Annotated in this window: 40 protein-coding genes, 3 tRNA genes and 1 pseudogene (1 of these 44 only partly in view); 36 read left to right on the top strand and 8 right to left on the bottom strand. The window is 61.2% G+C overall.

Annotated elements, in window-relative coordinates:
- Positions 1-424, top strand: partial view of a mycothione reductase gene (locus tag HMPREF2528_RS06665; RefSeq protein WP_070543357.1) — the end only. The gene continues 1,034 nt to the left of window position 1, outside the view; only the last 424 of its 1,458 coding nucleotides appear in the window; its start codon lies off the left edge, out of view; the stop codon is at positions 422-424.
- A gap of 126 nt (positions 425-550) precedes the next feature.
- Here HMPREF2528_RS06665 and HMPREF2528_RS06660 read toward each other — a convergent pair whose 3' ends face one another.
- Both HMPREF2528_RS06660 and HMPREF2528_RS06655 read right to left on the bottom strand, forming a co-directional pair.
- The gene (locus tag HMPREF2528_RS06660; protein ID WP_049356198.1) at positions 551-2,713 is read right to left on the bottom strand and encodes an AMP-dependent synthetase/ligase; all 2,163 of its coding nucleotides are present in this window, start codon (positions 2,711-2,713) and stop codon (positions 551-553) included.
- 152 nt (positions 2,714-2,865) lie between these two features.
- Positions 2,866-3,732 carry an alpha/beta hydrolase gene (locus tag HMPREF2528_RS06655; RefSeq protein WP_049359865.1) on the bottom strand — a complete coding sequence of 289 codons (867 nt, stop codon included), beginning with the start codon at positions 3,730-3,732 and terminating at the stop codon, positions 2,866-2,868.
- Positions 3,733-3,957: 225 nt separating this feature from the next.
- Between HMPREF2528_RS06655 and HMPREF2528_RS06650 the strand changes: the two genes are divergently transcribed.
- On the top strand, positions 3,958-4,707 hold the full coding sequence (locus tag HMPREF2528_RS06650) for a lysophospholipid acyltransferase family protein (RefSeq protein ID WP_070506767.1): 750 nt from the start codon (positions 3,958-3,960) through the stop codon (positions 4,705-4,707).
- A gap of 336 nt (positions 4,708-5,043) precedes the next feature.
- Positions 5,044-6,408 carry a class II 3-deoxy-7-phosphoheptulonate synthase gene (locus HMPREF2528_RS06645; RefSeq protein ID WP_070543355.1) on the top strand — a complete coding sequence of 455 codons (1,365 nt, stop codon included), beginning with the start codon at positions 5,044-5,046 and terminating at the stop codon, positions 6,406-6,408.
- A 149-nt stretch (positions 6,409-6,557) separates the two neighbouring features.
- On the opposite strand, the gene HMPREF2528_RS06640 is transcribed toward HMPREF2528_RS06645, so the two are convergent.
- Positions 6,558-8,246, bottom strand: coding sequence for a serine/threonine protein kinase (locus HMPREF2528_RS06640; RefSeq protein ID WP_239669200.1), 1,689 nt, complete (start codon positions 8,244-8,246; stop codon positions 6,558-6,560).
- A gap of 248 nt (positions 8,247-8,494) precedes the next feature.
- Between HMPREF2528_RS06640 and HMPREF2528_RS06635 the strand changes: the two genes are divergently transcribed.
- Positions 8,495-8,863, top strand: a complete 369-nt coding sequence (locus HMPREF2528_RS06635; RefSeq protein ID WP_005506572.1) for an Rv2175c family DNA-binding protein — start codon at positions 8,495-8,497, stop codon at positions 8,861-8,863.
- Positions 8,864-8,975: 112 nt separating this feature from the next.
- Here HMPREF2528_RS06635 and HMPREF2528_RS06630 read toward each other — a convergent pair whose 3' ends face one another.
- Positions 8,976-10,208, bottom strand: coding sequence for a polyprenyl synthetase family protein (locus HMPREF2528_RS06630; protein WP_070543353.1), 1,233 nt, complete (start codon positions 10,206-10,208; stop codon positions 8,976-8,978).
- A 185-nt stretch (positions 10,209-10,393) separates the two neighbouring features.
- Between HMPREF2528_RS06630 and dinB the strand changes: the two genes are divergently transcribed.
- The 24 genes and pseudogenes from dinB to nrdR all read left to right on the top strand — a co-directional run bounded on the left by dinB (position 10,394) and on the right by nrdR (position 42,769).
- A complete protein-coding gene (gene dinB / locus HMPREF2528_RS06625; RefSeq protein WP_070543351.1) occupies positions 10,394-11,815 on the top strand; it encodes a DNA polymerase IV in 1,422 nt (473 codons plus the stop codon).
- A gap of 240 nt (positions 11,816-12,055) precedes the next feature.
- Entirely contained in the window at positions 12,056-12,457 is a 402-nt protein-coding gene (locus HMPREF2528_RS06620; RefSeq protein WP_049359885.1) for a DUF3040 domain-containing protein, read from the top strand.
- A 553-nt stretch (positions 12,458-13,010) separates the two neighbouring features.
- Positions 13,011-13,442 carry a division/cell wall cluster transcriptional repressor MraZ gene (gene mraZ / locus HMPREF2528_RS06615; protein ID WP_070543349.1) on the top strand — a complete coding sequence of 144 codons (432 nt, stop codon included), beginning with the start codon at positions 13,011-13,013 and terminating at the stop codon, positions 13,440-13,442.
- Positions 13,443-13,546: 104 nt separating this feature from the next.
- Positions 13,547-14,611 (top strand): 16S rRNA (cytosine(1402)-N(4))-methyltransferase RsmH, encoded by a 1,065-nt coding sequence (rsmH, locus tag HMPREF2528_RS06610; RefSeq protein WP_070543346.1) that lies wholly within the window; start codon positions 13,547-13,549, stop codon positions 14,609-14,611.
- Between the two features lie 20 nt (positions 14,612-14,631).
- The gene (locus HMPREF2528_RS06605; RefSeq protein ID WP_012903819.1) at positions 14,632-15,648 is read left to right on the top strand and encodes a cell division protein FtsL; all 1,017 of its coding nucleotides are present in this window, start codon (positions 14,632-14,634) and stop codon (positions 15,646-15,648) included.
- Between the two features lie 62 nt (positions 15,649-15,710).
- Positions 15,711-17,576, top strand: coding sequence for a peptidoglycan D,D-transpeptidase FtsI family protein (locus tag HMPREF2528_RS06600; RefSeq protein ID WP_070543344.1), 1,866 nt, complete (start codon positions 15,711-15,713; stop codon positions 17,574-17,576).
- 168 nt (positions 17,577-17,744) lie between these two features.
- Positions 17,745-19,490, top strand: a complete 1,746-nt coding sequence (locus HMPREF2528_RS06595; RefSeq protein ID WP_070543342.1) for a Mur ligase family protein — start codon at positions 17,745-17,747, stop codon at positions 19,488-19,490.
- On the top strand, positions 19,483-21,102 hold the full coding sequence (gene murF / locus HMPREF2528_RS06590; RefSeq protein WP_070543340.1) for a UDP-N-acetylmuramoyl-tripeptide--D-alanyl-D-alanine ligase: 1,620 nt from the start codon (positions 19,483-19,485) through the stop codon (positions 21,100-21,102). The genes HMPREF2528_RS06595 and murF overlap by 8 nt, the downstream gene beginning before the upstream one ends.
- A 6-nt stretch (positions 21,103-21,108) precedes the next feature.
- Positions 21,109-22,314: a phospho-N-acetylmuramoyl-pentapeptide-transferase gene (gene mraY, locus HMPREF2528_RS06585; RefSeq protein ID WP_005506552.1), complete on the top strand. Its 1,206-nt coding sequence runs from the start codon at positions 21,109-21,111 to the stop codon at positions 22,312-22,314.
- A complete protein-coding gene (murD, locus tag HMPREF2528_RS06580; protein WP_070543337.1) occupies positions 22,314-23,900 on the top strand; it encodes a UDP-N-acetylmuramoyl-L-alanine--D-glutamate ligase in 1,587 nt (528 codons plus the stop codon). Before mraY ends, murD begins: the two co-directional genes overlap by 1 nt.
- 149 nt (positions 23,901-24,049) lie before the next feature.
- Positions 24,050-26,227, top strand: coding sequence for an FtsW/RodA/SpoVE family cell cycle protein (locus HMPREF2528_RS06575; RefSeq protein WP_070543335.1), 2,178 nt, complete (start codon positions 24,050-24,052; stop codon positions 26,225-26,227).
- A gap of 211 nt (positions 26,228-26,438) precedes the next feature.
- Entirely contained in the window at positions 26,439-27,539 is a 1,101-nt protein-coding gene (murG, locus tag HMPREF2528_RS06570; RefSeq protein WP_049337569.1) for an undecaprenyldiphospho-muramoylpentapeptide beta-N-acetylglucosaminyltransferase, read from the top strand.
- A complete protein-coding gene (gene murC / locus HMPREF2528_RS06565; protein WP_070543333.1) occupies positions 27,539-29,038 on the top strand; it encodes a UDP-N-acetylmuramate--L-alanine ligase in 1,500 nt (499 codons plus the stop codon). The genes murG and murC overlap by 1 nt, the downstream gene beginning before the upstream one ends.
- 9 nt (positions 29,039-29,047) lie before the next feature.
- Positions 29,048-30,688: a cell division protein FtsQ/DivIB gene (locus tag HMPREF2528_RS06560; protein ID WP_246823905.1), complete on the top strand. Its 1,641-nt coding sequence runs from the start codon at positions 29,048-29,050 to the stop codon at positions 30,686-30,688.
- A 196-nt stretch (positions 30,689-30,884) separates the two neighbouring features.
- Positions 30,885-32,066, top strand: coding sequence for a cell division protein FtsZ (gene ftsZ, locus HMPREF2528_RS06555; protein WP_005506541.1), 1,182 nt, complete (start codon positions 30,885-30,887; stop codon positions 32,064-32,066).
- A gap of 149 nt (positions 32,067-32,215) precedes the next feature.
- Positions 32,216-33,064 carry a purine nucleoside phosphorylase YfiH/LACC1 family protein gene (locus HMPREF2528_RS06550; RefSeq protein WP_070543328.1) on the top strand — a complete coding sequence of 283 codons (849 nt, stop codon included), beginning with the start codon at positions 32,216-32,218 and terminating at the stop codon, positions 33,062-33,064.
- 36 nt (positions 33,065-33,100) lie between these two features.
- Positions 33,101-33,934 (top strand): YggS family pyridoxal phosphate-dependent enzyme, encoded by an 834-nt coding sequence (locus HMPREF2528_RS06545; RefSeq protein ID WP_070543326.1) that lies wholly within the window; start codon positions 33,101-33,103, stop codon positions 33,932-33,934.
- Positions 33,935-34,702: 768 nt separating this feature from the next.
- A pseudogene (locus tag HMPREF2528_RS09285) lies at positions 34,703-35,014 on the top strand (cell division protein SepF); the annotation flags it as partial.
- A 10-nt stretch (positions 35,015-35,024) separates the two neighbouring features.
- On the top strand, positions 35,025-35,324 hold the full coding sequence (locus tag HMPREF2528_RS06535) for a YggT family protein (protein ID WP_070506718.1): 300 nt from the start codon (positions 35,025-35,027) through the stop codon (positions 35,322-35,324).
- Positions 35,325-35,803: 479 nt separating this feature from the next.
- Positions 35,804-36,343 (top strand): DivIVA domain-containing protein, encoded by a 540-nt coding sequence (locus tag HMPREF2528_RS06530; RefSeq protein ID WP_049340716.1) that lies wholly within the window; start codon positions 35,804-35,806, stop codon positions 36,341-36,343.
- 310 nt (positions 36,344-36,653) lie between these two features.
- Positions 36,654-37,301, top strand: coding sequence for a signal peptidase II (lspA, locus tag HMPREF2528_RS06525; protein ID WP_141744445.1), 648 nt, complete (start codon positions 36,654-36,656; stop codon positions 37,299-37,301).
- A 167-nt stretch (positions 37,302-37,468) separates the two neighbouring features.
- Positions 37,469-38,455, top strand: a complete 987-nt coding sequence (locus tag HMPREF2528_RS06520) for an RluA family pseudouridine synthase (protein WP_070506715.1) — start codon at positions 37,469-37,471, stop codon at positions 38,453-38,455.
- Between the two features lie 127 nt (positions 38,456-38,582).
- Positions 38,583-42,125 (top strand): DNA polymerase III subunit alpha, encoded by a 3,543-nt coding sequence (gene dnaE / locus HMPREF2528_RS06515; RefSeq protein WP_070543323.1) that lies wholly within the window; start codon positions 38,583-38,585, stop codon positions 42,123-42,125.
- Positions 42,126-42,313: 188 nt separating this feature from the next.
- Positions 42,314-42,769, top strand: a complete 456-nt coding sequence (gene nrdR / locus HMPREF2528_RS06510; RefSeq protein ID WP_005506525.1) for a transcriptional regulator NrdR — start codon at positions 42,314-42,316, stop codon at positions 42,767-42,769.
- Between the two features lie 231 nt (positions 42,770-43,000).
- Here nrdR and ppgK read toward each other — a convergent pair whose 3' ends face one another.
- Both ppgK and map read right to left on the bottom strand, forming a co-directional pair.
- Entirely contained in the window at positions 43,001-43,852 is an 852-nt protein-coding gene (ppgK, locus tag HMPREF2528_RS06505; protein WP_070543321.1) for a polyphosphate--glucose phosphotransferase, read from the bottom strand.
- 144 nt (positions 43,853-43,996) lie between these two features.
- Positions 43,997-44,908: a type I methionyl aminopeptidase gene (gene map / locus HMPREF2528_RS06500; protein WP_049362890.1), complete on the bottom strand. Its 912-nt coding sequence runs from the start codon at positions 44,906-44,908 to the stop codon at positions 43,997-43,999.
- Positions 44,909-45,167: 259 nt separating this feature from the next.
- Between map and HMPREF2528_RS06495 the strand changes: the two genes are divergently transcribed.
- Positions 45,168-45,425: a hypothetical protein gene (locus tag HMPREF2528_RS06495; protein ID WP_012903791.1), complete on the top strand. Its 258-nt coding sequence runs from the start codon at positions 45,168-45,170 to the stop codon at positions 45,423-45,425.
- A gap of 139 nt (positions 45,426-45,564) precedes the next feature.
- Here HMPREF2528_RS06495 and panB read toward each other — a convergent pair whose 3' ends face one another.
- Together panB and HMPREF2528_RS06485 are read right to left on the bottom strand one after the other, a co-directional pair.
- Complete coding sequence (panB, locus tag HMPREF2528_RS06490; protein WP_070543320.1) at positions 45,565-46,479, bottom strand: 3-methyl-2-oxobutanoate hydroxymethyltransferase; 915 nt, start codon at positions 46,477-46,479, stop codon at positions 45,565-45,567.
- A gap of 54 nt (positions 46,480-46,533) precedes the next feature.
- Complete coding sequence (locus HMPREF2528_RS06485; protein WP_070543317.1) at positions 46,534-48,402, bottom strand: geranylgeranyl pyrophosphate synthase; 1,869 nt, start codon at positions 48,400-48,402, stop codon at positions 46,534-46,536.
- A 405-nt stretch (positions 48,403-48,807) separates the two neighbouring features.
- On the opposite strand from HMPREF2528_RS06485, the gene glnA reads away from it, so the two are divergent.
- The 7 genes from glnA to HMPREF2528_RS06450 all read left to right on the top strand — a co-directional run bounded on the left by glnA (position 48,808) and on the right by HMPREF2528_RS06450 (position 57,583).
- Positions 48,808-50,148, top strand: coding sequence for a type I glutamate--ammonia ligase (gene glnA / locus HMPREF2528_RS06480; RefSeq protein ID WP_049362897.1), 1,341 nt, complete (start codon positions 48,808-48,810; stop codon positions 50,146-50,148).
- 213 nt (positions 50,149-50,361) lie between these two features.
- Positions 50,362-53,715 carry a bifunctional [glutamine synthetase] adenylyltransferase/[glutamine synthetase]-adenylyl-L-tyrosine phosphorylase gene (locus HMPREF2528_RS06475; RefSeq protein ID WP_210397101.1) on the top strand — a complete coding sequence of 1,118 codons (3,354 nt, stop codon included), beginning with the start codon at positions 50,362-50,364 and terminating at the stop codon, positions 53,713-53,715.
- A gap of 400 nt (positions 53,716-54,115) precedes the next feature.
- A tRNA-Gly gene (locus HMPREF2528_RS06470) sits at positions 54,116-54,188 on the top strand.
- Between the two features lie 47 nt (positions 54,189-54,235).
- A tRNA-Cys gene (locus HMPREF2528_RS06465) sits at positions 54,236-54,306 on the top strand.
- A 24-nt stretch (positions 54,307-54,330) separates the two neighbouring features.
- Positions 54,331-54,402, top strand: a tRNA-Val gene (locus HMPREF2528_RS06460).
- Positions 54,403-54,945: 543 nt separating this feature from the next.
- Positions 54,946-55,938, top strand: a complete 993-nt coding sequence (locus tag HMPREF2528_RS06455) for an HNH endonuclease (protein ID WP_070506700.1) — start codon at positions 54,946-54,948, stop codon at positions 55,936-55,938.
- A gap of 277 nt (positions 55,939-56,215) precedes the next feature.
- Entirely contained in the window at positions 56,216-57,583 is a 1,368-nt protein-coding gene (locus HMPREF2528_RS06450) for a hypothetical protein (protein WP_070506697.1), read from the top strand.
- Positions 57,584-57,671 lie beyond the last annotated feature (88 nt).

The raw sequence follows: 57,671 nt of genomic DNA, 5'->3' as shown, positions 1-57,671 counted from the left end.
CAACCTCAGCCACCCCGAGGACCTGCGTGCCAGCGACCACCGCTACGTACCGGCTGCCGTCTTCAGCAACCCGCAGATTGCTGTGGTCGGCATGACCGAAGAGCAGGCGCGCCAGGCGGCTGAACGTGAAGGCTTTGAGATTACCGTCAAGGCACAGAACTTTGGCGACACCGCCTACGGCTGGGCAATGGAAGACAAGATTGGCCTGTGCAAGCTCATTGCCCGTAAGGACAACGGTGAGCTGCTCGGTGCACACCTGGTCGGTGAAGAGTCCTCCGTGCTCATCCAGCCGCTCCTGCAGGCAATGAGCTTCGGCATGGATGCGCGCACCCTCGCACGCGGCCAGTACTGGATTCACCCGGCACTGACCGAAATCGTTGAGAACGCGCTGCTCGGTCTGGAATTCGACGAGCCCGCAAACTAAGAACCCGCCATCTAACGACGGCTAGATAACGTCCGAAAATCGAGGTTTCTAGCGAACAAACAGAGAGGAGGGGATCGTACCTAAGCGGTACGACCCCCTCCTCTCGTTATTGGTGGCCAGAGCCGGTTATGCCTTGTCGCTGTCAGACTTCTGCGGGTTCTGCTCTGCAACAGTCTTCTTCTCAGTCTGCGCGGGCTTCTCAGCGGGAGCATTAGCGGAAGACTTCTCAGCCTTTTTTACCTCTTCAGCCTCCTCTTCCTGAGGCTTCTGCATCATCTCGGCGGTCTGTTCACGCAGCTCCTCAAACTTCTCAGCCGCCTGCTCACGCAGCTCGGCAAGACGCTCCGCCTGGTGGTCCGCGTACTCGTGCAGACGCTCTGCCGCCTGCTCACGCAGTTCAGCGAACTTCTCAGACTGCTCCGCCGCGTACTCCTGCAGGCGAGCCAAAGAATCCGACGTGCTATCGGAAACCTTGCCGTACATCTCATCCACGTAGGAGGAGAAGTCCTGCAGAATCTTCGCGCGGCGCAACTTCTGCGAAGGAGTCAGATAGCCGTCCGCCTCGGTCAGATCGCGGTTCATAATGCGGAACTCGCGAATACCCTCAGCGCGGGAAACCAACTGGTTCGCCTCGTCCACGAGCTTCTGAACTGCAGCACGAACCGCCGGGTGAACAGCAGCCTCCGGGATGGAGAGCGAACGCGGCAGACCCAAGTGCTCCAACTGCTCGGGCAGGGTATCCGGATCCAGGGTCACCAGAGCCGCAACGAACGGCTTCTCATCGCCTACCAGCATCGCCTGAGAAACCAGGGGAGAGGTACGAAGATGAGTCTCCGCAATACCCGGAATCACGTTCTTACCGCCGGCGGTGACAATGATTTCCTTCTTGCGGCCCACAATCTTCAGGTAGCCGCGCTCATCGAAATGAGCCAGGTCACCGGTACGGAACCAGCCGTCCTCAGTGAACGCCTGAGCGTCCTCTTCGGGGTTCTTGTAGTAGCTGCTAATCACGCCCACGCCACGAACCAGAAGCTCGCCGTCCTCAGCAATATAGCCTTCGGAACCGGGGATGAGCGGGCCAATCATGCCAATCTGGTACGGGTTGATGCGGCCAGCCGCAATCGGGGCGCAGGTCTCGGTCAGGCCGTAACCCTCAACCACCTGCACACCCACCGCGTGGAAGAAGTGCGCCAGGCGCTCGCCGAGGGGACCGCCGCCGGAGACCGCGTAGCGCAGCTCGCCGCCCAGAGCCGCACGCAGCTTCGAGTAGACCAGCTTGTCGTAGAGAGCGTACTGCGCCGCCAGCTTCAGCGGGACACGGCCCTCAACCTTCGCCTGTGACCAGCGCACCGCAATATCGGTGGAACGCTCAAAGAGCGACTTATTGAACTTGCCGCCCTTAGCCGCCTTCGCCATGGCGCCCTCGTACACCTTCTCAAAGACGCGGGGCACCACCAGCAGCATGGTCGGCTTGAAGCTATCCAAGTCAGCAGCCAGGTTCTTAATATTGGGGGAGTGACCGATGACCAGACCGGCATCCAGTGCCAGCACCTGAATCAGACGCGCCAGAACGTGCGCCAGCGGCAAGAAAAGAATGGAGGAGTTGCGGGAGTTCGCAATCTCGGGTTCGACCATTTTGGTGTTGACACTCAGGTTTAGGAAGTGGCCGTGAGTCAGCGCGCAACCCTTGGGGCGGCCGGTCGTGCCGGAGGTATACACAATGGTCGCGATGTCATCACAGCCGGCAGCGGAACGTACCTGCTCCAGCTGCTCATCGCTCACCTCGGACGCGCGAGCGCTGAGGGCATCAAGGTCGCCGTTCTCAATGACCCAGCGGTGCTTGAGCTGGCACGGTTCAGAAGTGGAAGCGGCGTATTCTTCAGCCTCAGCCACACGATTCAGGAGCTTCTCATCCTCGACGAAGATGGCGACAGCCTCAGAATGGGACAGCGCCCATGCAGCCTGGGCGGCAGCGTTCGTCTCATATACCGGCACGGAGACAGCACCGGCATACCAGATGGCGAAGTCAATGACGGTCCACTCGAAGCGGGTGCGGCTCATAATGCCCACACGGTCACCCGGGCGGATACCCGCAGCAATCATGCCCTTAGCCAGGTCGGTCACCATCTGGTGGAACTGCTGGGCTCGAACCGGCTGCCAGTTACCCGGCGACATCTGACGGCGGTACAGCACCGGGTTGGAGCTATCGGCTCGGTGGCGCTCAACAATGCTTGTCAGGTTCAGCGAGGGGTCGACAAGAACCTCAGCGGGAGTGGAGAAGACTTTCATAATGCGCCTTTCAAATCAGGGCGTAAGCTCGGGCGGTCCGGTGCCGCGGGCTGTCCTCGATTTCTCGAGGTGCCGTGATGGCTTTCTGAGTGTTCTGTCCACCGCGGCGGGTGATGCATTCGCCGGTGTGCAGCGGGCGGAACTGTCAGAATTTAGTGGTTTAGTGATGCGACAAAAGCTTGAACAGTAGAGAGAAGATACTCGGCGTCGTAGTCGAGCGTTGCCACATGGTAGCTGCGGGTCAGCCACCTAAATTCTACAGGAACTGAACAATGTTCGAGAAAATATTTATGGGAGCTATCCGACACAGTATGATCGCCCAGTGAACGCAAATACAGAACCGGCGACTTCAACTGCGGGATCAGAGCACGAGTCTCAGCACCCAAAAGATGTAGCTGATGCACTGCTGCCGTTGGAACGATAGAATACGCGCCCTCGCTCACACCCGGAACCGCAATATCAGACCCGATCGCCTTGAGCACCGGCAGAACCTTCGACACCTTACCGGCGTGACGCATCATCGGGTTCACATCCACCATGTAGGGGTTGATGAGTACCGTACCCGCCACCGGCAGGCGCGCCGACAGATGGGTCGCCACCGTGCCGCCCATCGACATACCAACGACCACCACACGCAGACCCTGATCGGCTAGGCGACGGTACCCCTGCTCGGCAGAAGCTAGCCACTGCTCATAGGTGCTATCGCGCAAATCTTTCCAATGAGTACCGTGACCGGTCAGCAACGGCATCTCCACCGCATACCCGAGCTCCATAAAATGCTGAGCCAACGGGCGCATGCTATGCGGTGAACCCGTAAAACCGTGCACCAGCAAAATACCCACAGAATGCTGCGCCGGGTCAGGACTAAAAGAAACGGGGGAGTGATCGAACGCTTCCTGGTCGCCCTCGAGGCGACGCGCCAGGGAGTCCTTAACATTTTGGGTTGCTAGAAGCCGGCGCTCGCGAGCCTTGCGGTGCATCCGCTTGAGCGGCTCCAACGAGTTATCAAAAATGCTCATGGTCCTCCTTAGCCAACCTGCGCGAATATGAACGCAGGTGCAGGCTCTATAGCGTACCCCGACCGGCTACCGCGGGCACAGCGCCGATGCTGGTATATCGCCTCCAGCGCACCCAATACACCGGTGCGCAGAAAAATCGTTCTCTTTTCTTTAATTATCGCGCGTTCTCTCGCGCCTCTCCAGACACGCTAGAATTGAGCCGGGAACATTCAGAGAGGAGACCCCATGCCTAACGCCGCCCTCTATTCAACGCTCAAGATTCTTGGCTCCCCCCTGCTGCAGGGACTGTACCACCATGACGTGGTGGGCCTTGAGAATCTGCCCGAGGGTCCCTACATTGTCGCAAGCAACCACCTGGCGTTCTGTGACTCCATTTTCATTCCTCTCGCCATGCCTCGCACCGTGAACTTCCTCGCCAAGAGCGACTACTTCACCACCCCCGGCGTGAAGGGCCGTGCCATGGCGGCGTTCTTCCGCGGCGTCGGCCAGCTTCCCATGGACCGCTCCGGCGGCCAGAAGAGCCAGGAATCCCTCAATGCCGGCGCGCAGGTCCTCAAGGACGGCGGCATCATCGGCATCTATCCCGAAGGCACCCGTAGCCCCGACGGACGCGGCTACCGCCCCAAGGTCGGTGTCGCCCGCCTCGCAGTTGAAGCAGGCGTGCCCGTAGTGCCCGTCGGACAGATCGGTACCGACCTGATTCAGCCCTCCGGCTCGAACCGTATCCGTCTGCGCCATGACGGCAAGCCCATCCAGGTGCGTACCATTATCGGCAAGCCCCTCACCTTCGAGGAATACACCGACGGCTCAGACCTGAGCCACCGCGTTCAGCGTGAAATCGCCGACCGTATTGGCTCCGAGATCCGTGCCCTCAGCGGCCAGGAATACGTGGACGTGTACGCCGACCGCGTCAAGAAGCTCATGGCTGATAAAAACATGAGCGCTGATGAGGCGGTCGCACACCTGCAACGCTAAACGTTGAGACAACACCCTGAGACAGCACCCCGGGTGCACACATACGACAGATACACACATGCGCCAGAGGGCGGGATGCGGTACGTGCCGCATCCCGCCCTTTCGTATGCCGTTCTGTCAGGGCGCTTTTCACCCCTCGTATCGCCGACACCGGGTGGCGCCATCTAAACATGTGAGATGTACCTGACTGCAGGGTTAGGTGTTGAAGCAAGCAAGAGTACAATTAGGTCTATTCAGCCTGAAGAATCGCAAGCCAGCACGCCGCACACGGCGCGCCGAGCACCCGAAACGGCGGCTGAATCAGAAAACGCACAAGACCATCCCAATGGAGTGAAGATGAGCAATCAAAACCTCAGCACCTCGCAGGCCCCCGACCACGGCCTGGACACCTGGCGTCAGCTGCACATTGACCAGCAGCCTACCTGGAGCGAGCACGAAGATTTTGAGAGCACCATCGCCGAGCTGAACTCGGTACCGCCGCTCGTTTTCGCCGGTGAGGTCGACGCCATGCGCCAGGCACTCGGTGAGGTTGCTGAAGGCCGCGCATTCCTCCTGCAGGGCGGCGACTGTGCAGAAACCTTCGCGGGTGCAACCGCCGACAAGATCTCCGGCCGCGTCAAGACCATCCTGCAGATGTCTGCAGTGCTCACCTACGGCGCCTCCATGCCCGTGGTGAAGATGGGTCGCATGGCGGGTCAGTTCTCCAAGCCGCGCTCCGCAGACATGGAAACCCGCGGCGACATCACCCTGCCCTCCTTCCGCGGCGAGACCGTCAACGGCTTCGACTTCACCCCCGAAGCACGCGTGCACGACCCCAAGCGCATGTTGCGCGGCTACCACACCAGCGCCTCCACCCTGAACCTGGTGCGCGCCTTCACCAAGGGCGGCTTCGCAGACCTGCGCGCCGTACACCAGTGGAACCGCGGCTTCACCTCCAACCCCGCGCATGAGCGCTACGAGAAGACTGCCAGCGAAATTGGTCGCGCCCTCAAGTTCATGGAAGCCTGCGGCGTTAACTTCGAAGCACTCAAGACCACCGACATGTACGTCGGCCACGAAGCCCTGGTAATGGACTACGAGCGTGCCCTCACCCGCATCGACTCGCGCACCCAGCTGCCCTACGACACCTCCGCACACTTCCTGTGGATTGGCGAGCGCACCCGCGGCGTCAACGATGCACACGTGGACTTCCTCTCCAAGGTCCGCAACCCCATCGGCGTGAAGCTGGGCCCGACCACCACCGCAGAGGATGCACTCGCACTGATCGATAAGCTCGACCCGAACCGCGAACCCGGCCGCCTGACCTTCATCACCCGCATGGGCGCAAAGAACATCCGCGAGAAGCTGCCCGCAATCGTTGAGGGCGTGCAGGCTGAAGGCGCGAAGATCGTCTGGGTCACCGACCCGATGCACGGCAACACCATCTCCGTGCCCTCCGGCTACAAGACCCGCCGCTTCGACGACGTGCTCGACGAGGTTCGCGGCTTCTTCGAGGTGCACGAGGCTCTGGGCACCTTCCCCGGCGGTATCCACGTGGAGATGACCGGCGACGACGTAACCGAATGCCTGGGCGGCTCCGACGCCATCGACGAGGCAGCACTGGCAGACCGCTACGAGTCCCTGTGCGACCCGCGCCTGAACCACTCGCAGTCCCTGGAAATCGCGTTCCTGGTCTCCGAGTACCTCAAGAACCGCGCATAAAACGCTCACGCTTTTCGCCGCGATAGGTGGCGGAGAGTAGCAGACGCGACAATGCCCGGGTCTTCACTCACACTGAGTGAAGACCCGGGCACGTGCGTTTAAGTAGCGCGCGGTACAAACGGGGAAAAGACGCTCAGGAAGGCGCGCTGCTAGAAGGTCAGGAACGCCTCAATATTGCGCCACCACTGAGACTGCACGAGCGAGGTCGCAAGCCACCAGCCGGTAAAGCTCGAACCCATACCCAGCAGAATGAGCGCGAGAGCCCAACCGCCCACCGCCATACCGGAGGGCGGAGTCCTAAACTGCTTAGCGGGCAGGCGAGGATCCTTCTTCGAAGACTGAGCGGAATCATCAGAAATACCCGCAGACTCCTCAGCCTCAGAAGCGCTCGCCGAGCTCTTAGCCTTCGAACGGCGCGAACCCGAGGGGCTCAACGAACGCTCGGCATGAATCGGTGCGTACTCGCCGTGAGCTGAGATAAACTCCTGCTCTGTCTGCGGGCCAATACCAACGGACTGAGTGAGCGGGCCCTTCGCAGCTGCGGCGCGGCGGCCCATGAACGAGCCCAGGCCGCGCTTGCCGGATTTGCCCTTTGCGCCGTCCGGCTCATCCTCAGAGTCGTCAGCATCGGAGGCAGAACTCACCAGCGGCGGAATGCCCTGGCGGTTCAGCACGGAGTCCTCAGCGTCCACGTCGGCAAGGTGCACGCCCTGACCGGTTGCCGAGGCATCGTACACGAGGCTGTCGGGGGAGTACACATCGTACGCCAGCAGATCGCGGGCATCGCTAAACGCACTAATCGGGGTGTTACGCACCATCTGCGCGGCACCGCTACGCTCCGCAATATCGGCAACAGCCTCCCAGAGGGGAAGCTCCGGCTCCGGGCACGAGGGGGCACGCCAGGCGCGCTCAGCCTCACCCAGCGACTCAGAAATCTCCAGCAGAGCCGTAAACAGCTCGGTCGCATCCTCCGGGCGGGCGTGAGGCTGCTTGCGGGTACACCACGAAATCAGCCCCGCAATATCGCGGTCCGCACCCGGCGCCACATCGGTCAGCGCGGGCATCTCAATGTTGGCGTTGTGGTAGAGCACCTGCTGGTCATTCTCCAGACCCACAAAGGGCAGACGACCCGAAAGCATGCGGTACATCATCACACCGAGCGCAAAAATATCAGCCTGCGCGCCGACCTTCACCTTTGGATCCAGGACCTCCGGCGCAACGTAGGCGGGGGTGCCCATGGGTGCGCCCGCATCCACCTGATCGTCACGGCGGGAAAGACCAAAGTCCGTGAGCTTCACCTGACCGTTAGCGTCGAGAAGAATATTGCCCGGCTTAATATCGCCGTGCAGGTAGCGGTTCGCGTGCACCTCCGAGAGCGCCTCCACCACCGGAATGAGAATATCCAGAGCCTCACCCAGGGACAGGGCATTACGCACACGCAACAGCTGGCTCAGGGTGCAACCGTGCACATACTCCAAGACGATGTACATGACCATCTCGCCCGAAAAATATTCGGTACCCGAAGAAATCACACCCACCGTATGCCCGCCGCCGCCCACCTGGCGCATCGAACGCTCTTCACGGTGGAACTTCTGGCGGTTCGCCGCATCCTTCGCCAGGGTGGGGGAGAGGACCTTGAGCGCGACCGGGTTATTCGACCACAGGTCCAGCGCATAATAGACCTCGCTCATGCCGCCGCGGCCAATGAGCGAACCCACCTGGTAATGACCCTCAATAATGGCGCCACTGAGCCACTGCGAAGAACCGATAGCGGTATCCGGGGCAGCGGGGCGAGTGGCGGGAGGAACAGAAGTATTTGCAGAAGAACGAGGGGTCACAGGAGAAATCCGGCGTGGGCTGGGAGTATTCATACGTCTCAACATTTTAGCCCGCCCACCTGGGCAGAAGCGATACTAGAGGGCGCCGGGCAGGTGAACACTCAGCGAATTCTTACAAAGTGCCGGTGGACCCGACTCCAACGCAAGAACAACGGGCAAAGTACAAGAACGAAAGAACCCGGGAGGGGCAGCGAACCTGCGGCGGGTCAAAAGTGGTAAATACGTGCCAGCTCTGGCACTCTTAAAAGGTGACTAACGAAAATATTGCTCAGACCTTCGCCCTCGTCGGCGATTGGGTAACCATCCCCGAAATTGCGCAGGCACTCGACCTGAAGGTGACCCGCGTTCACAACCTGATTTCTGACGGTACGCTCATCGCTCTGCGCGACCCGGAAACCAACGTGCGCAAGGTACCCGCACTGTTCATGAACGGTTCGCGAGTACTCGAATCCCTCAAGGGCACCCTCGCTGTCCTGAAGGATTCCGGCTTCAGCGATGAAGAAGCTATCGTGTGGCTGTACACCAGCGACGAGTCCCTGCCCGGCCGTCCCATCGACGCACTGATTGACGGTCGTAAGACTGAGATCCGTCGCCGTGCGCAGGCACTGGCTTGGTAATAGCGGCTCAGAACTATAGCTAAATACGTTGAGGCGGCATACTTCGGTATGCCGCCTCAACCTATTTAACGTTTATATGTGCTGGACCTCTACGCCTTGCGACGTAGCGCATCTATGCCTTGCGACGCAGCGCACGGCCCACAATATCGGTCAGTGCCGCATGCGTCAGCTCGTCCAGGTTCATCGCCTCCAGCGCCTCAAACACAGCCTGAGACTTCTGCTCAATCAGCTGCTCATGCTTGGCGAAAGCGCCCGAAGAAACCATCAGCTCACGGATGCGCTCCACCTGCTCATCGCTCAGCTCGGGGTCACCCAAGCTATTGTGCAGAAGCGCCGCATCCTGCTCGTCGAGGACGGCGGAGGTGAGCGCCACCAGCACGGTACGCTTACCCTCACGCAGGTCATCGCCAGCGGGCTTGCCGGTCACCTCGGGCTGGCCGAAGACGCCCAGCTCGTCATCACGCAGCTGGAAGCCCTCACCCAGCGGCAGGCCGAACGCGCGGTAACCGGCAAGTACCGGGTGCTGCTCGCTCACGGCACCGGTGCCGTTCTCCAGCGCGGCAGCCTGCAGAGCCAGAGCACCACCAATCGTGAAGGGGTGCTCGCAGGAGTACTTGGCGGACTTGAAACGAATCACGTTCAGGGCACGCTGTAGAGCCGCCTGAGCGTCCTCGGTTTCGAGAACCTCGGAGTAGACGTCCAGATACTGACCCGCCAGAACCTCGGTGCGCATCCGGTCAAAAATAGTGCGCGCAGGGGCGCCATAAATCGCTCCCTCACCCAGGGACGCGAAAACCTCGGCAGACCACGCCAGGGTCAGGTCACCGGCAAGAATACCGCCGGTCAGACCGTAGTTGAAAGCATCACCGCGCCAACTATTCTGCTCGTGCGCCGCCTCGAAACGCTTGTGCACGGAGGGAGCGCCGCGGCGGGTATCGGAGCGGTCGATAATGTCGTCGTGAATCAGTGCGGAGGTCTGGAACAGCTCCACCGCCATGCCGGCCTTCACAATAGACCAGGACGCGCGGTTCTCGGTTACTGGTGCACCGCCGGCACCTCGCCAACCCCAGTAGCTCAACAGGGCACGCAGGCGCTTGCCGCCGGTGGAGAGAGACTCAATAGCCTCCAGCAGGGGTAGAGTCTCAGAAGAAATGCCCTCAAGTAGCTCGCGCAGGCGGGTAAAAAACTCCGCCATGAGAGTGTCAAAAGCGTGAAGGTAGGCTCGCTGCTCTTCAGCAATACGCTCAGCGAGGTGCGCAGAAGTCGCCGGGATATTCGGTGCCGCTACGGTGAGGCTCTCGGTCGCCTGGGGAGTGGGTGCTCCGGAAGGAGAAGGGGGAGTCATACTATCCTCGCTGATGGTCGCTGTGTACGGTCCTGATGCGGTGCGGTGTGCACTTCTTCTAGCTTAGTGGAGAAAAGTCCAAGAGAACGCATTTGCGAACATGTTTGCGATAGGTTGCCTCTATTTTTCGTAGAAATGTGCTATATTTTCGGTAGGTAGGCGTAGAAGCTATGAGAGGAGGCGACATGGGGCAGGCGCGAACCAGCAAGAACAGCGGCTCAAGGAACGGCCGCGTCATTATGCACCTGGACATGGACGCCTTCTTCGTCAACGTCGAACTCCTCGAAAACCCCGCTCTGCGCGGCGAACCCATTATCGTGGCGCCCCTGGGCCCCCGTTCGGTTGTATGCTCCGCCTCCTACGAGGCGCGCGCCCACGGAGTGCACTCCGGCATGCCGCTCAGTCGCGCCCGAAACCTCAGCCCCAACGCGACTGTCCTGCCGCTGCGCGGCGACTACCGGCACTACTCCCGCGCCGTCATGGCGATCCTGAACGACCTGAGCCCTTACGTTGAACAGGTCAGCGTGGATGAAGCCTTCGTGGACCTAACCGGCGCTTATCTGCACGGCCAAGACCCCGTCGCCCTGGCGCAGAGCGCTCGCGACCGCATCGCGCAGGAACTCTCCCTGCCCTCTTCCGCGGGGGTTGCGCCCAATAAACTACTCGCCAAAATGGCGTCCACCGGTAGCAAGCCGAACGGGCTGTGGGTTATTCCGCCCGAGCGCGTTCAAGAATTTCTTGACCCGAGAAAAGTCTCCGACTTGTGGGGAGTGGGTGCGAAAAGCACCGAGCAGCTCTCCCGATACGGTATTCACACCATTGCCCAGATGAGGTCCATGAGCCTGGACTGGCTCAAAGAACGCTTCGGCACTGCCCAGGGTGAGCATCTCTGGGCCATGGCGCGCGGCATTGACGAACGCCCCGTGGTGACCGAACGCGAAGAGAAAAGCATGGGTGGCGAGCACACCTTCGAGACGGATACGACCGATGCCCAGGAGGTGAGCGCCGCTATTCGGGAGCTGAGCCTCAAATTGGGAAAGCGCCTGCGCGCCGCCGGGAAACTTGCCGGAGGGCTCAGCCTCAAAATCCGCTACAGCACCTTCGAAACGCACACCCGCGCTATTGCCCTGAACGTGCCCGTAGACTCCGGCATGCAGATTGCCTCCCTGGCATTGGAAGCCCTGCGCGCAGATGAAATCTTGGTGGGGCAGGCGGCGCCCCGCGCCCTGCGACTCATCGGAGTGCGCGCCGAAAAGCTCGCCCGCGCAGAAGACGGAGTGCAACAAACCCTCTTCGACTCCATCGAGAGCGGGGCAAACTCACGCTCCGCACAAACTGGCTCTGCAAAAACTGCCTCCGCACAAACCGTCTCCGTACAATGGGGCGGCGGGGGAGCTGGTAATAGTCCGCAGAACGGTACTCGCACAGGGTCTGGTATTCACTTGGGATCTGGCGCGCGCCTCGTGAAAAGCGGCAGATGGTCCGAGGTGGAGCATGTCATGGACGCCATTCACCGCAAGTACAGCCGCGAAAGCCTCAAACCCGCCTCCGGGGTGGCTGGGCCGGAACAGAAAGCCGAGGAAAAGGCTGGACAAAAAGCCAAGTAAAAGACTGGGCAAAAGGCTGAGGAAGGGAACTATGCTGAGGGAAAGCTCCGCCGAAAGGATGGCACCCTCCACAGAAGACCTTAAGGCGCTTCTGCCTGAAAAGAATGCGCCAACCCCACCCGGCGCGGTACCATGGGAAGCATACGACGGGAAGAAGCGCTCACCGCGCCAGCTGATGCACTAGCTAACCCGGCTGATACCGACGTCATCTTGAGCAGAGACACCTCAAAGGAGAAAACGATGGCACTGTCCGAGCGCGAACAGAAGGTTCTGGACCAGCTTGAAGAACTCATGAGCAATGAGGATCCGCACTTTGCCTCCTCCATGTCTTCAACCGGCAATACTGCGCCGGTTTTTAGTGCTCGCCATTTGGCTCTCGGTATTCTCTTCGTTCTCATCGGCCTGGGCATCATTATTGGCGCGGTCGCATCTAACATGATTTGGCTGGGCGTATTCGGCTTCCTCTTCGCGGCCGGTGGCGTGTACTTCGCAACCACCAGCAAGAAGACCCCGGTGGATTCCTTCCTCGGCGGTAAGGCAGAAGGCGCAGCCCGTGTGCGTCAGCGCGAGCAGAAGGATCAGTCTTCCTTCATGAACCGCCTGGAGAACCGCTGGGACGAACGCAATAACGGCCAGTTCTAGTACTGCTTTGGTGCAATAGTTTTTCTCACGGCTAGTATTTCTCGTGGCTGAGCATCCGTACTCTCTAGGGTCTTAAGACTTCATCAAGACTTCACAGGCGGAAGGTAAGAATTCTTACCTTCCGCTTTTTCTATGCCCGAACCAGTGAGAGAAGGATGTTTTAGAGGCGGACGGATGGGGCACACTGACTGCTGCAACTGGCCCCGTCATTGACTCTGTACTTGAGTCAGGGCATAGCAAACATGATGAAGGCGGCCCGCTGAGCGGAAACGCCCGAAGCTGTGTAGAAGCTGTGCGGCAGCGTTAAAAATGCAGAAGAGAGCATAAAAACACTAAAAGATACTCTGCCGGGTGGGGTAGGTGGTGGAAAGTGGGGTAAAGTGGAGGGGAAAGCTGAAAGTCAGTCCTATCGCCGTGCCCTCAAACAGACGGCGGAGGCGTCGGCCCGGCACACCCCGCCACCGGCACCTACAGGATGTGTGGAGCAACCACGCTCCCGCAGGCTTCAGCACAACGGCACACATCAGGGGCACACATCGGGGAGGTGAAGTGAATGTTCTTAGGTACCTACTCACCACGAATGGACGCCAAAGGACGCATCATCCTTCCCGCCAAATTCCGTGAGGAACTCTCAGCAGGCCTCGTTCTGCCCCGCGGTCAAGAACGATGCCTGTACGTTTTCCCCGCCGCAGAATTTGAACGCATCCACGAACGGATGCGCACCGCGCCCCTGCCCGGACGAGCCGCCCGAGACTTCCTGCGAGTCTTCCTCTCAGGAGCCTCAGACGAACTGCCCGACAAGCAGGGACGCATCACCATCCCGCCGATACTGCGCCAATACGCAGGACTGACCGACAACCTCGTCGTCATCGGATCCGGTACCCGCGCAGAAATCTGGGATGCAGCCGCCTGGGAGGAATACCTCGCCCGCACCGAAGCTGAATTCGCTGCCCTCGACGAGGACCCGTTCAGCCCGCTACTCTAGTCGGCACCCCGCCGGTGCGATGGCTACCGCCAGGCATCTCTCTACCACTACCGCACCACTCTTCCGTAAGCTTTCCCGCAGGACAAACTCTCACAGGAGCACCCATGAGCGTAGACCACGCCCCCGAAACCGGTACGACCGCATCCGGCGCTGCCGCCAAGGTCACCGGCGCATCCATTGAGAACCTCTCCCAGCGTGAAGCCAGCGAACGCCACGTGCCCGTCATGCTGGACCGCTGCATTAACCTGCTGGCACCCGGCATTGAACGCGCCGTTGAGGAGCGCGGCACCGCCTACGTTATTGATGGCACCCTCGGTATGGGTGGCCACTCCGAGGCGCTGCTCGAACGCTTCGAAAACCTTGTACTCATCGGTATTGACCGCGACCTGCAGGCGCACGCCATTGCCGGCGAACGCCTGGCACGCTTCGGTGACCGCTTCGTACCCGTCCACGCCGTCTACGATGAGATTGACCGCGCCATGGAAGCTGCCGGCGTGCAGGGCATCGACGGCATCCTGATGGACCTGGGCGTCTCCTCCATGCAGCTGGACGAACGCACCCGAGGCTTCGCCTACTCCTACGACGCGCCCCTGGACATGCGCATGAACTCCGAAGACGAGCTCACCGCCCGCATCGTCGTCAACGAATACAGCGAAGACCAGCTGCGCCGCATTATCCGCAACTGGGGCGAAGAGAAGTTCGCATCGCGTATCGCCCGCGCCATCTGCACCGCCCGCGCCAACGCACCCCTGGAAACCACCGGTGAGCTCGTGCGCATTATCCAGAAGGCTGTGCCCGTCGCCGCGCAGCGTACCGGCGGCCACCCCGCCAAGCGCACCTTCCAGGCGTTGCGCATCGAAGTGAACCACGAACTGGAAGCCCTCGAACGCGCCGTACCGGCGGCCCTGGAGGCGCTCAACCTTGGCGGCCGATTCGTTGCCATGAGCTACCACAGCCTCGAAGACAAAATCGTCAAGAGGGCACTGACCGCAGAGGCAACCTCCAAGGCGCCCAAGGGCTTCCCGGTAGAGCTTGAAGAACACAAGCCCACCGTCAAATTCATTACCCGCGGCGCCGAACCGCCTACCGACGAGGAAATCGAACAGAACTCCCGCGCCGCCAGCGCCAAGCTGCGCGCCGCCGAGAAGATCCGCATCCCCGCCAAGTAGAAGACAGAAAGCGAAGAAGAGTGAGCACCCAGCACGCATCCCAGCGCCCCACCCGCACCCAGGGCGCCCCGCGGAGTCGACGCGCCGGTTCCTCGCGCCCTGCCGCCGGCACCCCCGGCGCCGTTGGCTCTACCCGCGCATCCTCTACTGGCTCTACCGGCGGCTCTACCGGGGCGAGCCGCGCCTCCACTCGCGCCCACTCCGGTCGCACTCGCACCGCGCGTCTGGAGCCGGTCACCGCCTCCCAGCCGGTGGTCCGCCCCGTCAGCACCGCCGCATCTCACGGTGGTAAGCGCACCTCAACGAACGCGAGCCGTGTTCCCTCGAGCGTCCGTGCGGCAGCACGCACCGAAGAAGCACGCGAAACGAAGCCCAAGCAGCGTAACCCGCTGTCCACTGTGCGCCGCCGAGCCCGTAAGCTCAGCCCGCCCACCATGCTCGCTGTTTTTGCGGCAATTCCGCTGACCCTGATTTTTATTCTGCTGCTTAACGTGCTGATTGTGACCCGACAGTACGACATGGTGGATTTGCGCGCGCAGGAACAGCGCCTCGTGCAGGAGAACCAGGCGCTGCAGCAGGAGATTGGTTTCAAGGAAGCCCCGCAGGATTTGGCGATACGCGCCAGTACCCTGGGCATGTTTGTGAGCTCTTCGCAGGCGACCCTGAACCTGCAGACTTCCACGATTGAGGGCACCCCCGCCCCGGCTGCAAGCCCCACCGGTATTGAAGGATCCAAGCAGGAGAACCTGATTTCGCCGCCGGCAGCGGGTTCGGAAGAAAGCTACGCCAAGGGCATTGTGGATGCTGACAAGTCTGTTCAGCAGCGACACAGCCAGGCGAGCGCTACGGCAAAGGCATCTGCAAGCGCCTCGGCAAGCCCCGCGCAGCAGGCTAACCCCGCTCAGCAGGCCAACCCCGCTCAGCAGGCCAACCCCGCACCGGCGAATAGCGCCCCTGCTAGCCCGGCTGCTTCCGCCGCACCGAGCGCCGCTCAGCAGCCCGCAGCTAGCCCCGCGGCAAGCCAGGTTGCACGATAAACAATATTGACCACAGGATGCGTAGCATCACCGATAGACTAGACCAGCGAAAGGACCACCGCATGAGCTCCGACGCGCGTAAGAACGCGAACGAATCGGCATCCGGTCAGCCGGACCTGACCCGCCGTGGCTTTGTCGCCGGCGCCGCTGCCACCTGTGCTCTGGGCGTCATTGGTGCGAATCTGTTTATCCGCCAGGGCTTTGATCCCGGTGCGGTGGCGAATGCGTCCCGTCAGAAGCGTTTGCGCTCCCAGGTGCTGCCTGCTGTGCGCGGCCAGATTCTGGATATCAACGGCAATGTCATGGCGCGTACTGTGCAGCGCTATAACCTGACCGCTGATCAGAGTGCCGTGGCGACCTTCAAGCGTTACAACGAGGACCGCACCCAGAAGATTGAGGTCACCCCCAACCAGCTGGTGTACGAGATGGTCGATATTCTCAAGACCGTTGACCCGGGCATTACCGACGAGTTCATCAAGTCCAAGCTGGACGGCACCTCCAAGTACTCGGTGATTAAGGCAAATATCACCCCGGAAATTTTCAATAAGATTGATGCCCTGGGTGCGCCCTTCATCTACGGTGAGGCGTTCTCTCAGCGCCTGTACCCCAACGGTAGTGTGGGCGGTTCCGTGGTCGGTAAGTACAACATTGTTGAAGAGGCAGACGGCAACGGTACGGGCGGTACGGTGTCCCGTAACTACTCCGTGGGCATTGAGCGTGTCTTTGAGAAGGAGCTTGCCGGTACCCCCGGTGAGCGCACCTACGAGATTAGCGCTGATGGCGTGCGTATCCCCGTAGCGAAGGAAGAGCAGCGCCTGGCGGTGGACGGTAAGAATATTCGCCTAACCATTAACCGTGATGTGCAGTATTTTGCGCAGCAGGTGGTGCGTGCCCGCGCCGAGGAGCTGAAAGCTGAATGGTGTACCGCCATTGTTATGGATGTGCGTGACGGCTCCATTTTGGCTCTTGCTGATTCCTCCACGATGGACCCGGGCGCGGCAACCATTGAGGACGCGGCGGACATGACCCCGCGCGCTATTTCGCAGAGCGTGGAGCCCGGTTCGACCGAGAAGATGCTAACTGCTTCGGCGCTGATTGAGCAGGGCCTGACCACCCCGACTAGCGTGTATGATGTGCCCGCGACCCTCACGATTGACGGCCAGACTTTCAAGGATGCGTTTGAGCACGGGGCGCAGCGGCGTACTTTCTCGGGCATTATTCATGACTCGATGAACACCGGTACGGTGCTGGTCGGTCAGAAGCTCAGCAAGGAAGAGCGCTACAACTGGTTGAAGAAGTACGGCGTCGGCGAGTTTACCGGCATTGAGCTGACCGGTGAGGAGCAGGGTATAATCGCTGATTGGCGTGATTGGGATGGCCGTCAGCAGTACACTGTGCTGTTCGGTCAGGGTGTTGCGCAGACTCCGCTGCAGACCGCCATGATTTTCCAGGCGCTGGGCAATAAGGGCGTTCGTCTGAAGCCGCGCATTGTGGACGCGATCATTGACGCCGACGGTACCGAACATAAGCGTGCCGTAGAGCCTGGCGAACGCATGGTCAGCGAGGAGACTGCCGCTTCCTGCCTGACTCTCATGGAGAATGTGGTGGAGCAAGGCCACGCCCGTCCGGCGAAGGTGACCGGCTACCGCGTGGGCGGTAAGACCGGTACTGCGGAAACTCCGAGTGAGAAGGGCGGCTACGACGGCAACACGACGTCCTTTATTGGTGTGGCGCCGATTGAGAACCCGCAGTTCTTGGTGGCGGTGACCATGCAGCGTCCTGAGGGTAGCGTGGGTGCGAACGGTACGACGGCTGAGTTCTCCAAGATTATGGAGAAGACCCTGCACACCTATAATGTGCCGCGTTCTACCGGTGAACCGGAGTTGATTCCGCTTTTTGCTGAGGATAGCCCCAATAAGACGAGCTAAAGGCGAGCGGGGGAGAGGTTCCCGGTAGCTGATTCGTGATGAAGAAGCCCCGGGACTGAACACCTGTCGAAGCCTAAAGCCCGTAGAATATTGAATGACCCTGTGTGCCTTGAGCGCATTGACCATACAGAGCTCACCGCTTCGGACAGCGGAGAGGAAAGAAGGACGATGGATACCGCATCTCACGCACCCGGCCAGAACCTGCTGGGCGGCGACGCTCAGACTCTGCGCCCGAATTCTGTGCGCCCGGTGAGTTTGGCGCACCTTCGCGAACATCTGCAGGGATTGGGTGCTCAGGTGAGTTCCCAGCTGGCTAGTGGCGTTCAGGGTTCTGAATCCGGTGATTCTGTTGAGGTTACCGGTATTAGCATGGACTCCCGAGGCGTGCGCCCGCAGGACCTGTACGTGGCTCTGCCCGGTGCGAAGGTGCACGGTGCGCAGTTTGCTGAGGCCGCGTTGAATCTGGGTGCTTCCGCTATTTTGACGGATGCTGCCGGTGCGCAGCTGCTGGGTGAGGCGCCGGTGCCTGTCCTGGTGACTGAGAACCTGCGCGAGTATGTCGGTCCGTTGGCTGCGCTGATTTATGGTTCGGCGTCGTTCCCCGCTACCCATCGTTACGCGGTGACCGGTACGAACGGTAAGACCACCTCCACCTACATGCTGGAGTCGGTGTTCCGCACCGGCCTGGGTGTGAAGACCGGTCTGATTGGCACTATTCAGATTCTGATTGATGGTGTGTCGGTTCCTTCGAAGATGACCACCCCGGAGTCTCCTCACGTGCATTCTCTGCTGACGATTATGGGTCAGCAACAGGTGCGTTGCGCGGCGATGGAGGTGTCTTCGCACGCGATTGATTACCACCGTGTGGACGGTGTGAAGTACGCGGTTGCAGGCTTTACGAATCTGACCCAGGACCACCTGGATCTGCACGGCACCATGGAGCATTATTTCGAATCGAAGGCTCAGCTGTTCACCCCCGAACGTGCCGAGCTGGCTGTGATTACTGCTGATGACGAGTGGGGCGAGAAGATGTTCTCCGCCGCTTGCGAGCAGATGGGTGCGCAGCAGGTGCACCGTCTGGTGACTGCTCGCGGTGCCGGTCTGGCTGAGGTACCCGCAGAGTTTGGTGCCCGCGACTGGGCTGTGGTGAAGGTTCAGCGTGAGGGCCTGGGCCACCGCTTCCACGTGGCTAATGGCGCAGGTGAGAGCGTTGAATGCTACACCGGTCTGCCCGCTGACTTTAACGTTTCGAATGCTGCGCTGGCGGCCCTCATGGCGTACCTGGATACTGACTCTGCTGAGCGTGAGCGTCTGCTGCCTGAGCTGGTCTCCGGTGCGGCTCTGACTCCGGTGGTGCCGGGTCGTATGCAGCTGATTTCTTTGGCTCCGCACGCGATTGTGGACTTCGCCCACAACCCGGACGGTCTGACCCGTGCCCTGGAGGCAATGGACCGCCCCGGCGACGGTAAGGTCATGATTGTTTTCGGCGCGACCGGCGAGCGTGACCAGCTCAAACGCCCGATTATGGGTGCGATTGCTGCGCAGAACGCAGATATTGTTGTCGTGACTGATGACGACCCGCACGGTGAGGACCCGGCTCCGATTCGTGCCGCCGTTGAGGAGGGCGCGCAGAAGGCTGAGAACCGCCGAGCCACCCAGATCCTGAACATTTCTCCGCGTGCCGCCGCTATTGATGCGGCAATTGCCCTGGCGGGCGAGCACGACGCCATCCTGATTGCTGGCCGCGGCCACGAAACCGAACAGGATGTTGACGGCGTGGATATCGCCCTGGACGACCGTGTTGAAACCGCCCGTGCCCTGCGTGCGCACGGTTTCGAGATTCTGCCTGATTACCAGCGCATGCTCGATGAAAGTGACTCTAAGACCGCTGAAGGTATGGTGAAGAATGATTAAGCTCAGCGCCGCCCAGATTATTGAGGCAACCGGCGGCACCGCTATCGGCCTGGAGGGCCGTGAGGAGCAGGTGCACGCAGACTTCGCCACTACCGACTCCCGTGAGGTGCAGACCGGCACCCTGTTCGTGGCGAAGCCCGGTGCGGTCACTGACGGTCACAGGTTCATCCCCATGGCGTTTGAGCGGGGCGCGACCCTGGCTCTGGTCGAGCGTGAAGTACTCGATGAGCAGGGCGTGCCCTACCCGAGCATCCAGGTGCCCGATGTGGTGCTGGCGATGGGCGATTTGGCGCGCTACTCCATCGAGCAGATGCGCGCTCAGGGCGAGCTGACCGTTATCGGTATTACCGGTTCTGCCGGTAAGACCACCACCAAGGACCTTCTTGCCGCCATTTTCACCCCGGAGGGCCCGACCGTTGCACCGGTCGGCTCCTACAACAGTGAGGTGGGCGTGCCCCTGACCGTTTTCCGTGCGGATGAGTCCACCCGCTACCTGGTCATTGAGATGGGTGCGGACCGTGTGGGTAACATCGAGTACCTGGCGAATATTGCGCGCCCCGATCACGGTGCAATCCTGAAGGTTGGTACCGCGCACGCTGGCGAGTTCGGTGGCGTGGACAATATTGAGCGCACTAAGGGTGAGCTGGCTGAGGGTGTTCAGCCGACCGGTTCCCTGGCGCTGAACGCTGACGATGAGCGCGTGCTACGCATGGCGTCGCGTTCGGTTGCACCCATTACCTACTTTGGTGTGGGCGAGAAGACCGACGCGAACGGCCAGCCCTACGAGCGCTACGTGGCGGCGTTGAACCTGCGCACCACCGACGCTGGCTGCCCCGAGTTCACTCTGCGCCTGCCCGACGGTAGCGAGTACGAGATTTCCTCGCAGCTGATTGGTGAGCACCACGTGCACAACCTGCTGGCTGCGGCGACTGTCGCCTACAACAGCGGTATTTCCGGTGAGAAGATTGCTCGCGCGCTCAATAAGGCAGCGGCAACTTCGAAGTGGCGTATGGCGCGCACCGACCGCGCTGATGGCGTGACCGTCATTAACGACGCCTACAACGCGAACCCTGAGTCGATGGCGGCTGCACTGCGCACTCTGGCGCAGCTGGGCCGTACCGTTGACCCGGCGACCGGTCAGCCCCACCGCACCTGGGCAGTTCTGGGCGCCATGCTGGAGCTCGGTGACGCCTCCGTGGAGGAGCACGACCGTATCGGCCGTCTCGTGGTGCGCATGAACATTTCCAAGCTGATCGCTGTGGGCGACGAGACGAAGCCCACCTACAATGCGGCTCACCTGGAAGGCTCCTGGGGTAATGAGGCGACCTGGGTGAAGACCCCGGAGGAGGCAGAGCAGATTCTGCGCGCCGAGGTTCGCCCCGGCGACATTGTGCTTTTCAAGTCCTCGAACGGGGCGAAGCTGGGCATTCTGGGTGACCAGGTTGCTTTCGCCGAGTACACTTTCGGCGCTGAGGAAGAGCAGGCACCGACCTGGCTTTCTGCCGGTGACTTTGTTGAAACCACCGATTTGAGCGACCACCTTGCCGCTCACCTGGACGGTGCCGCTAATGGCGACCGTACTTCGACCGAACAGACCACGAACGAAGGGTAGCGCTTTATGATTACCGTGCTGATTGCTGGAATCTTCGGATTCCTCATCTCCCTCACCGCGCTGCCGGTGTTCATCAAGAAGATGAAGTCCCTCAAGCTTGGCCAGCTCATCCGTGAGGAAGGCCCGGCAGCCCACCAGTACAAGGCGGGTACCCCCACCATGGCGGGTCTGATTTTCATCCCCGCGGCGATTCTCGCCTACTTCTTGACCCTGGCGGTGAGCGCACTGCTCTTTGGTACCGCGCCGGTACCGACCGCTACCGCGTGGCTGACCATCGCCTTCACCCTGGGCATGCTCGGTGTGGGCGCGGCGGACGACATCATGAAGTTCCGCAATAAGGGCAACGAGGGTCTGACCGAGAAGCAGAAGACCATCGGCCTGCTGGGTGTGACCCTGCCCTTTGCCTACCTGGCGTTCCAGTTCCCGAACGAGTCGGGTGCTCGTCCGGCGTCGACCGCTATCTCGTTCGTGCGTGACCTGCCCATCGACCTGTTCGCGGCGGGCGCGGTCTTCGGCTCCATCCTGCTGGTTGGTTGGATTACCCTCATCTCCCTGTCCGGCACGAACGCCGTGAACTTCACCGATGGTCTGGACGGCCTGGCTGGCGGCATCATGATGACCATCTTCTCCGGCTACCTGACCATCAGCATCTGGCAGTACGTGCACGCCTGCTCCGCTGGTGCCGGCACCGCCTGCTACGATGTGCGCGACCCCGGTTCGCTGGCGCTGATTGCCGCCTCCCTGGTGGGTTCGCTGGCTGGCTTCCTCTGGTGGAACGTGTCGAAGGCACAGATTTTCATGGGCGACTCCGGCTCCCTGGCACTGGGCGGCGCAATGGTTGCCTTCGCGCTGTTCACCCGCACCGAGCTGCTCCTGCTGGTCATCGCCCTGATCCCGGTGCTGGAAGTGTTCTCCGTGATTGTGCAGAAGTTCGTGTTCAAGACCAGCCGTAAGCGTTCGGTCGCGGCGGGGGAGAAGCCCCTGCACGCGCACCGTTACTTCCGTATGACCCCCTTCCACCACCACATGGAGAAGGTCGGCGTCAACGGCAAATACTCAATTGATAAGCGAGGCATTGCCCCCGGTACCGTCAGCAGCGGCGAAGTGAACTCCGTGTTCCGCCTCTGGGTTGTTAACGCCCTCTGCGTGCTCGTTGCCCTGGCGCTGTTCTTCGGTGACTGGTTCTCGCAGACTTCTGGAGTGATTCACTAATGTCAACTAATGAACAGCCGGATACAGCTCGCATTGAAGCGAACGCCGCCGCTATTGCGGTGAACCCGGTGTATGAGAACGAGCGCCTCGCGGAGCTGACTCACTGGGGTGCCCCCTGGGGTAACCTGCGCGTGGTCGTGGTGGGCATGGGTACCAGCGGCGACGCCGTGACCGATGTGCTCGCCCAGCTGGGTGCACATATTGTTGTCATCGACGGGGCTGATACCCCGGAGAAGCGTGAACGCATTGACCTGTACGCTAACGCCTACGGCAATGTTGAGGGCCTGTTCGGTCCCGAGCACATGCGTGCACTGCCCCCGGTGGACGGTCAGGAACCCGAGCTTGTGGTGACCTCCCCGGGTGTGCGTCCCGACCACCCGGTCATGCTGGACGCGTATGAGCGTCGCATCCAGATTTGGGGCGATGTGGAGCTGGCGTGGCGCCTGAATGAGCGCAGCGACCGCCCGACCCCCAAGTGGCTGTGCCTAACCGGCACGAACGGCAAGACCACCACCGTGGGCATGGTCGATTCCATCCTGAAGGCTGCCGGTAAGAAGGCTATTCAGGTCGGTAATGTGGGCATGCCCATCGTGTACGCGATTGCCGACGATGAGCCCTACGAGTTCTTCGCGGTGGAGCTGTCGAGCTTCCAGCTGCACTGGACCTACTCGATGTCCCCGTACGCTTCGGTGGTTCTGAACATCGCTGAGGATCACGTGGACTGGCACGGCTCCTTCGACGGCTACAAGGCTGATAAGGCTCGCGTGTACGAGCACACTCAGGTTGCTTGCATCTTCAACACCGACCACGTAGACACCCTGCGCATGGTCGAGAACGCGGACGTCATTGAGGGCGCTCGCGCGATTGGTTTTAGCTCCACTGAGATGCCTGCCGTGTCTATGCTCGGCTTGGCTGAGGACATCATGGTGGACCGCGCCTTCTTGAAGAACCGTTACAACGAGGCGTACGAGCTGGCGGTTCTGGAGGATTTGGCTCCGGCACCCGGTAAGATGCCCGCGAAGCATACCGTGGAGAACGCTCTGGCGGCTGCGGCGCTGTGCCGTGCGGCTGATATTGACCCGAAGGCTGTGGGCGCTGGCCTGCGTTCCTTCAAGACCGGTGCGCACCGCAACCAGCTGGTGGGTTATGCGAACGACATCATGTGGGTGAACGATTCGAAGGCTACGAATCCTCACGCCGCGAATGCGTCGATGAGCGGTTACCCCTCGCTGGTGTGGATTGCCGGTGGTCTGTCGAAGGGCGTTGAGTACGATGAGCTGATTGCTGCTCACGCTCAGCGCCTGAAGGCTGTACTGATTATCGGTACTGATACTGCGGCGTTGAAATCGGCGTTGGCTAACCACGCTCCGCAGGTTCCGACCTACAATATGACCGCCGCTGTGGCTGATTCTTCGGACGGCATTGCCGTGATGAACGCGGCCGTTGCGAAGGCTGCTGAGCTGGCGCATCCGGGCGATACCGTGCTGATGGCTCCCGCGTCTGCGTCGATGGACCAGTTCAAGAATTATGCGGTGCGCGGTGATGCGTTTGCGAACGCTGTTGCCGCCCAGCTGGCAGACTCTTAGGACGCTACCTGCAGGGGGCGTCTCGGGTGACCGGGGTGCTTTTTGCGGGTTCTTCTCGGGGGTGGGATGGTAATGGTGTCCCACCCCTGAACCTTTTTCGTGTAGTCGCCACGACGAATCCGTGGCAGTTGAGGCCTATAGGAGGGCATGTGAGTACCAGCGCATCTTCGGAGCGTTCGGCTTCTTCGGCGCGTTCGACCGCGAGTGGTCGTTGGGCGTCTTTGCGAGCCGGTTGGGAGGATTTCTCTGCGCCGTTCCGTGCTCGTGCCGATAGGCTGTACCGTCGTGGTTTGAAGGCTGACCTGTGGGATGTGCCGGTGATGCTGCTGATCACCACCTTGGGTCTGGCTATTTTTGGCTGCATTATGGTGCTGTCGGCCTCGAGCGTCACCATGATTTCTCAGGGCCAGTCGCCGTTCTCGCAGGTTTCGTCGCAGGTCATGTTCTTGGTTCTTGGCGTGATTGCGATGGCGGGTATTACGCGCATCCCGGTGGGTGTCTACCACAAGAAGTTTGTGGTGAACGCGATGCTGATTGCCGCGTTGGTCATGCAGCTTGCTGTGGTGGTCGTTGGCGTTGAGGTGAACGGTAACCGTAACTGGTTGAAATTCCCCGGCGGCGTGCAGATTCAGCCGTCGGAGTTTTCGAAGCTGGCGATTATTATGTGGCTGGCATGGGTGTACAGCCGCCACGGCGATATTTCTCGCAGTATTTGGCGTACTCTGTTCCCCTCGATTTATGGTGTGGGTGCCCTGGTGCTGCTGATTATGCTCGGCGGTGATATGGGTACCGCCATGGTGTACGGCTTCATCTTTGTGGGCATGATGTGGCTGGCGGGCGCTTCTCGTAGCTCGCTGCTGAAGATTGGCGGCGCGTTTGCGGCGTTGGCGCTGGTGGGCGTTCTCAGTAGCGCGAACCGTGTGGCTCGTATTTTCGGTGTTTGGGGCTCGTGCACGAACGCTAACTGTGACCAGGCGAATTCTGGTGAGGTGGCGCTGACGACCGGCGGCTTCTTGGGTGTTGGCCTGGGCCAGTCGCGTCAGAAGTACAACTACTTGGCTGAGGCGCATAACGACTATATTTTCGCCATTATTGGTGAGGAGCTGGGCCTGCTGGGTACGCTGGCGGTTCTGCTGCTGTATGCGGGCCTGGTGTATTGTGCGGTGCGTATTATGCTGCGCACTACTGACCCGCTGGTGCGTTTGGCTACGGGCGGCATCATGATTTGGCTGACTTCTCAGGCGATTATCAATATGGGCATGGTGTCCCGTATTTTGCCGGTGATTGGTGTGCCTCTGCCGTTTGTCTCCTATGGTGGTTCGTCGCTGTTGTCTTCGTTGTTTGCGGCGGGTTTGTTGTTGGCGTTTGCGCGGCAGACTCCGTTGCGTGGCGCGACGGCACCGTCGAATATTGAGACTCAGAGCGTGCGTGAGGTTCGTCGTGCGAATGCTGATTGGCAGCGTCGTACGCCGTTGCAGATTGTGCTGAATCAGGAGGAGGCAGCTCGTGCGGCTGCCGGTGGCCACCTGATGAAGGAACATAATCCTTTGAAGGTTGTTTTCGGTCCGGAGAGTACGTTGCGCCGCTGGTTGGGTTTTGCGCCGGATCAGCAGCGTGAGTTGTCTCGTATAGCTCGTGAGCAGCGGAAGGAGCAGGAGCGCCAGGCTCGGGAGCAGGCTCGTCGCGAGGAGGAACAGGCTCGCCGGGAGGCGGCGCAGGCTCGAGAAGAGGCTCGTCGTGCTCGTGAGGAGGCACGTCTGGCTCGTGAGGAAGCTGCCCGTGTGAAGGCGGAGCAGAAGGCTGAAGCTCAGAAACAGAAGGCCTCGCAGAAACCTGCCCCGCAGAAGCCTGCACCGAAGAAGGCAGCTCCGCAGAAGGCTCCCGCTCAGCCTCGTACCGGTCAGCAGGCTCGTGTTGCCCAGAAGAGTACTGCCTCTGCTCGAGCGGCACAGGGTAAGCCTGCTCAGCCTCGTACTGCTCAGCCCCGTACCGCTCAGCAGCCTGCTGCTCAGCCTCGTACCGCTCAGCAGCCCGCCGCGCAGAAGCGAGTGCAGCAGCCTCGCGGTGCCCAGACTCGTGGCGCCCAGCCCCGTAGCGCGCAGCACCGTCCGTCGGGTTCGCTGCCTGCGGGTCTGCAGCCGTTGCATCCTGAGGATCGTCAGCGTCGTGCCCAGCGACAGGGTAACCCTCGACAGAGTGCTCAGCGTCAGGCAGCGCCGCGACAGAATGCGCAGGCAAAGAGCGCTCCGAAGAACGGCGCTCAGCAACGTCCGGCTCAGGGCACGGCTCGGAACTCGGCTCAGCGGGGCACCCGCAAGCAGAGCTAAACCCAGCGGAACCCACCCCGTACAGTCGGCATCGTGAGAGCTAGCGTTCGGGGGAGCGGGGCTGTGGATTGCGCTGCCGCCGGTGATGAATATGCGCTGAATAAGAGATAACGCCCTCGCCGTTGAGTCCTAGCTCAACGGCGGGGGCGCTCTGTTGAACAGGCGCTATAGCGTAAAATGATGCTGTACCGATGTGTTGGGAGAAAGACCTATGACGAAGAAGGCGCCCTCTATAGTCTTCGCCGGTGGTGGTACCGCCGGTCATATTAATCCGATGCTCGCGATTGCGCGTGCGATTCGTGACCTTGAGCCGAACGCTAAGATCCTGATGCTGGGCACCGCCGACAAGATGGAAGCCGAGCTGGTTCCGGCAGCTGGTTTCGATATTGAGTTCATCCCTCGTGCGGCGTTCCCCCGTAGCATTAACCGTGCCGCTTTCGCTTTCCCCGCTAAGTTCTTTGGTGGCCTGTCGAAGACCCGCCGCATCCTCAAGGATGTAGATGCGGATGTGGTCGTTGGCGTGGGTGGCTATGTGTGCCCGCCGGCGTATTTGTCTGCGTTGAGCGCTAAGATTCCCGTGGTGATTCATGAGGCGAATGCGAAGCCCGGTTTGGCGAACCGCCTGGGTGGTACGTTCGCGAAGTTCACCGGCGTGGCGTTCCCTAATACTCCTTTCCCGCGTGCAACCCTGGTGGGCATGCCGATGAAGGATGAAATTGCATACCTGAACCGTGAGGCGCATCGTTCGAAGGCTCGCCGTAACCTGGGTCTGGACCCGCAGAAGCCGACCGTGATTGTGACCGGTGGTTCGCTGGGTGCGCAGAGCCTGAACAATGCGGTGGCGGCGTGCCGTGATCACTTTGCGGAGTGGGACTTCCAGATTCTGCATATTACCGGTAAGGGTAAGGCTGTTCTGGATAAGAATGGTGAGCCGTTGAGCGCGCCGAATTACCGTCAGATTGAGTTCAGCAATGGCATGCAGGATGTGTACGCTGCCGCTGATCTTCTGCTGGTGCGTTCGGGCGCGGCGACCGTCAGTGAGGTTGCTGCGGTGGGTGTTCCCGCGATTTTTGTGCCGCTTCCCATTGGTAATGGTGAGCAGGCTCTGAATGCTCGTTCTCTGGTGGAGGCGTCTGCGGCTCTGCTGGTGAAGGATGCAGAGGTCACCGGTGAGTGGTTTGCCCGTGAAATTCCGGCTCTTATGGCGAACCCGGAGGAGCTGGAGCGTATGGGCGCTGCGGCGTATGAACTTGGTATCCGTGACGCGGCGCGCGTTATGGCTGAAGCAGTATTGAAGGCAGCTGAGAAGTAATGACTGAATTGATGAATCTTGAGATGGTGTTGCCTGCACCGCTGAACCCGCCGTTCCCTGAGCGTGCGAAGATGAGCGAGTTGGGCCGTGTACACTTCATCGGTATTGGTGGCGCGGGTATGAGCGCTATTGCCGCTCTGATGCTGCAGGCTGGCGTGACGGTGAGCGGTTCGGATCGTGCCGAGTCGGCTACTGTTGAGTCTTTGCGTGCTGCGGGTGCTCGTGTGGGTGTTCCTCAGCAGGCTGAGAATATTGTGGATGTTGATACCGTGGTGATTTCTACTGCGATTCGTGAGGATAACCCGGAGCTTGTTGCCGCTCGTGCGCAGGGTCTGCGTGTGCTGCACCGTTCTGAGGCGCTTGCCGCTGTGATGGGTGAGTCTCAGGTGGTTGCTGTTGCCGGTACTCACGGTAAGAGCACGACCAGCTCGATGATTTCTGTGATGTTTGATCAGCTGGGTGCTGACCCGTCGTTTGCGGTGGGCACCGTGATTGCTGGTCGCGGCACGAACGCTCACCTGGGTGCTCAGGGCCCGGAGTCGATTTTTGTGGCTGAGGCTGATGAATCGGACGGCTCGTTTGTGCGTTACCGCCCGGCTATTGCTGTGGTGACGAACGTTGAGCCGGACCACCTGGATTTCTATGAGACCGATGAGCGTGTCTTTGAGGCGTTCAACCGTTTTGTGGGTTCGCTGTCTCCTAACGGTGTTGTGGTGACCTGCGCTGATGATGCGGGTGCGGCTGATTTGGCGGCTCGTTCTCGTGCGGCGGGTGTGCCCGTGGTGACCTACGGTGAGTCTGAGGATGCTGACCTGCGCATTAGCGAGATTACCAGTGCGGGTTCTTCCTCTTCTTCGCATCTGTCCTGGTCTTTTGAGTGCCGCGGTGTGCGTTATGAAGGCGAGCAGGATCTTGCTCTGAAGGTGCCCGGTATTCATAACCAGCTGAACGCTTCGGCTGCTTTTGCCTCGGCGTTGATTTCTGGTTACGAGGCTGCTGATATTGCTCGTGCACTGGCTGAGTTTGTGGGCGCTGACCGCCGCTTCACTCTGCGTGGTGAGGTTGCTGGCGTGAAGGTCTTTGATGATTATGCGCACCACCCGACCGAGGTCTTCCGTGCCCTGGAGACCGGCCGTACCGTGGCTGATGGCCACAACCTGTACGTGATTTTCCAGCCGCATCTGTTCTCTCGTACTCGCGAGTTCGCGAAGGAGTTCGCGCAGGCTCTGTCGATGGCTGACCGTGCTCATGTTCTGGATATTTACCCGGCTCGTGAGCTGCCGATTGAGGGTGTGACCAGTGAGCTGATTACCGGTGCTGGTTTCTCTGAGGTTCGTTACGCTACCGCTGAGGACGCTATTGAGGATATTGTGACGTGCGCTCAGGATGGCGATATTGTGATGACCGTTGGCGCTGGCGATGTGACCGCTTTGGGTGCGCGTCTGCTGGAGTCCCTGGAAATCCGTCACGGTGGCGAGTCGAAGAAGTCGGAGGCTTAGGCTGTGCCGATGAGTTCTGGTCTCTCTTCGGAGGGGCATTCCTCCTCGCGCGCGCCGAAGGCTCCGCGTTCGCGTGCTCGTTTGCGCGCCCAGCAGGTAGCTGAGAATGCGCAGGTTGAGGCTAAGAAATCTGAGTCTGTGCAGGCTGAATCTGCGCAGTCTCAGCTGACTCAGCCGCAGGCCACCCAGCCTCAGGTTGTGAAGAGCGCAGAAGCTACTGGGACTGCAAAGCCCTCGGAAGCTATGAAGTCTGTGGACGCCGTGAAGCCTGTCGAGGTTGCATCCTCGGAGGCTTCTGCCCAGTCTGCCGCTACTCAGCCTTCGAGCTCTGTTCGCCACATGCCGCGTAAGCCGGTGGTGCATAAGTCGCACAGCCAGAACGGTGCTGATTCTTCGGCGTCCAAGAGCGCTGCGGCGGTTCATTCTTCGGCGCAGTCTTTGAAGGATTCGGTGCGTTCTGCGCTGATGACCGGTCGTACCGTGTCTGAGGTTGAGCACGCGCCTGAGCTGTTTGATGTTGAGGCGTTTGAGGATTCTTCGTCGAAGACTTCATCCGCCAAGGGTGCCTCTGCTCAGCCTGCATCCTCGCAGTCGGTGAAGAGCGCAGAAAAGGAAGTAGCCGATCAGAAGGCTACTCAGAAGAGTTCTGACAAGAAGTCTTCTGCCGATTCTGTTGAATCTCGCGAAGAGTCTGCCGCTCAGAAGGCTGAGGAACGCGCCGATAAGGCGGGGGAGAAGGCTGTTGAAGAGCCTCGCCCCACGAGTCGTTTTGGTCGTTGGCGTGCCGAGCGTGAGCAGCAGCGCGCCGCGGAGATTGAGAAGGAGCGCGAGCGTGCGAGCCGTCAGGCTCACCGTGAGCGTCTGCGTCAGGATCCGGGTCTGGACGGTCTGCGTGCTGAGGAGCGCCCCCGTAAGGAGCGTGCGCCTCTGACTCGTGCCCGTAAGCTGCTGTACACCGCTTCGGCACTGGCTATTATCGCGGTGTTGTATGTGGTGCTGGTCTTCTTCTCGCCCCTGTTGGCGACTCAGAAGATTACGGTGCGCGGCACATCCCTGCTGGAAACCACCCAGGTGGAGCAGAAGCTTGAGCCTCTGCGCGGCGTTCCGCTCACTCGCATCGATGAGAAGAAGGTGCGTGAGCTGCTCGGGCAGGATAATGTGATTCGTAGCGTGCAGGTGGAGAGCCGTCCGCCGCATGAGCTGGTGGTGACTCTGAAGGAGCGTACCGCGGTTGCGGTTGTGAAGCAGGGCGATACGTACCATACTGTTGATAGCGATGGTGTGAGCCTTCTGGAGTCGGCGACTCAGCCCGATACCTCGGTACCGCTGGTTCGTTTCAGCGGTGATGACCCGCAGACTTCGGCTGAGTTCCGCACTATTTCTACCGCGCTTTCGGCGATGCCCTCTGAGCTTCTAGCTCAGGTTAAGGAAGCCGGCGCTACATCAACCTCAAGTATCACTCTAACCTTGAGGGATAATACTACGGTGCAGTGGGGAACCGCTGAAGAGAGCGAGTTAAAGGCTAAGGTCCTGCTTTCCCTGCGCCAGGCTATTGCCAAACGTGCTCAGGAGGAGAAATCTTCCGAGACACAGACGCAGAAGGTGACCGTCTATGACGTGTCTGCCCCGCGCGTACCGGTGACCCGTTAGGGGAACCAATCAGGCGCTTTATCCTCCCTTTTTGTGTGAAATCCGCAAAAAGAGGGGGTAATTGCGCTGTGTGACTAGGAACCGACAAAAACAGTTTGGTATCCTAGCAGATAAAGTCATTCTTTAGAGGAAACCTTCAGGCTTAGATTAAGCTGCGGGTCTTCCGAAGCTGGAACACGGAACAATCGAGGAATACATGGACGCTGGAACTCCCCAGAACTACTTGGCAGTCATCAAGGTCGTTGGTATCGGCGGCGGTGGCGTCAACGCAGTCAACCGCATGATTGAGGTTGGTCTGCGCGGCGTTGAGTTCATTGCTATCAACACTGACGCTCAGGCTCTGCTGATGTCCGATGCAGACGTTAAGCTGGACGTTGGTCGTGAGCTGACCCGCGGTCTTGGCGCGGGCGCAAACCCCGAGGTTGGCCGTCAGGCAGCCGAGGATCACGCGCAGGAAATTGAGGAAGTCCTCAAGGGCGCAGACATGGTCTTTGTGACCGCAGGTGAGGGTGGTGGCACCGGTACCGGTGGCGCACCCGTCGTGGCACGTATTGCCCGCTCCCTCGGCGCTCTGACCATTGGTGTGGTGACCCGCCCCTTCACCTTCGAAGGCCGTCGCCGCTCCAACCAGGCTGAGACCGGTATCGCGGCTCTGCGCGATGAGGTTGATACCCTGATCGTTATTCCGAACGACCGACTGCTGTCGATTTCGGACCGTAACGTCTCCATGCTGGACGCATTCAAGTCCGCTGACCAGGTTCTGCTCTCCGGTGTGCAGGGCATTACCGACCTGATCACCACCCCCGGCCTGATCAACCTTGACTTCGCTGACGTTAAGTCCGTCATGCAGGGTGCAGGTTCGGCTCTGATGGGTATCGGTTCGGCATCCGGTGAGGACCGCGCAGTGAAGGCAGCTGAGCTGGCTATCGCTTCGCCGCTGCTGGAAGCATCCATCGACGGTGCGCACGGCGTTCTGCTGTCCATTCAGGGTGGCTCCGATTTGGGTCTGTTCGAGATCAACGAGGCTGCACGCCTGGTTCAGGAAGTTGCTCACCCCGACGCAAACATCATCTTCGGTGCGGTTATTGACGACGCACTGGGCGATGAGGCTCGCGTGACCGTGATTGCTGCTGGCTTCGACGCAGTAAACCCGGAGACCAACTCCAACGCTTCCACTGCTGCGGCTACTCAGGCTCAGCGCACCCAGGCATCCTTCGGCGGCTCCACCGCTCCGGCTGCTAACGGCTACGGCTACAACGCACCCGCTGCTGCTCCGGCTTCCACCGGCGCTGCTGGCTTCGACGTTGACCTTCCCCCGGTTGTAGAGGAAGCTCCGGCTCGCCGCGACACCCTGGATGTCCCTGACTTCCTGAAGTAGTCTGCCCGGCTGTGAACGCATAGGCGTTGCACGGCTGAGAGTCTTATGAAGCTATAGGGGAGCTGAGAAACACGCACATTGTGCTGTTCTCGGCTCCCCTTTGCTATACCCGCCGTTATACCTGCTGACATCTGATGAAGGAATAGAAGATGAGCGATAACCCCAAAACTTCGCTGCTTGCCTCTGCCGATACCCGCACCCTGGGTCCCTGGCGTGTGCGGGTGGGTTTCACCTCCCGCGTGGCGGGCAACCTGGGCTTGCACGTGGACGATGAGCTTGGCGGCGGTATGGATGCCTCCTTGGTGCGTACCCTCAACCACCGTGCCGCCCTGGAGGAGGCGCTGGGTACCGACCCGTTCTTCTACCTGAACCAGGTGCACGGTGTGCAGATTGCCTACCCGGAAGACTACGCGGTGGAATCCTACGCGCCCGGTGCACCCGAGGAGCGTACCGCTGAGCGTGCCCGCGCGGTGCTGGAGAACTCCCCGGTCGCCGATGCGGCGATTAGCAGTGAGGGCGTGCCCCTGGCGATTATGGTGGCGGATTGCATTCCCGTGGTGCTGGTGGGTGAGCGGGTCGCGAACTGGCAACCAATCCTGGCGGTGGCTCACGCTGGCCGCCGCGGCCTGCTTGATGGCGTGCTTCAGCAGACTGTGCAGCGGATGCGTCAGCTCGGCGCGGAGAAAATTACCGCCTGGCTGGGTCCGAGTATTTGCGGTAGCTGCTACGAGGTGCCCGAGGCGATGCGCACCGAGTCCACCGAACTGATTCCGCAGGTGCATTCGGTGACCAGTCAGCAGACCCCCGGCCTGGATCTGCCCGCCGGTGCCCGCGCCGTGCTGGAGGAGGCGGGCGTGCAGGTGAGCATGGACTGTGCGCAGTGCACGTTTGAGGAGCCCGAGGTGTATTCGCATCGCGGGTTCACGAACCGCGGTGAGAAGCCGGGCCGTATCGCGGGTCTGGTGTGGATTGAGAAGGCGCCAGAGCCCGCCGCCTAGAGCTGCTAAAGATAGAAAGCCGCTGAAGGAGAGAAGATGTCTGAAATGAACGTAGAAGAGAACCTGCAGTACACTCCCGAACGTGCCGAGCAGCTGCTACAGAACTACCGCCGCGTGCTTGAGCGTATCCGTACCGCGGAGCAGGACCACAGCGCCGTGCGTACCGAGGAGAGCGCCCCGGTGCAGCTGGTGACGGTCACGAAGTTCTTCCCCGCCTCCGACGCGGCGGCACTGCTGGATGGGGGAGTGACCCTCTTCGGTGAGAACCGCGACCAGGAGGCGAGCGCGAAGGCTCGCGAGCTTGCCGCATACTGTGCTCAGCGTGAGGTGCAGCCCCCGCACTGGGCGTTTATTGGCCAGTTGCAGACGAACAAGGCGAAGTCTGTGGTCAAGTACGCCTCCAGCGTGCATTCGGTAGACCGCCCCTCCCTGGTAGACTCGCTGGCGAAGGCGTACGCAAACCAGCTCTCCCGCTTCGAGGCGGGGGAGGCGCCCGCACCCGCGGCGGCGGAGCATGGCGCGCTGACCTGTCTGGTGCAGGTGTCCCTGGCGGAGGTTGCGACGGCTGGCCACGCCGCTGAGGGCGCGCGCGGCGGTACGAGCGCCTCCGAGTTGCTGGAGCTGGTGGAGCGCATCGAGAATCACGAGCATCTGCGTTGTGGCGGTGTGATGGCGGTGGCGCCGCTGGGCATGAACCCGGATGCGGCGTTTGAGAAGCTCTACGGTTTGGCGTCGCTGGTGCGTGAGCAGGTGCCGCACGCGACCGAGATTTCCGCCGGCATGAGCGGGGATTTGGAGGCGGCGGTGCGTTGGGGTTCGACCTGCGTGCGCGTGGGTAGCGACATCATGGGTAAGCGTCCGGCGCTCTAGGCCCTTTAGCCGTTAGTCTTTTCAGCTGATGGGTCTGCTGGCGGCGGCATAATCATCGGTGCCCTTGACCGCCCGTGCGGGGTGGGCGCTGGTAATATATACATGCCGGTGCATGGCGTACCGTCACGCACACACCTTCTGACGAAGCACCACGGCAGCCCCTGTACACCACCAACGTGAAAGAACAGCGAGAGAATCATGGCGAAGCAAAGCCGTCTGGCGGGTTTCCTCGGCCTGGAACGATACCAGGGCGCTGAGACGACGCCGGAAGAATCCCCGCAGGCTGTGCAGGCTGACTCCTACCGGGAGACAAACGCCTCCGCAGGGCAGGCTGCTACAGCACAGAAGACCGACAGCGCCAACAGGCTCTCAGCACTGCCCGGCTCGGCACAGTACAGCGATGCCGAGTCGCAGAGCGAAACCTACCACCAGCAGGACGAACCCGCCTATACTGAACAGGAAGAGTACCTGCAGGCTGATAGCTACGATGACGGTACAGAAACCGAGTATCTGGACGCAGAAGAATCTGCCGACGGACGAGCAACCGTAGATGCAGCGGCATACGCCACCGCTCATACACCTGAAACCACAGCTGATCTGGCAGAAACCGAGCAGACTTGGGACGATGCCAGCGCAGACAATTGGGAGGACACCCCGGTGCCGAATACCGAATACACCGAGCAGTACGCCGATACGTACTCCAACGACGGCTACTACGAACAGGGCTACGAGCCCGAAGAAACCAACGGATACACCTACGGTTACGAGGAAGAAGAGGACGAATTGCGTCGCATCACCACTATCCACCCCCGCTCCTACAATGACGCAAAGATCATTGGTGAGGCATTCCGCGAGAACATTCCCGTGATTATGAACGTGGAAGAAATGCCTGACGCAGACGCAAAGCGCCTGGTGGACTTCGCATCCGGTCTGGCATTCGCACTGGAGGGCCGCATTGAGCGCGTCACCGCTAAGGTGTTCCTGCTGACCCCCTCCAACCTGGAGGTTCTGGGTGTGGCTAACTCCGAGGTTCCCGCCGGCTTTGAGACCGACGGCGAATTCCCCTTCGACCAGGGCTAAGGACTGATAGATGGGTTATATTTTCGCCCTCATAACGATCGTTATCTACGTTCTCTACATTGCGATGCTGCTGCGCATGCTCTTTGACTGGGTGCGCATGTTCGCTCCCGAGTGGCGACCCAAGGGCATTGTGTTGCTCTTCGCCAGCGGCGTGTACGCGGTGACTGACTGGCCGATGAACCAGCTGCGCCGCCTGATCCCGCCGGTTCGTGTGGGTAACGTTGCGTTGGACACCGGCTTCCTGATTCTGATTGTTCTGTTGTCTTTGCTGCTGAGCATCATGATGCGGATGACCGCGGCCTTCTCGTAAGCGCCTGCCCGCTAAGAGACGACAGCTGACGAGCACAAACGATAGACCCCCGCCTGCCTGACCCGTTCACGGGTTGAGTGCAGAGCGGGGGTTTTCTGCGCCTGCGTTCTTGTGCTTAGGCTCTGCCTGGGTTCTGTGCTTAGGGTCTGCCTGGGGAGCGTCAAAATGTCTTCTCGAAAACCTTCTCAAAATGCACCGCAGGGCAGAAAACATAAGGGTGGTAGCGGGGACTAGGGCGGATATTAGACGTGGTGAATCCCACCCTTGCGCAGAGCGAATATTTTACGGTTCAACCGACGTATAACCGGGCACAGAAACTAAAGAATAGTAGAATTGGTGCCAACGACTGCATAGCGGAATAGCCATGCCCTGACCCATCGGGACCCTGAATTATTGGGGATCACGACCTATCTGGCTGGTGAATCCGCGGCACCCAACTTCATCACCAAACACCGTAGGGATACCCAGAGGAGAAGCCCATGGCAATCACCCCCGAAGACCTGATCACTAAGAGCTTCAAGATTGTAACCGAAGAGTCCGGTTACGACCGCAACGAGGTCGATGACTTCCTGGACGAGCTCGTTGTCGAACTGCGCGCACTCTACTCCGATCGTGATGCCCTGGAGCGTCAGGTTGAGCAGCTCTCTGCAAACGCACCCGATTCCCCGGCAGCGGCTGTAGCACCCGCACAGTCCTCGGCGGCATCGGCTGCACCTCAGGACGCGGCGGCACTGCTCGCTATGGCTCAGAAGGTCCACGACGACTACGTGGCGCAGGGCGAGAAGGCTAAGGCTGAACTGCTCGAAGAGGCAGAGAGGAAGGCAGACGCTATGGTGAGCGAAGCTCAGCAGCAGCGCGAAGAGGTTCTCTCTCGCCTCACCGACGAGAAGGAAGAGCTGGAGATCGCTGTTGAGGCTCTGCGCGGCTTCGAGAGCCGCTACCGCTCCAAGCTGCTGCAGCACCTGGACGCACAGGTTCAGGAGCTGAAGAACCTCAAGTCCATCGAGGCTTCCGCATAAATCAGCTAACGACGCTTTGAGGCGTATGCCGCCCGGATTCTTTCTCTTCCACCGCTATTCACCGGGGAAGATCGAGAGAACCGGGCGGTATTCTCATGCCCGCCCGGCACGGCCTAAGAACCCAGGGCGCGAAGCGGGGGAGAGCACCCGCCACATCACCACCGAATACTCGATGCACTACCCCGATTTGCTAAGCTAGAGGGGCACTATCGAACGCGAGCGCGACCCGCCTCCGCACCATAGGGCCTCCGCGCCGTAGGCGCAACAACCGGCACAGACCGTCGCAACCGGCACAGACTAGAGGAGAGCTATGACCAACACCCCCAAGACTGCTGAATCCTCAGTCGCACAGGCTAGCGATAACGCTGCCGAAAACACCACCGAAGAAGCTACTGGACGCCGCGTGCGCATCCTTTCGGCTCGCTCCGCGGGGATTCTCGCGCTCGTGCTCGCCGCCGTCGTGTTCGCTATCGACCAGGGCACCAAATACCTGGTCGTTACCCAGATGCAGTTGGGGGAGCGCATCACCGTCATTGACGGGCTACTGTGGTGGTACTCGATTCGTAACTCCGGCGCCGCATTCAGCATGGGTGAGAACGTCACCTGGGTCTTCACCCTCGTCATGGTTGCCGCCGCGGCCGTGGTGTTCTACCTGCTGCGCCGCACCCGCGCTCTGTCCTGGACCCTCGCGCTGGGCGGACTGCTCGGCGGTATCTGCGGCAACCTTTTCGACCGTCTCTTCCGCGAGCCCGGCTTCGGTTCCGGCCACGTGGTTGACTTTATTTCCGTACCGAACTTCGCGATTTTCAATATTGCAGACTCCGCAATCTGCGTGTGCATGGCGTTCATCGTGCTGCTGAACTTCAAGGGCCTGAACCTCAACGGCACCCGCGTGCAGGCGCCCGCTGACGAAACCCCTGCTGGCGACAAGAACGCAGCAGAGAAGAGCTCCAAGTAGCTCCCCGCCCCGGCTACATTGCCGACACACGCGCCTGCAGACGTTTTCACTCAGAGAATTTTTTACGCAGAGACGTTTTCAAGCAGCGAACTTTTCATACAGCCCCCTCTCACACTGACCCCTCCCACACAGACAACCTAAGCAAACACCACCCGAAGGAGAGCCGCATGAGCGAAACCACCAACGCCGCCGAAGATACGGCACGCATCCGCGCCGAATTCACCGTTGAAGGCGCGCTCGCCGGTATGCGCCTGGACGCCGCACTCGCCGGTGCCCTCGACGCGCCGCGCACCCGCACCTCCGGGTGGATTTGTGACGGCCACGTGACCGTGACCAACAACGGCAAGACCGTGAAAATCGGCAAGTCCTACAAGCTTTCCGCAGGGGACGAGGTCGTCGTGGACGCACCCGCACCGCGCGATCTGGCGGACATCCGCCCCGAGAAGGTGGACGGCTTCCGCATCGTGCACCTGGACGAGGACATCGTTGTGGTGGACAAGCCCGCAGGCGTGGCGGCACACCCCTCACCCGGCTGGCACGGCCCCACCGTCATCTCCGCGCTCATGGGCGAGGGCATTTCGGTTGCCACCTCCGGCGCGGCAGAGCGCCAGGGCATTGTGCACCGCCTGGACGTGGGCACCAGCGGCCTGATGGTCGTAGCCCGCAGCGAACGCGCCTACACCGAACTCAAGCGAGCCTTCAAGGAACGCACCGTGGACAAGGTCTACCACACCCTCGTGCAGGGCCTGCCCGACCCGCTGCGCGGCACCATTGACGCACCCATCGGCCGCCACCCCGGCAACGAATGGAAGTTCGCCGTGGTCGAAGACGGCCGCAACTCCATCACCCACTACGATGTGCTCGAAGCCTTCGGCCCCGCATCCCTGGTAGAGGTGCACCTAGAAACCGGACGCACCCACCAGATTCGTGTGCACTTCTCCGCGCTGCGCCACCCCTGCTGCGGCGACCTGACCTACGGCGCCGACCCGCGCTTTAGTGCCGAACTGGGTCTGACCCGCCAGTGGCTGCACGCGCACCGCCTAGGCTTCGACCACCCCGGTACCGGAGAGCGCGTGACCTTCACCAGCGAGTACCCGCTCGACCTGTCCTACGCGCTGACCGCTCTGCGCGAGGGTAAGGTTCAGCTCGGCTAGACAGCTCGGTTCGGCTAGACAGCTCGGTTCGGCTAGACAGCCCAGCTAGGTAGAGCCACCCGCGGGCTGCCGCACACAGCTTCACATTCACCGCCTATCCTCCAGCCCACACCTCCAGGAGATTCCCGTGGCAACCAAAGAATTTACGCACCTGCACGTGCACACCGAGTACTCCATGCTCGACGGTGCCGCGCGCCTGGGTGACCTATTCACCCACGCTAAAGAACTCGGCATGAAGTCCATGGCGACCAGTGACCACGGCTTCCTCTTTGGTGCCTTCGACTTCTGGCGCCAGGCTAAAGCGCACGACATCAAGCCCATCATTGGTGTGGAGGCGTACCTGACCCCCGGCACGCACCGCACCGACCGTTCGCGTGTGCGCTGGGGCGACGGCTCCCGCGACGACGTCTCCGGTGGTGGCGCCTACACCCACATGACCATGTGGGCTGAAACCACCGAGGGCATGCACAACCTGTTCCGTGCCTCCTCGATTGCGTCGCTGGAAGGTCAGCTGTACAAGCCGCGTATGGACCGCGAGGTGCTGCAGACCTACTCGAAGGGCCTGATTGCCACCACCGGCTGCCCTTCCGGTGAGGTTCAGACGCGCCTGCGTCTGGGGCAGTTTGACGAGGCGGTCCAGGCGGCGAGCGAATTCCGCGATATTTTCGGCAAAGATAACTTCTACTGCGAGGTCATGGACCACGGCCTGGACATTGAACGCAACGTCCAGGAGGATCTGCACCGCCTCGCCAAGAAGCTGAACCTGCCCTTCGTCGCCACCAACGACCTGCACTACACCCGCCAGGAAGACCACACCGCCCACGCGGCGCTGCTGTGCGTGCAGTCCGGCTCGACCCTCACCGATCCCAAGCGCTTCAAGTTCGACGCGGATAACTTCTACCTGCGCTCGGCAGAAGAAATGTACGCTCTGTTCGGTGACATTCCCGGCGCGTGCGAGAACACCCTCGAAATCGCTGAACGCTGCAACGTGGAGTTCAACACCAAGGCGAACTACATGCCGAACTTCCCCGTGCCCGAGGGTGAAAACGAGGAATCTTGGTTCGTGAAGGAGGTCGAGAAGGGCCTGCACTACCGCTTCCCGGACGGCGTGCCCGACAAGGTGCGTAAGCAGGCTGAGTACGAGGTGGGGGTTATTACCTCCATGGGCTTCCCCGGCTACTTCCTCGTGGTCGCCGACTTTATCAACTGGGCTAAGCGCAACGGTATTCGCGTGGGCCCCGGCCGTGGCTCCGGTGCAGGCTCCATGGTCGCGTACGCGATGCGTATTACCGACCTGAACCCGCTCGACCACGACCTGATCTTCGAGCGATTCCTCAACCCCGACCGCGTCTCCATGCCCGACTTCGATGTGGACTTTGACGATCGTCGCCGCGGCGAAGTCATCGACTACGTGACCGAAAAGTACGGTGAAGAGAAGGTCGCGCAGATCGTCACCTTCGGCACCATTAAGGCGAAGCAGGCGCTCAAGGACGCCTCCCGTGTGATGGACCAGCCATACTCGGTCGGCGAGCGCCTCACCAAGGCGATGCCGCCGGACGTCATGGGTAAGAACATCGCCCTGGCGAACGTGTACAACGAAGAGGATAAGCGTTACGCCGAGGCGGCAGATTTGCGCGCCCTCATCGAGGACCCGGTCGATAAGATCTACGGCCAGGTGTTCGAAACCGCGAAGGGCCTGGAGGGTCTGAAGCGTCAGTGGGGCGTGCACGCTGCAGGCGTGATTATGTCCAGCAAGGACCTCGTGGACGTGATCCCCGTGATGCGCCGCGAGGCCGACGGCCAGGTCATCACCCAGTTCGATTACCCCACCTGTGAGGGCCTGGGCCTGATCAAGATGGACTTCTTGGGTCTGCGTAACCTCACCATCATCTCTGATGCGGTGGAGAACATTAAGGCTAACCGAGGCATCGACCTGGACCTTGAATCCCTCTCGCTGGACGACCCGGAATCGTACCGTCTGCTGGCGCGCGGCGATACCCTCGGCGTGTTCCAGCTCGATGGCGGCCCGATGCGCTCGCTGCTCAAGCTTATGGAGCCCGAGGAGTTCGAGCACATTTCGGCAGTGTTGGCGCTGTACCGTCCGGGCCCGATGGGCGCGAACTCGCACACCAACTACGCTCTGCGTAAGAACGGTAAGCAGGAGATCGAGCCGATTCATCCCGAGCTGGAAGAGCCGCTGAAGGATATTCTGGACACCACCTACGGCCTTATTGTGTATCAGGAGCAGGTTATGGCGATTGCCCAGAAGGTCGCGAACTACACTCTGGGTGAGGCAGACCTGCTGCGCCGTGCGATGGGTAAGAAGAAGAAGGCGGAGCTGGATAAGCAGTACGCTACCTTCCACGACGGCATGATTTCTAACGGCTACTCTGAGGGCGCTATTAAGGCGCTCTGGGATATTCTGCTGCCGTTCTCTGACTACGCGTTCAACAAGGCGCACACGGCTGCGTACGGTCTGGTGTCGTACTGGACGGCGTACCTGAAGGCGCATTACCCGCAGGAGTACATGGCTGCACTGCTGACCAGCGTGGGCGATAACAAGGACAAGCTCGCGCTGTACCTGAATGAATGTCGCGCCATGGGCATTACCGTGCTCGCGCCGGATGTGAACGAGTCCACCCTGACCTTCGCCCCTGTCGGTGACGATATCCGCTTCGGTATGGGCGCGATCCGTAACGTGGGCGCGAACGTGGTCGAAGGCATGATTGCCGCCCGCGAGGAGAAGGGCCGCTACGAGTCCTTCAACGACTTCCTGAAGAAGGTGCCGCTGCAGGTGTGCAATAAGCGCACCATCGAGTCGCTCATTAAGGCGGGCGCTTTCGACGACCTGGGCCACACCCGCCGTTCGCTGTCCCTCATTCACGAGGCGGCAGTGGACGCGGCCGTGGCGGTCAAACGTAAGGAAGCGGCGGGTCAGTTCGACCTCTTCGGCTCCCTCGGAATGGATGACGCCCTGGGTGATGAGCTGACCGTGACCATCCCCGACGTGCCCGAGTGGGACCGCCGTGAGAAGCTGAACTTTGAGCGTGACATGCTGGGCCTGTACGTTTCGGACCACCCGCTGCGTGGTCTGGAGCGTGCGCTCTCGGATGCTGCAAGCCATTCGGTGCACGACATCATCGGTGAAGACTCGCACGTGCGCGACGGCGAAACCGTCACTATTGCGGGTATGCTCACCGGCGTTTCGCGCCGTATCGCCAAGTCCAGCGGTAACCAGTACGCCTCCGTGGAGCTGGAAGACCCCTCGGGCGCAACCATTACGGTCATGTTCTTCTCCCGCGCCTACGAGACGATGGGCGCCGCCCTTGCGGACGACCTCATCTGCTCGATTCGTGGCCGCGTGCAGCGCCGCGACGACGGCAGCGTGAACATGAGCGCGCAGGAAATGCAGATCCTGGAAATCAGCGATGACGGCCGCGCCGCACCCATCACCATCGTGGTACCCGAGTACCTGGTGACCGAGGCGAACCTGAAGGAGCTGAAGGAGACCCTGCGCGACCACAAGGGCACCGCGGATGTGCGCATGCTCGTGCGTACCCGCGATAAGGAGCAGCTGGTGCTGCTGGACCCGAGTGTGCGCGTGGAACCGAACCCGAGCCTCTTCGGTGAAATCAAGACGATTTTCGGTCCGAGCTGCATTCGACGCTAACAACGCACGCTAACAATGCACCCCCATGAGGGGAATGACAGGGTGGATTCTGCATAGCAGAGTCCACCCTGAGCGTATATTCACTCACAACATACGGTGTACCCGCTGTATATCACGGTAGAATAGGTATAAATATTCTTGAGCGCTGTATACGCGGGCGCCCCTAACGCCCAGCCAAGGAGAAACGAATGTACTGCCCCTATTGCAAGCACACCGACTCGCGCGTGGTGGATTCCCGCACCACCGATGACGGCGCCGCAATTCGCCGCCGCCGCCAGTGCACCTCCTGCGCTCGCCGCTTCACGACCGTTGAAACCACCACCATTTCGGTGATTAAGCGTTCGGGCGTGACCGAGCCCTTCGACCGTTCGAAGATTGCCGCCGGCGTGCGTAAGGCATGCCAGGGTCGCCCCGTGGGTGAGGACGATTTGGCGAAGCTCGCCCAGGAGGTTGAGGAGCTGATTCGTGCCCGCGGTCTGGCGGAGATTAACGCGCACGAGGTGGGTCTGACCATCCTGGAGCCGCTGTCGAAGCTGGACGCGGTCGCCTACCTGCGTTTTGCGAGCGTGTACCAGGCCTTTGAGAACCTTGAAGACTTTGAGGAGGCGATTGCGCGTCTGCGTGAGGACCGCATTGCCCAGTAACTAGCTAGCACAGTAACTGACTAGCACAGCCACTAGCTAACCCAGTAGCTAATGAGCTCAGCCGCCGCTACATGAGCGGCGGCATACAGAAGGGACCGCCTTCCGAATGATTCGGAAGGCGGTCCCTTCGTACGTATGTGAAGCGCTATCCGAGGCGGATAGCAGGAAGCAAGCCCTTACGCTTCGCCGCGGCGCTGACGCGGCCGCGGGTCAAGCAGGTTCAGGAAAACCTTACGCTTCGCCGCGGCGCTGACGCTCCGGCAGCATGCCGCCAGCCCACAGTGCCGCACCCACAATACCCGCGTTGTTACGCAGGGCAGCCATGACCATGGGGGTACGAATCTGATCCTCAAAGTAGGGCATGAACTTCTCCGGGTTCTTGGAGATGCCGCCGCCAATGATGAACAGGTCGGGGGAGAAGAGCATCTGTACGTGCTCGAAGTAGCGGTACAGGCGCTTGCCGTACTTCTTCCAGGACAGCTCGTGCACCTCGCGGGCACGAGCGGAAGCCTGAGACTCGGCGTTGTGGCCGTCAATCTCCAGGTGGCCCAGCTCGGTGTTCGGGATCAGCACGCCGTCGTTGATGAGGGCGGAGCCAATGCCGGTGCCCAGGGTGATGACAGCGATTAGGCCGTCACGGTTACGGCCCTGGCCGTAGGTTGCCTCAGCCAGACCGGCTGCGTCAGCGTCGTTGAGGCCGTAGACGGTGCGGCCGCCCAGAGCCTCGCTCATGACCTGTTCCAGGTCGGTGTTGATCCAGGAGTCGTCCACGTTCGCTGCGGAGAAGACCATGCCGTTCTTCACCACTGCGGGGAAGTCGATGCCGACAGCGGACTCGGGGTCCGGTGCCAGGTCGCGGCCCTGCAGCTCATCAACTACGCGGCGTACAACCTCAGCCACAGCCTCGGGGGTTGCAGGCTTGGGGGTATCAATGCGGAAGCGGTCGGACACGAGGTTACCGGTGCGCAGGTCGACGATGCCGCCCTTAATGCCGGTGCCTCCAATGTCCACACCAATCTGCAGGTCCTTGGGGGTGGGCGCGGGCAGCTCGGTGATGACGCCGGGTTCTGCGTAATCGCTCATGGTTTTCTCTCTTTCGCCCCGCCTACTGCCGTGCAATCGGGTGAGTGGGCGGGCTTGTCAGTGGGTGAATTGATATAAAAGTGAGGTGCTGGGGCTCGTATCTGCACAATACCTGCACAAGTAGGAAACCCAGAGGTCTGCGCTTTAGGGCAGAGTCAGGATGTCCGCACCGTCAGCGGTCACCACGAGGGTGTGCTCGAACTGCGCGGTGCGCTTGCGGTCGCGGGTGACCACGGTCCAGTCGTCGTCCCACAGGTCCCATTCGATGGTGCCGAGGGTCAGCATGGGCTCGATCGTAAAAATCATGCCCTCACGAATCTCGGTGTCGTAGGCGGGTGCCGCATCATAGTGGGGGATGATGAGGCCCGAGTGGAACTCACGGCCCACGCCGTGGCCGGTGTAGTCGCGGACCACGCCGTAACCGAAGCGAGCCGCATACTTCTCAATGACGCGACCAATCACGTTAATCTGGCGGCCGGGCTTCACAGCCTTAATCGCGCGATTCAGGGACTCCTCGGTGCGCTCAACCAGCAGGCGGGACTCTTCGTCCACGTTGCCGACGAGCAGGGTCTTGTTAGTGTCGCCGTGCATGCCGTCAAGGTACGCGGTGACGTCCAGGTTGAGGATGTCGCCGTCCTCCAGCACGGTGGTGTCCGGAATACCGTGGCAGATGACCTCGTTCAGGGAGGTGCACACGGACTTCGGGTAGCCGCGGTAATCCACGGTGGAGGGGTACGCGCCGTGGTCACAAATGTATTCGTGGACCAGCACGTCAATCTCGTCGGTGGTGGTGCCGGGCACGCAAATCTTGGATGCTTCAACAATGGCGCCTGCCGCAATCTTGCCGGCTGCGCGAACCCGCTCAACTTCCTCGGGGGTGTACATGTTCGAGTCGTTACCCTCGTTAGCGGTGGGCTTACCCACGTACTCGGGGCGAACAATGTGCGAGGGGACCGGGCGCATCGGGCTGACGCGTCCGGGGGTCAGGCAACCGACGGGTGCACGACCGGGCTCTGCGGGAAGATTATGCGAAGTATTCGTTTTGGTTGAAGACATAGTTTCATCTTACCGGGCGTGGGCGGTTTGTGTCCCTTGCGGAGGCGCTAAAAAGCGGCGGATACATAAGCCGTACCTTTTTCCCAGATTGTGAATAAAATTCCATACACCCTAGCGGCAAAACCGCGCGGCGGGGAGCGGAGGAGAAGACATGAGAAAAGGGGAGGAACGCCGCGAGAAGCTTCGCCCGCCTCATTGCCACGAACCTGGGCGCGTGAGATGCTAGACATACTGACTCAATACCGTCGAAGGAGAACCCATGAGCGAGAAGAAAAGCCACCTGAGCGAAGCCATCGAATCGGCGGTCGAAAAGACCCTGAACTCCGCAGCTGACGCAACCAGCCCGCACGCTGACGAATACTGGTACAACCTCGCCACCGGTGAGGTTGAGCGCGGCCAGCAGAGCGCCGTCACCTCACTGTGGGGCCCCTTCAAGACCTACGAAGAAGCCGCCCACGCCATGGACCGCGCCCGCGAACGCAACGAGGCATGGGAGAAGGACGGCGGCCTGCTCTAAAGCCCAGCGAACGTTCTGCACGTATGCCTCTAATAGAGGCGTCTAACAGAGGCAGAAAAATAGATACAGCAAGACCCCCGCACCCGGAACACCGGATACGGGGGTCTTTCTTCTCAAGCTTTTCTTCTCAGCCTAAAGCCTACTCAAAAGTGTGCTCAGCCGCCGGGAACTCACCCGAACGAACCTGCTCACGATAAGCACGCGCAGCATCCTCCATGATCTGGCCAACCTGCGCAAACTGCTTCACAAAACGCGGCACGCGACCGGAACGAACACCCATCATGTCCTGCCACACCAGCACCTGACCGGTGGTCACATTCGAGGCACCAATACCAATAGTCGGCACAGTGCCCACCGCCTCATCCACCAGCTGCGCAGTCTGGGCAGTCACCATCTCCATGAGCACGCAGAACGCACCAGCCTCAGCCAGCGCCACCGCATCCTCACGGACACGCTCAGACGCATCGCCGCGGCCCTGCACACGGAAACCACCCAGGGCATGCTCCGACTGCGGGGTGAAACCAACATGCGCCACCACCGGAATACCGGTACGCACCAGGGCACGAACCCACTCAGCCATCGAAGCATCCGCCTCAATCTTGACCGCGTGCGCGCCGCCCTCCTTCATGAGGCGAACCGCGCTCGCCACCGCCTGCTGCGGCGACTGCTCGTAGGAGCCAAACGGCAGGTCTGCGACCACCATGGTGCGGGATGCACCGCGAGAAACCGCCGCAACCAGCGGAATCATCTCATCCAGGGTAATGGTCAGGGTCGATTCGTAACCGAGCACCACATTCGCCGCAGAATCGCCAACCAGCAGCATGTCGATGCCGGCACGGTCAAAAATCTGCGCCGTCAGGGCGTCGTAGCAGGTCAGCATGGAGAACTTCTGCCCGGTCGCCTTAGCCTGCGCCAGGTGAACGGTACGAACCTTCTTGACGGTGTCCAGGTCAAAAGGCTTCGACGCAGAAGCAGTCGCGGGAGCCGCCGCGGAGGTAGCGGCAGGCTGTGCCGCGTAGGGCGAAGAGATCTCGGAAGAACGCTCAGTAGTCATGCTGACTATTCTAACCCTGCACGGCTCCAACCTGGCGTACCGCTCACCCCGAACCTAGTTCCAGATGAGGTTAATGTAGTAGGTCGGGAACGACGCAGCGGCGTTCTTATTCATCAGCTCCGGAATAGCGGAAGAAGCATCACTAAACTCACGCGGCAAATCGCGCTGAATGAGCGCCTGCTGCACCAGAGCATCCCAATACAGCTGCGTAATCGAGTAGGTGCAGACTTCCTTCACGACGTCCTCCGCGTAGGACTCCCACGCCGTCCTCGCCGCATCAGCCGTCTTTGTTGCATCATCAGCGCCGAAGAAACCCTCGTAGCCCTGAGCTAGACCCGTATCGCAGGCGCTCACCGCGTTCTTCGCGTACTGCAACCAGTAGCTGCGGCTCAACTCATCGGTAGTGTTGAACGTAAACGCCTCGTAGTCCGCCTTCAGCAGGGCGTAAGACGCCTGAATAGAACCGGCAAGCGGGGCGTGCGAAGAGAAGACAATAACGTCCAGAAGAGCGGCAATGTACTCCATCTGCGCCTTCTCGTACGCAATACCGGACGGCTGAACCGGGCCAGAATGCATCTGCACCAGCGCCTCCACCGCGTTCAGGAAACGCTCAATGTCGGCGGTCGCCTTCACCATCAGATTCAGCAGACGCTGAACACACTGATAATCCTCAGAAATCTGCGAGAACAAACCGTAGGACAGGATGCCGCGCTCCGAAGCCGCCGCCGCCAGAATCTGGCTCGTTAGACGCTGGCTCTCCGCCTCAGCCTTCGCAACAGTCAACAGCAGGGCACCGCAATATGCCAGGGCGCGACCATCCACCAGCTGAGGCTGCTGCTGATGCAACGGCAGAAGACGCTCATGAAGCTGACGGAAAATCGCGCTCTGCATCAGAGCCTTCTTGCCCAGCTCCTCAGTCTTCAACAGCACGGTATCCGCCGAGAAATCACGCGGAACAAGACGGCGCGCATCCGGCGCAGTAAACGGCGAATAGGGGCGACCCATCACCGGATGCAACAGCGACATCGTGGTAAACAGCGAAAAACGAGCCGCCACCGGCCCCAGCGAATCCGGGTAGTTCGGCGCATCCGGCGCGTTGACACGCTCCGTGCACAGCGTCAGCCAGGTCTGCTCCACCGCCCGATCAGACGCAATGCCAACACCCATACCCAGGATGCTCTCACCGAACGCCTCCGACGGAAGCTTACCGGGGTTCATGGCACGCGCCTGCATGAGCGCCACAGCCAGCTCCACCGTATAGTTCGCGCGGCGCTTCTTGCCCGCCTCATCAAGGTGCTGGAACGGACGCATGCCCGCAATCTTCTGACCGCGCGCCAGCGTATGTAGCTCCTTATTCATGGCGAACTGCTGCGGGTTACGCTGCATCATCTTCGACACCTCGTAAGCGCTCTTACGGTTCAGCTTCTCACGGCGCTGAGCACCCTCAGCCGACAGCGCATCATACTTGCCGCGGCTTGCGTGAACATACCAGGCACGAAGTAGCTGAAGCGGCAGGAAGAAGAAAGTGTACTTCCACGACCACGTGAAGAGCAGGATCGGAATGACCGCCATCGACCCCACGCGCCCCGTATAACCGAGCCAAAGAAGCTCTACAAACGCACCCACCACCGCAAAGAGTGCCACGGTGCGAGTCCTAAACGCCACGCGGGAGGGGCGATCCAGCAGGTAGGTCGCACCACCGGTCTTGCTGTTCTTCATGACTGTCGGGCCAAAGACCGCAACCGCAAAAAGGCAGACCAGGTACAACACCAAGAAAACAATGGGGGCGGCAATAAGTAGTAGCCACTCAAGCCCGGTGGGGTCAGCGGCAACCAGCGTGCTTGCCGCTAGAGGAATCTGTGCGGGCGCCACCTGTGCGGGCAGCGCCTGCGAAGCTGATGAGAGAAGAACGGAATGTAGCATACCCCCATTATCGCAAGGCGACCCCGACCACGCCCCACGAACCGTCATCTGCTAGGTATCTGAACACAACCCGCACCGCAGAAAAAGCGGAGGCCCCGATACCGCCCAGAATCTGATACCGTGCCGCAAGAACGAGACACGAGCGAGAATTTACACAAACGAAACCTCCCACCCGCGCGACGCACAGCAGAACCCGATAGGCTAGATAACAACAGGACACACGCCGGGGCAAGGAGGCGCCAGCACCGCTGGTACACAACCCGCCGCAACCCCCTTGGAAACCCCAAGGGACATGCAGGACCTTCCGCAACAGGGTCTTCCTCACCTCGGCAACAAATTTAGCGCGCCTCCGCCACCCACAGACGGGTACCACGCGGATGCGCGCCCGCACCGAGAGGGCAACTCATGGACCGTCAACAGGAATTCGTACTGCGCACCATCGAAGAGCGCGACATCCGCTTCATCCGCCTCTGGTTCACCGACGTGGTCGGCACCCTCAAATCCGTTGCGCTCGCACCGGCTGAAGTAGAAAGCGCCTTCGATGAGGGCCTGGGCTTTGACGGATCCTCGATTGAGGGTTTCTCCCGCATCTACGAATCCGACATGCTGTTGCAGCCGGACCCCTCCACCTTCCAGATCCTGCCCTGGCGCGGCGAGGAAGACTACACCTCCCGCATGTTCTGTGACGTGCTCACCCCCGACGGTGAGATTAGCGCCTCCGACACCCGCGGCGTGCTCAAGCGCGTGCTCAACAAGGCAGCGGAGATGGGCTTCACCTGCTACACCTCACCTGAAATTGAGTTCTACCTGCTCGAATCCTCCAAGCTCGGCGCCGACGGATTCCCCGTGCCCGTGGATCACGAATCCTACTTCGACCACACCCCCGGCGGCATCGTGCAGGACTTCCGCCGCAAGGCAGTGACCATGCTCGAAGAAGTCGGCATCTCCGTCGAATTCAGCCACCACGAAACCGGCCCCGGACAGAACGAAATCGACCTGCGCCACGCCGACGCCCTGCAGACCGCCGATAACGTCATGACCTTCCGCACCGTCATCAAGGAAGTCGCCTACTCGCTCGGCATGTACGCAACCTTCATGCCCAAGCCCTTCACCAAGTACGCCGGCAGCGGCATGCACACCCACTTCTCCCTCTTCGAAGGCGACACCAACGCATTCTTCGAAGCCGGTGCCGAATACCAGCTGTCCAAGACCGCACGCCACTTCATCGCCGGTGTGCTCAAGCACGCCCCCGAATTCACCGCGGTCACCAACCAGTTCATCAACTCCTACAAGCGTCTCTGGGGCGGCGGCGAAGCACCCTCCTACGTCTCCTGGGGCCACAACAACCGCTCCGCCCTCGTGCGTGTGCCCCTGTACAAGCCGAACAAGATGCAGTCCGCCCGCATCGAGTACCGCGGCCTGGACTCGGCGTCGAACCCGTACCTCGCCTACGCGGTGATTCTCGCCGCAGGCCTGAAGGGCATCGAAAACGAGTACCCGCTCATGCCCGCCGTGACCGAAGACCTCGCCGCCATGACCAACGCCGAACGCCGAGCCATGGGCTACAACCCGCTGCCGGCGTCCCTGCGTGAAGCCATCAATATCACCGAAGAATCCGAGTTCATGGCAGAGGTTCTGGGCGAGCAGGTCTTCGAGCAGTTCCTGCGCAATAAGCGCGCCGACTGGGACCAGTACCAGGCTCAGGTGACCCCGTACGAGCTCAAGCACAACCTCGGAATCCTCTAAATGAGTAACCGCTGACAGCCTCAGGGCGGTACCCGCTACCGGTAACACGCCGGCGGGTACCGCCCACAGGTCTATCAAATGCACCTATTGGCTGCACCGTTCACCGCCGATTTTTAGCCGCCGATTTTTGCTGGCGAAATTTATACTTTCCACCCCGGATCTACTCTCCACCCACAGTTCTTTCCCCAGTTCTCTACCCACGGTTCTCACGCTATGACTGACAGCTCCCACTACCCGGCCACCGGGCTCATCCGCATTATCGACCCCGCCAAAGAACCCAAACCGCTCACCGATATCGCCCCCGACGCACTCGACGATGAGCAACGCGCCGAAGCCGAACGCAAAGCTCAGCTACGCCTGCGCACCCGCATGATTGCCACCGGCTTCCACGACCCCTCCAAGGCAGAACGCTGGCTCAACGCACCCGAACTGAAGCACGTCTCGCAGGATGCGCTCTTTGCCGGGCTACGCCTCGCGCCCTCACCGGATATTGCCCTGCCCGCCCTCGTGCGCCTCATCGAGAAGCACCCGGCGGTCGCCGAACGCGCCAACCGCGGCGACAAAGAATTCGGCATGTACCGCCTGCTTGGCGCATCCCAGGCGATTGGCGATTTTCTCTACCGCCGCCCCGAACACATTGACCCGCTCTTCGACACGCAGGTGTACCCGGCTGAGAGCGCGCTGATTCGCTCCCAGCACCCGGCGTCGATTCTGCCGGAAACCGACGGGGAATTCCTGACCCCCATCGCACCGCTGGACACCCCCTACCGCCGCGATATCCTCACCGCCCTCGGCACCGACCCCCACGCGGAGCGTCCGCGCGCTGCCGCCGAACAGACCGGCAAAGACGGCTACGTGACCCTGCGCGTTGCCTACCGCGCCGCCCTGGCGCGCATCGCCCTGCTCGACGTGTGCTGTGAAGACCCGGTCGAAATGATGCCCACCATCGGTCGTCACCTCGCCGATTTGGCTGCCGCCGCGCTGGAGGGCGCGCTCGCCATTGCGCGCACCGAAGTGGCGGAGGGACTGGGTCCCGGTCTGGCGGCTCCTCGCCGAGGCGAAGCCGTAGACGCCCTGGACTTGGCAATTATCGGCATGGGCAAGTGCGGTGCCCGCGAGCTGAACTACATCTCTGACGTTGACGTGGTGTACGTGGTTGCACCCGTGGAACCCGCCGCCGCTGGTGCTGCGCCTTATGCCGGGGCAGAGGGGGAGAGCGCCCCGCTCAAGCTCACCGAGAACGAATGTTCCACCATCGGCACGGAGCTCGTGCACGCCCTCACCCGCGCCATCATGGGCCCCGCACCCGAACCCGCCCTCTGGGAGGTCGACGCGAACCTGCGCCCCGAAGGTAAGGACGGCCCGCTCGTTCGCACCGTCGAATCCTACGTTCAGTACTACAAGCGCTGGGCAGAAAACTGGGAATTCCAGGCTCTACTCAAGGCACGCCCCATCGCCGGTTCGGCGCAGCTGGGCGCCCGCTACGCCCGCGCAATCGACCCCTTCGTGTGGGAGTCCGCCGCCCGTGAATCCTTCGTGGAATCCGTGCAGGCGATGCGCGCCCGCGTGACCGACAATATTCCCTCGAACCAGGTGGACCGCCAGATTAAGCTGGGCCCGGGCGGCCTGCGTGATATTGAGTTCACCGTGCAGCTGCTGCAGCTCGTGCACGGTCGAACCGACCCCGCCGTGCGCACCAAATCCACCGTGGATTCCCTCGCGGCGCTGACCGCCGTCAGCTACATTAGCCGCACCGACGCCGAAGCATTCAGCCGCGACTACAAGAAGCTGCGCGTGCTCGAGCACCGCATCCAACTGCAACAGCTGCGCCGCACCCACCTGATGCCCGAAAAGGACGCCGAACAGCGCGCCCTCGCCCGCTCAATCCTCTCCCCGGAACGCAACGGCACGCTCTCCGCCGAGCAGATGCTCAAGGCATGGCAGAAAATTAAACGGAACGTCCGTTCACTGCACGAGCGGATCTTCTTCCGCCCGCTGCTCGCCGCCGTCTCCACGCTCAGCCGCGACGAAGTGGTGCTCAGCGAACAGGCGGCACAGGACCGCCTCGCAGCCCTCGGCTACCGCGACCCGCGCGGCGCCATGCGCCACATCAAGGCACTCACCACGGGACTTTCCCGCAGTGCAGACATTCAGCGTCACCTCATGCCCGTGCTACTGGGCTGGTTCGCCCGCGGTGTGGATGCGGACGCCGGCCTGCTTGGATTCCGCATCGTCTCCGAATCGCTCGGCAGCACCAGCTGGTACCTGCGCATGCTCCGCGACTCGCCCGCAGCCGCCGAACGCCTCAGCCAGCTGCTCTCCAGCTCACGCCCCATGACCGACCTGCTCGAGGACGCTTCCGCCTCCATCGCCTGGCTGGACAAGGTTGCCGACCTCAAACCGCTGGGGGAGGAGGCGCTTGCTTCCGAGGTTTCCTCCCTGCTGGCACGCCACGAGGACGCCGCCGAGGCGATGCGCGCCGTGCGTTATATGCGTCGGCGTGAGACCCTGCGCACCGCCATGGGGTGGACTCTGGGCATTGCGACTATTGAGGATACCTGCGCTGGTCTTGCCGCCATTGACGAGTGCACAATCGGTGCGGCGCTGCAGATTGCCCTGCGTGAGCTCCAAGCGGCACCGGAAGGCGCTGAACCCGCCGAAGCTGAGGAGACAGCGGGGGAGAAGCTACTCACCCGCATCGCCGTCATCGGCATGGGCCGCCTCGGCGGCGCCGAGAACGGCTTCGGCTCCGACGCGGACGTCATGTTCGTGCACGAACCCCTCGACGGCGCAGACGAGGACGCCGCACAGGAACAGGCGGCACGCATTGTCAACCGCACCCTGGCGCTCCTCAAGCAGCCCGTCAAGCCCGCCATTCGTGCCGAACGGCCCCTCGAAGTGGACGCCGACCTGCGCCCCGAAGGCAAGCAGGGCGCTATCGTGCGCTCGCTGGACTCCTACCGCTCCTACTACGAGCGATGGGCGGAAACCTGGGAATTCCAGGCGCTCGCCCGCGCCCGCCCCATTGCCGGCGACGAGGAGCTCGGACGTGCTTTCGTGGAGCTCATCGACCCGTACCGCTACCCGGCAACTTTCACGCCCGAACAGGTGCAGCAGATTCGCCGCATGAAAGCGCGCGTTGAGAACGAACGCATGCCACACGGTGCCGACCGCACCCGCCAGCTCAAGCTCGGCCGCGGCGGCCTCTCTGACGTGGAATGGCTGGTCCAGCTCGTGCAGCTGCGCCACGCGCACGCCGTGCCGGGGCTACGAACCACCTCCACCCTGAAGGCGCTAAACGCCGCGGTTGAGGCGGGGCTGGTCGAGGCTGCGGACGCTGAAATCCTCAGTGGCGCCTGGCTGCTTGCCACGAAGATCCGCGGCGGCAACGTACTGCGCGGCGTGCGCCAATCCGACACCCTACCCTCGGGACGCGCCGACTTGGAAGCAATCGCCCGCTGGTGCGGATACCCCGCCGGCAGCGCACGCGCCCTCGAAGAGGACTACCTGCGCCAAACCCGCAACGCCCGCAAGGTCTACGAACGCCTCTTCTTCGAAGAGCTCTAAAAAGATTCCAGAAAAACATGGGCCTGGCGTATTTGCCGGTGCGGATTTCATAGAGGAGGGGCGGGGAACCAGGTTCCCCACCCCTCCTTTTCGTGTCCTTGCGAAAAATTTTGCGGACGTTCTGCAGACATCGTGGAGGACATCGTGTGCCCGCTGCTGCCCTCACGGGAACAGTAACCACCCCAAAACCCCAAAAATGTGACCGGCACCATGAAAATAAATTTTGCTCGCGCACCTCAAAAACGAGCCCAAATACACCGTTCTGCCCCGGAAACATGCGGAACACAAGGCATTCTGCAAAGGATTTGGCAAACACTCAAAAACCCCGTATAGTATTTACCTGTCAGCACGACGGAGCGAAAAACTCCAACGGAATGATTCAAATTGAATACGCTGATATGCGGTTGTAGCTCAGTTGGTAGAGCACCACCTTGCCAAGGTGGATGTCGCGAGTTCAAGTCTCGTCAACCGCTCGTAAGGACTCCAAGAGTTCGAACGCGTTCCCTCGTGGAGCGTATGCGGTGAGGTGGTCGAGTGGTTAGGCAGCGGCCTGCAAAGCCGTGTACGCGGGTTCGAATCCCGTCCTCACCTCGCAACAAAACAACTGTTTTGTGAGCGCGATTGGCGCAGCGGTAGCGCGCTTCCCTGACACGGAAGAGGTCACTGGTTCGATCCCAGTATCGCGCACAAATGAAGCCCTGATTCTTCGGAATCAGGGCTTTTGTGTTTAACTTTTTAGTTTTGGTTTAGGAGGGATGGTGCCCTCCTTGTTCCTACAGGGGACCCGCCCTCGCTTCGCTTCGGGCACCCTGATGTCACTGCGGAGGACACCATTCCCTCCACTTCGTAAATAAAACACCCAGCCTCAGATTAGTAAGCGCAGGGCTTGTGTGCGCGATACCGGCATAACGAACTTAAAGGGGAGAGGGGCTGTCGCTCTTTCAGTCTTTTGCTGGCTCCGCCAAATAGGTGGGTTGAAATTGCGGCTTAGCGCCGCACCTTCCGAAAGCGACATCAGGGTGCCCGCACGGGCGCTCTCCGCAACGAAGCAAGGAAGAGCGGAGCGTCCGGGCGTGGCGGGTTCCCCTGCAGGAGCGCAGGAAGGGAGCGGCGCGGAAGCCTATACACCTCCAACGTGACCAAATGCTTTGCACACAGTACCCACCTCCGATACCCTAATGGAGGAAATCTACACTCACAGATACACCGCCGTATCACAAAGGAACACCCATGAAATTCCTCAAAGGGCTCGGCCTCTTCTTCGCCGTATGCCTCGCCTTCTCCCTCTGGTACGTCATCCTTGGCGTCGTCATCATCGTGCTCATCGCGGGCATCATCATGACCATCCGCAAAAACCGGTACTTCGCAACCCCCGAATTCCAGACGCACCGGCAACGCACCGCCACACTCGCCAGCGAATACAACGAAGTCGCCAGCTACGTACACGACATCTACACCCACGGAATCTACGAACTCGGTGCCTCCACCAACGGTATGTACAGCCACCTCGCCACCGTCGAAGTTCAACAACCCAAAACCTGGCAGACGCTGCTGCGGAAGAAACCCGAAGAACGCCACCCGCACGTCTACAACTCCTCAAAACAGGTCGTTCTCGAAGCCGAGCGGGACCCCATCGGCAGCCTCACCAAATACTTCCACATCGAAGCGGACCTGCAAACCCTCAAGGACGTGCAGCGGCTTTCTGACGATATTGCGCGCCTCGAAAACGCGGTCGACAACGTGCGACGCCGCGAAGACGACATGCTCGCACACATCAACCCGCCCCACTTCATCACCAAGCACTACGCCGGCGAGTTCTGGAACAAACTCAACGTCTGCCACGTAGGGCTGACCGTGCCCTACCCCGTCTACCGGTTCGAATACACCTCACCCAATGGCAAAGAAAATCGTGCCGTCACCGTCACCCTCGACACCCCAACCCTTGACGCGCTCTCCGAAACCCTGGAACGCAAAATACGCTGGGCATGGCCCGAAGGCGGCAAACGCACCCTCATGACCGCCCAACTGCGCCAACGCATCAAAGAACGCGACAACTACACCTGCCAAAACCCCGGATGCGGCAACTCCATCATGCGTGAACGAATCCTCATCCTAGAGGTCGTCCACAAGATTCCGCTATCCGAAGGCGGCAACAACGAGCCCGAGAACCTGCAGACCCTCTGCTGGCGTTGCGTACGCGGACGGAACCTGCGGCTCGCATAAAGCCGCACCTTCCGAAAGCGACATCAGGGTGCCCGCCCGGGCGCTCTCCGCAGCGAAGCAAGGAGAAGCGGATCGTCCGGGCGTGGCGGGTTCCCCTGCAGGAGCGAAGGAAGGGAGCGGCGCGAGATGCCCAAGAGCTCCCATACTGTGCTCGAGCTAGGGATTTATGTTAAAGCTGAGGTTCAAGGTATGCTTTTCCTCAGCGTCCGGGCGCAGGCCTACAGGCTCCCGCATCCGCACCACAAACACATCACCCCACCTAAATAAAGGGCATACCATGTCTACATCCCTGACCCGCCGCAAGCTCGTCGCTGGTGCAGCCTGGGCGGCACCCGTCGTCGCAGCCTCCGCAACCATCCCCTCCTACGCAGCGTCCGTCGCCGCTACGAACGACTGCATCCTGGCAGCTAGCCCGGCGTACAACATCTCCGGCACCGAAGAAGGCACCAAGACCGTTCAGAGCTTCGCCGTGCCCGACAACGTCCACAAGCTCCGCTTCGAGCTGGTCGGCGGCGCAGGCGGCACCAACAACCGCATGACCCCCGCCGGCTCCGGCGCGAAGGTCAGCGGCATCATCGCCGTCACCCCCGGCTCCACCGTGCAGATTATCGCCGCAGCAGGCGGTATCGGTGACGGCTCCCTCACCCCCACCGCCGGTGGTGAAGGTTACGGCAACGGCGGCTCCGTACCCGCCTACACCATCCCCGCCACCATCACCGCGCAGGTCGACGCCAAGTACGCGGACCCGGCAAACTCCAAGACCCAGGCGTACGCTGCATCCGGCGGCGGCTCCTCCGCACTGCTCATCGACGGCACCGTAATCGCTGTGGCTGGCGGCGGTGGCGGCGCGGGCATGACCACCTCCGGCGTGTCCTACGCAGACCCCTGGTACTCCAACCTCAACGGCCAGATCGACGCAGGCGTGGCACCCCTCGGCTCGGATGCATCTCCGCAGTTCGACGCGGCGGGTAGCGCCTCTGCAGCGGCAGGCTCCAACGGCACCCCCGGCTACGAAATCTACAAGGCTGAACGCTCCAAGGTCCTGACCTACAACTCCGGTTTCGGCGGCGCGGCGGGCGTGGGCGGTGCAGGCGGCGCGGCAGGCACCCTGCCGGTCAGCGGCCCCATCATCGGCTTTGAAACCACCAACAACCAGGTGCTGTTCAGCCAGTTCGTCGCCGGCAACGCGGGCACGAACGGCTTCGCGGGCAATGGCGGCGACGGTGCGGGCGCATACTCCTACCAGCTGGATGAGAACCCCGCCAGCGTGCACGAGAAGGGCACCTACGAGGACCGCAGCTGGGACCTGGACATCTACAACGACGAGGGCGCGTACGCGCAGAACTTCAACGGCTACCAGTCCGTGGTGTCCGGTGGTGGCGGCGCAGGCTACGGAGGCGGCGGTTCCGGCGCGGCACAGTCCGTCTCCTCGATTGTGCTGACCCAGAAGTGGCTGAACAGCCCGACTGGCGTGCGTCAGGGCATTGGCTACACGATGCAGGGCGGCGCAGGTGGCGCGGGCGGCTCGTACCTCGCCCCGTCGGTGAGCGAGGGTGCGATTGTTTCGGCTGAGAACGCGCCGCAGTGGATGCGCGAGCGCAGTAACGGTTCGGTGACGGTGACTTTCTGCGAGGCGGCTGCCTAACCGTTTCTCACGCTGAGAGGCGGTGTTCGTCCTCGCTCCTACACGCGTATAGGTGCGCCGCATGTTTCCTCCGCGCCTACGCAGGGGC

The organism is Rothia sp. HMSC078H08 (assembly GCF_001808955.1).
Classification (GTDB): Bacteria; Actinomycetota; Actinomycetes; order Actinomycetales; family Micrococcaceae; genus Rothia.
The sequence above is the reverse complement of the archived record's forward strand: the minus strand, read 5'-3'. Positions and strand labels throughout refer to the sequence as shown.

What these genes read in the sequence shown, in the direction of transcription:
- HMPREF2528_RS06660 (WP_049356198.1), bottom strand. Translation starts at nt 2,713, where the DNA reads ATGAAAGTCTTCTCCACTCCCGCTGAGGTTCTTGTCGACCCCTCGCTG.
- HMPREF2528_RS06655 (WP_049359865.1), bottom strand. Translation starts at nt 3,732, where the DNA reads ATGAGCATTTTTGATAACTCGTTGGAGCCGCTCAAGCGGATGCACCGC.
- HMPREF2528_RS06650 (WP_070506767.1), top strand. Translation starts at nt 3,958, where the DNA reads ATGCCTAACGCCGCCCTCTATTCAACGCTCAAGATTCTTGGCTCCCCC.
- HMPREF2528_RS06645 (WP_070543355.1), top strand. Translation starts at nt 5,044, where the DNA reads ATGAGCAATCAAAACCTCAGCACCTCGCAGGCCCCCGACCACGGCCTG.
- HMPREF2528_RS06630 (WP_070543353.1), bottom strand. Translation starts at nt 10,208, where the DNA reads ATGACTCCCCCTTCTCCTTCCGGAGCACCCACTCCCCAGGCGACCGAG.
- dinB (WP_070543351.1), top strand. Translation starts at nt 10,394, where the DNA reads ATGGGGCAGGCGCGAACCAGCAAGAACAGCGGCTCAAGGAACGGCCGC.
- HMPREF2528_RS06620 (WP_049359885.1), top strand. Translation starts at nt 12,056, where the DNA reads ATGGCACTGTCCGAGCGCGAACAGAAGGTTCTGGACCAGCTTGAAGAA.
- mraZ (WP_070543349.1), top strand. Translation starts at nt 13,011, where the DNA reads ATGTTCTTAGGTACCTACTCACCACGAATGGACGCCAAAGGACGCATC.
- rsmH (WP_070543346.1), top strand. Translation starts at nt 13,547, where the DNA reads ATGAGCGTAGACCACGCCCCCGAAACCGGTACGACCGCATCCGGCGCT.
- HMPREF2528_RS06600 (WP_070543344.1), top strand. Translation starts at nt 15,711, where the DNA reads ATGAGCTCCGACGCGCGTAAGAACGCGAACGAATCGGCATCCGGTCAG.
- HMPREF2528_RS06595 (WP_070543342.1), top strand. Translation starts at nt 17,745, where the DNA reads ATGGATACCGCATCTCACGCACCCGGCCAGAACCTGCTGGGCGGCGAC.
- murF (WP_070543340.1), top strand. Translation starts at nt 19,483, where the DNA reads ATGATTAAGCTCAGCGCCGCCCAGATTATTGAGGCAACCGGCGGCACC.
- mraY (WP_005506552.1), top strand. Translation starts at nt 21,109, where the DNA reads ATGATTACCGTGCTGATTGCTGGAATCTTCGGATTCCTCATCTCCCTC.
- murD (WP_070543337.1), top strand. Translation starts at nt 22,314, where the DNA reads ATGTCAACTAATGAACAGCCGGATACAGCTCGCATTGAAGCGAACGCC.
- murG (WP_049337569.1), top strand. Translation starts at nt 26,439, where the DNA reads ATGACGAAGAAGGCGCCCTCTATAGTCTTCGCCGGTGGTGGTACCGCC.
- murC (WP_070543333.1), top strand. Translation starts at nt 27,539, where the DNA reads ATGACTGAATTGATGAATCTTGAGATGGTGTTGCCTGCACCGCTGAAC.
- HMPREF2528_RS06560 (WP_246823905.1), top strand. Translation starts at nt 29,048, where the DNA reads ATGAGTTCTGGTCTCTCTTCGGAGGGGCATTCCTCCTCGCGCGCGCCG.
- ftsZ (WP_005506541.1), top strand. Translation starts at nt 30,885, where the DNA reads ATGGACGCTGGAACTCCCCAGAACTACTTGGCAGTCATCAAGGTCGTT.
- HMPREF2528_RS06550 (WP_070543328.1), top strand. Translation starts at nt 32,216, where the DNA reads ATGAGCGATAACCCCAAAACTTCGCTGCTTGCCTCTGCCGATACCCGC.
- HMPREF2528_RS06545 (WP_070543326.1), top strand. Translation starts at nt 33,101, where the DNA reads ATGTCTGAAATGAACGTAGAAGAGAACCTGCAGTACACTCCCGAACGT.
- HMPREF2528_RS06535 (WP_070506718.1), top strand. Translation starts at nt 35,025, where the DNA reads ATGGGTTATATTTTCGCCCTCATAACGATCGTTATCTACGTTCTCTAC.
- HMPREF2528_RS06530 (WP_049340716.1), top strand. Translation starts at nt 35,804, where the DNA reads ATGGCAATCACCCCCGAAGACCTGATCACTAAGAGCTTCAAGATTGTA.
- lspA (WP_141744445.1), top strand. Translation starts at nt 36,654, where the DNA reads ATGACCAACACCCCCAAGACTGCTGAATCCTCAGTCGCACAGGCTAGC.
- HMPREF2528_RS06520 (WP_070506715.1), top strand. Translation starts at nt 37,469, where the DNA reads ATGAGCGAAACCACCAACGCCGCCGAAGATACGGCACGCATCCGCGCC.
- nrdR (WP_005506525.1), top strand. Translation starts at nt 42,314, where the DNA reads ATGTACTGCCCCTATTGCAAGCACACCGACTCGCGCGTGGTGGATTCC.
- ppgK (WP_070543321.1), bottom strand. Translation starts at nt 43,852, where the DNA reads ATGAGCGATTACGCAGAACCCGGCGTCATCACCGAGCTGCCCGCGCCC.
- map (WP_049362890.1), bottom strand. Translation starts at nt 44,908, where the DNA reads ATGTCTTCAACCAAAACGAATACTTCGCATAATCTTCCCGCAGAGCCC.
- HMPREF2528_RS06495 (WP_012903791.1), top strand. Translation starts at nt 45,168, where the DNA reads ATGAGCGAGAAGAAAAGCCACCTGAGCGAAGCCATCGAATCGGCGGTC.
- panB (WP_070543320.1), bottom strand. Translation starts at nt 46,479, where the DNA reads ATGACTACTGAGCGTTCTTCCGAGATCTCTTCGCCCTACGCGGCACAG.
- HMPREF2528_RS06485 (WP_070543317.1), bottom strand. Translation starts at nt 48,402, where the DNA reads ATGCTACATTCCGTTCTTCTCTCATCAGCTTCGCAGGCGCTGCCCGCA.
- glnA (WP_049362897.1), top strand. Translation starts at nt 48,808, where the DNA reads ATGGACCGTCAACAGGAATTCGTACTGCGCACCATCGAAGAGCGCGAC.
- HMPREF2528_RS06475 (WP_210397101.1), top strand. Translation starts at nt 50,362, where the DNA reads ATGACTGACAGCTCCCACTACCCGGCCACCGGGCTCATCCGCATTATC.
- HMPREF2528_RS06455 (WP_070506700.1), top strand. Translation starts at nt 54,946, where the DNA reads ATGAAATTCCTCAAAGGGCTCGGCCTCTTCTTCGCCGTATGCCTCGCC.
- HMPREF2528_RS06450 (WP_070506697.1), top strand. Translation starts at nt 56,216, where the DNA reads ATGTCTACATCCCTGACCCGCCGCAAGCTCGTCGCTGGTGCAGCCTGG.